This window comes from Anaeromyxobacter oryzisoli, assembly GCF_022690765.1.
Classification (GTDB): domain Bacteria; phylum Myxococcota; class Myxococcia; order Myxococcales; family Anaeromyxobacteraceae; genus Anaeromyxobacter; species Anaeromyxobacter oryzisoli.
On record NZ_JALCZA010000009.1, the window covers coordinates 56,125 to 112,547 of the forward strand.

Consider the following 56,423-nt stretch of genomic DNA (forward strand, 5'->3'; position numbering starts at 1 on the left):
TATTCCAGCCTACATGGGCCTACGGGTCCCGCGGCGCCGCCACGATCGAGACTTCGAGGTCGCCGGCTACGCGACGCCAGGATCCCCCGGGGTCCGCTGCACCCGGCTCGAAACCGCCGGCCGTGCTGAACGCCGACGCCGAGACGGCAGGCGCGCGACGCCCACGCTCGTCCGAAGCGTCGAGCGCGGGGGCACGCCGGCCGTGCGCCCGCTCCCACCCGCGCGCGTGTCATGGCGCGCCCGCTTGCGTCGAGCGCCACAGCAGCTCGATGCGAGTGGGTGTCGCCATCGCTCGCGTGTACGATGTCGCCGTGAGCGCGCCGCCTCCCGGGATACTCGCCGCCGAAGAGCTCGCGCGCCGCATCGAGCGGGCGGAGGCGGAGCAGCTCGCCCGGACGGGCGCGCCCGGCGTCGCGGGAACGCTCGAGGTCGGGGGAGGGCTCGCCGTCTCCAAGGGGCCGGGGTCCCCGTTCAACGTCGCCAACGCGCTCGGGCTCGGCGGGCCGGTCACCGCCGAGGACGTGGACGCCGTCGAGCGTCACCTCGGCGCGGGCGGCGGCGCGATCCGCATCGCGCTCGCCGCGCCGGCGCACCCGTCGCTCGGCGCGGAGCTGGCGCGCCGAGGCTATCGCCTCGATCGCTTCCACCTCGTCTGGTGGCGCCCGCCGGGGCGGGCGCCGGCGCCGGACTTCCAGTGGGAGGTCCGGCCGATCGTCCGCGGCGAGGAGCAGGCGTGGGGCGAGACCTTCGCCCTCGCGTACTTCGGCCGGCTGCCGCCGTCCGACGCGATGCTCGAGGCGCTGCTCGCGATGCCGCGCGCGGAGGGGAACGTCTGCTTCGCAGCGTTCGAGGCCGGGCGGCCGGTCGGCGTCGCGATCGCCTCCGCGCACGGCGGCGTCGCGACGCTCTCCGGGGCGGGCGTCCTCCCCGCCCACCGCGGCCGGGGCATCCAGCGCGCGCTCGTCGCCGCGCGGCTGGACTGGGCGGCGGCGCAGGGCTGCGATCTCGCCGCCTCCGCCACCGATCCCGGCACCGCCTCGCAGCGCAACCTCGAGCGCTCCGGCTTCCGCTGCGCCTATCCCCGCGCGATCCTCGTGCGGGAGCCGGCGCGGTGGGCGTGACCGCTCGCGAGGTGACCACCCATGGACGCAGCCCCTCCCGGACCCGCCCCGCTGTGCGCGCGCCTCCGCGCCCTCGCCCTGCCGCGCGGAGAGGAGGCGGTGCATGGCGCCCGCGGCGTCCGGCTCACCCAGCGCGGGGAGCTGTCCGCTGCGCCCGGCGCGCGGTGGATCCGCTTCACCGCGGAGCAGACGATCGACGCTTCGCGGAGCGCGTTCCGGTGGGTCGCGACGGTGAAGGCCGGGGGCGTCCGGGCGCTCACCGCCACCGACGCCTACGAGGACGGGCACGGGTCGCTCGTGCTCCGCGCGGGCGGCCTCGTCCCGGTCGCGCGGAGCGAGGGACCCGAGGCCGATCGCGGCGAGCTGCAGCGATACCTCGGCGAGGTGGTGCTCTGCCCGCCCGCGCTGGTGCTGCACCCGTCGCTCGAGTGGTCGGCGATCGGCCCGGACTCGGCGCGCCTGCGGGACCGGGCCGATCCCACCGGCGCGACGGTGGACCTCTCGCTGGACGAGGCGCGGGGCGCGGTCACCTGCCGGGCCGACCGGCCGCGGGTCGTGGGGAGGCGGGCCGTGACCACGCCGTGGCTCGCCCTGTGCGACCAGCCGCGGGAGTGGGACGGGCTGCGCATCCCCACGCGGATCGAGGTCCGCTGGCTGCTCCCCGAGGGCCCGTTCACCTACTTCCGGGCCGAGGTGACCTCGCTCGAGCTGCTCCGGTAGCGTGCGGGGACGGCGCGACGGGGATCAGCGCGCGCCGGCGAGCGCCTCGATCGCGGCGATCATCCGGCCGAGGAGCTCGTTCACCGGCGTCGGCACGCCGTGGCGGCGGCCCAGCGCCACGACGGCGCCGGCGAAGATCTCGACCTCGGTCTTCCGGCCGGCCTCGACGTCCTGGAGCATGGAGGTCTTCCCGTCGGGCGCGAGCGCCGCGATGATCGGGAAGATCGCCTCGACGTCCGCCGGGGCGAGCGCGACGCCCTCGCCGCGCGAGACCGCCACCACCTCGAGCGCGGCGGCGCGGGCGAGCTCCCGGAGCTCCGGGACCGCGGCGAAGGCGCCGTAGGGGGCGCGGAGGATCGCGGAGACCTGGTTCACGCCCACGTTCAGCATGAACTTCTTCCACTGCGCGCGGAGGATGTCCGGGGGCACCTCGGCGGGGATCCCGGCGCGGTCGAGGAGGTCCTTCACGGCGCGGACGCGCGGGTCGGCCGGGTCGTTCGAGGGCGCGCCGAACACCAGCCGGCCGAGGTTCGCGTAGCGGGTGCGGGTCCCCTCGCGGAGCACGTCGTTCCCCACCACGAACGCGGGGAGCACCTTCTCCGCGCCGAACGCGCGGCCCAGGAGCGCCTCGCTGGTGATCCCGTTCAGGAGCGAGACGACGATGGTCTCGGCGCCCACCACGGCGCGGACGTCCTCGATCGCCTGGGCGAGGTGGTGCTGCTTCACCGCGACGAGGAGCAGGTCGGCGGCCGGCGCGGGCTCGCCCGGCGCGAGGTAGCGCGGGTCGAGCCGGCGGCCGTTCACGGTGAGCCCCTCGCGCTCGAGCCGCGCTCGCCGCGCGCCGCCGGCGATCACGGCCAGCCCGGCGGGATCGACGTCGTGGAGCCGCGCGGCGTACGAGCTGCCCACCGCGCCCGCGCCGCAGATCACCACCCGCTCGAGCCGCCGCACCGCGCCCACCGCCCGCGCGCTCCGGCCTAGGGCTGCGCGCCGCCGACGGCGACGTGCCAGGGGAGGATCCGGTGCCCGGTCACGACCCCGTTCTTCACGTAGGGATCGCGCCGGACGAACTCCTCGACGTCGGCCTGCGTGCCCTGGAACACGAACAGCGCCCCGTTCGGCGGGTCGAACGCGCCGGCGAAGAGGAGCGTCCCCTTGCGGTTCAGCTCGGCGGCGAGGGCGAGGTGGCCGTCCCGGTGCGGCTTGCGCCGCTCGAGGACGTCCGGCACGTAGTCGTAGAAGAGGGCGAAGTACATGCCCCCGTGCTAGCGCAGATCGGCCCGCCGCGCTACCGGAGCTCGACCTCGAAGCCGAGCCGGCGGGCCGCCTCGAGCAGCTCGTCGGCGGGCTGGACCTTCGCCGGGACCGCGATGGTGGTCTCGGTCTCCTCCGGGATCACCGCGCGGACGGTGACGGCGCAGGTGCCCGCGAACCGGCCGAGGAGCGCCTTCAGGTCGGTCGCGCGGTCCCGGGTGAGCCGCGCCGCGTCGATGCGCAGGGCGATCTCGCGGGTCTTCTGGCTGCGGACCGCGGCGAGCGGCTCGATGTCCATGGCGGTGATCTCGGCCCGCGGGTTCTCCTCCTCGCGGTTGTTGATCCGGACCTCGCCGTGGACGAGCACCGGCTCGTCGCTCTTCACGACGTGCTCCCAGTCCGCCCAGCCCTTCTGCGCGGGGCGGCCGTTCTGCGCGGGGCGAGAGGCCCAGCAGATGACCTCGGTCGTGCCGGTCAGGTCCTCGAGGGTGAGGAAGCCGAAGCGCGTCCCCTTCTCCTTGTTGGCGCGCTCCCGGACGGCGGCGACTACCCCGACCACCGTCACCTTGTCGCCGTGGCGCTTCTGCGCGACGGACGCGCAGGTGTTCGCCCCGTAGCGCCGGACCTCGTCCTCGAACCCCTTGAGCGGATGGCCCGTCAGGTAGAACCCGAGCGTCTCCTTCTCGAAGGCGAGCCGGACCCGCTCCGGCCACTCCTCGATCGTGAGCTCACCCACCACGTCGCCGATCTTGGGGTAGCGCGGCTGCTGCTCGACCGGCGCGGCGAGGGCGTCGAAGAGCGAGTGCTGCCCGCTCGCGCGATCGGCCTGGGCCGACGCGCCCGCCGCGAAGGCGGCGTCGATCCCGGCGAAGAGCTGCCAGCGCGGCACGGCCTCGAAGTCGAAGGCCCCCGACTTCACCAGCGCCTCGACCACCTTCTTGTTGATCTTCTTCGTGTCGACGCGCGCGGCGAGATCGTAGAGCGACTTGAACGGGCCGCCCTCGGCCCGGGCCTGGAGGATCGTCTCCACCGCCGCGTCGCCCACGCCGCGGACCGCGCCCAGGCCGAAGCGGATGCGACCCTTGGACTGCTTCTGCCCGACCCCCTCGCCGCGCGCGCCTCCCTCCGCGGGCGCCGTCCCCGCCTCCGCCGGGCGCTCCGCCGTCCGATCGGGCGCGGGGCCGAACGCGCCGAAGTCCTTCCCCGATTCGTTCACGTCCGGCGGGAGCACGTCGATCCCGTCGGCGCGCGCCTCGGAGATGTGCATCACCACCTTGTCGGTGTTCGACGCCTCGCTCGAGATGAGCGCGGCCATGAACTCGACGGGGTAGTAGGCCTTGAGCCAGGCGGTCTGGACGGTGACGAGGCCGTAGGCGGCGGAGTGCGACTTGTTGAAGCCGTACGCCGCGAACTTCTCCATGAGGTCGAAGACGCCGCTCGCGATCTTCTCGTCCACGCCCTTCGCGGCCGCGCCCTTCATGAAGATGACGCGCTGCTTCGCCATCTCCTCGGCCTTCTTCTTCCCCATCGCGCGCCGGAGCAGGTCGGCGCCGCCGAGCGAGTAGCCGCCCAGGACCTGGGCGATCTGCATCACCTGCTCCTGGTAGACGATGACGCCGTAGGTCGGCTCGAGGACCTTCTCGAGGAGCGGGTGCGGGTAGCGGACCTGCTCGCGCCCCTGCTTGCGGTCGATGTAGACGTCCACCATCGTGCGCCCGTCCTCGAGCTTCTGATCGAGGGGGCCGGGCCGGTAGAGCGCGCCCGCGGCGATGATGTCCTCGAACCGCGTGGGCTTCATCTTCATCACCATCTCGGTGAAGCCCGACGACTCCATCTGGAAGACGCCCGCGGTGTCGCCGCGGCTGATGAGGTCGTAGACCGCGGGGTCGTCGATGGGGATGTCCGACGCCTGGAAGTCCTTCCGCTCGGGGTGGTTCTGCTTCACCAGCCGCAGGGCGTCGTCGATGACGGTGAGCGTCTTGAGGCCGAGGAAGTCGAACTTCACGAGGCCGGCCGCCTCGGTCTCCTCCTTCGCGAGCTGCGACACCAGCATGTCGGACTTGTCGTCCTTGCAGGCCGGCACGTACTCCCAGAGCGGCTTGTCGGCGATGACCACCCCGGCGGCGTGCAGCCCCGTCTGGCGGTTCAGCCCCTCGAGCGACATCGCGATGTCGAGGAGGTCCTTCGTGGTCACGACCTGCTGGACGCCCTTGTCGTCCGTCCAGCGCGAGAGCTCGGTCGCCTTGCCGTACAGCTCCTGCAGGCGCGGCTCCGCGGGGTGCTTCTCGGACCCGAACACGAGCTCCTTGAGCGGCGGGGTCTTCCCCTGGACCGGGTCCGGGACGAGCTTCGCGATCCGATCGCCCTCGGCGAACGGGAGCCCCATCACCCGCACGACGTCGCGGATCACCGAGCGGGCCTTGAGCGACCCGAAGGTGACGATCTGGCCGACGTTGTCCTGGCCGTACTTGTTGCGGACGTACCGGATCACCTCCTCGCGCCGGTTCTGGCAGAAGTCGACGTCGAAGTCCGGCATCGAGATGCGCTCCGGGTTCAGGAAGCGCTCGAAGAGGAGGTGCCAGCGGAGCGGGTCGAGGTCGGTGATGCGGAGCGACCAGGCGACGATGGAGCCGGCGCCCGAGCCGCGGCCCGGGCCGACGGGGACCTGGTGCGCCTTCGCCCAGTTGATGAAGTCCTGGACGATGAGGAAGTACCCGCTGAACCCCATCTTCTTGATGACGCCGAGCTCCATCTCGAGCCGGGCCTGGTACGCGTCGAGGTCGATCGGGTAGCGCCCCTCGACCTCCTTGAGCCGCTTCACGAGCCCGTCGCGCGCGAACCTGTCGACGCACTCGTCCTCGCTCATCCCGTCCGGCGCCTGGAAGGGGGGGAGGAAGTACTTCCCGAGCCGGAGCTCGACGTTGCACATCTCGGCGATGCGCAGCGTGTTGTCGATCGCGTCCCGGTGGTCGGGGAGCGCGGCGACCATCTCGTCCGGCGACTGGATGAACAGCGCGTCGGTGTCGTGCCGGAGGCGCTTCGGGTCCTGGAACGTCTTGTTGGACGCGATGCACATCAGGACCTCGTGCGCCTTCGCGTCCTCGCGCTTCACGTAGTGCGCGTCCGCCGAGGCGACGAGCGGGAGGTCCTCGTCGCGCGCGAGCTGGGCGATCTTCGCGTTCACCTCGAGCTGCTCCGGCAGCCCGTTCGACTGGACCTCGAGGAAGAACGACCCCGGCTCGAAGATCTCCTTGTACTCGCGGACGGCGCGGCGGGCGCCGTCCGAGTCGCCCTTGCGGATGAGCCGCGGGATCTCCCCGGCGAGGCACGCGGACATGCCGACGAGCCCCTTCGCGTGCTCGCGCAGGAGCGGCTTGTCGATCCGGGGGTCGTAGTAGAAGCCCTCGGTGAAGGCCATCGAGGAGAGGTAGCGGAGGTTGGCCCAGCCCTCGGCGTCCTTCGCGAGGAGGACCAGGTGGCGGCCGACGCGCTCCGTCCGGTCGCGGCGCCCCTTCTCGCCGGCGACGTACGCCTCCATGCCCAGGATGGGCTTCACGCCGGCGTCGCGCGCCTTCTTGTAGAAGTCCACCGCGCCGTAGAGGTTGCCGTGGTCGGTGACCGCGACCGACTTCATCCCCTTGGCCTGGACCGTCTTCAGGAGGTCCTTGATGCGGATCGCGCCGTCGAGGAGGGAGTAGAGGCTGTGGAGGTGCAGGTGGACGAAATCGGCGGCCATCGTGAGGCGCTGATCTAGCAGGCGCCCCTGACAGCGGCCACCGGGCAAGTGCCCGTGGGGTATGCGAGATTCGCGCTGTTCGTTCAGGGCGACGCGGGCTCGCCCGCCGCCTCGAACGCCCGCTCCAGATCCGCCCAGGAGCGGTCGTACTCCTCGTTCGCCGGCTCCCAGTTCGGATCGTCGAGATCCGACCGATCGCGCAGGAGCCGGGCCGTGGTGCGGAGGTGGCGCCGGAGCGCCTCCCGCTCTCCATGGGAGAGGGCGACGTACGGCGACGGCACCTCGTAGTCCCCCGTCATGTCGTCGAGGGAGCGGCGGATCCGCGCCACGTCGTCCTGCTCGATCCGGACCGCCGCCCGGCGCAGCCGGGCCACGTCGCGCCGGATTGCCTCGAGGCGCGTGTCCGCCGGGACCGGCGCTCCGTGCTCGCCGCCCCGCCGGCGTGCCGTCATCCAGCCCGACATCCGGGTGAGCCCGTCCTCGAGTCGCCGCAGGAAGCCCTCGCGCCCTTGCATGATCTCCTCCCGGCCAGGGAGGCGCCGCCACCGGCCGCGACGCGCCCCCAGCCTGGATGGTGCGTGGCGGAGGACGGCGGCGCAGCCCCCCGGCCGCAGCGCGCGGCGCGCGCTCACGCGGGGGAGCAAGGTGTTTGGCCGGAGGAGTGGCCGCGGATGAAGGTCGCCCCGGTTCTTCCGCGCGGAGGTGCCGCAGAGGAAGGTTCCCAGCCCCGAGTTCGAGGGCTCGGGAGGCCTGCCGGCGTTATCCACGCGGATGCCGTCGCTCGCGTCCTGCGATCCGGCGAGGCGAGAGGAGAGAGGGTGACCCAGGAGCGGAGTGGAGGGGGGAGCCGAACGCGCGCGATCGTCTCCCGGGCGTTCACGCACGTGCAGGACCTCGTCTACGTGGCGCTCGGGGTCCTGCTCTCGCTCAGCGCGGTCGCCTTGCTCGTCCAGGGCGGGATCGACCTCTTCCACGCCGTGGCGGCGGGCGTGGACGTGCGCGCGGTGGTGACGCTGCTCGACCGGATCCTCCTCGCGCTGATGATCGTGGAGCTGCTCTACACGGTGCAGGTCTCGTTCCGCGAGCACACCCTCGTGCCCGAGCCGTTCCTGCTCGTCGCCCTCATCGCGGCGGTGCGGCGGATCCTCGTCATCACCGCCGAGTTCGGGGCGCAGCCGCGGCTCGACGTGGAGGCCCTGCGCCACGTCATGCTCGAGCTGGCGCTCCTCACCCTGCTCATCGTGGTGCTGGTGGCGTCGATCGTGATCCTGAAGCGGCGCGGGCAGGAGGAGCCGCCCGCGTCGCACACCGGCTCGGGAGCGGGCGAGGAGGGCGGGGCGCGCGCGTCGGACGCGTGAGGCGCGACGCGCTTCGCGCTAGTCCTTCCGGTGCTTGGCCGGATCGTGCCCCTTGCCCTTGTCGTGGCAGCGTCCGTCGCTCCAGCGGTGGCCCGGCGGGCAGTCGTCGTCGGCGGGCGCCGCGCGCACCGCCGCGTGGTGGCCGGGCACGACGACGCCGACGCATCCGGTCTGGAGGAGCACGAGGGTAGCGAGGCCGGCGAAGAAGGTCTTCACGTGTAGGCTCCTTTCCTGCGCCGCGGGTCGGCCCTCGCGCGAGGCGCGCCGGGCGGATCCCGATCGGCGTGGTTGGGGGAGCGCAGCCTCCCACCCCTGCGGCGCCGCCGCAAGGTGGTGGAAGGTGGGACGGAGAGTCACTCGCGCACGAGCCGGTCGAGCCGGCGCCGCAGCGCCTCGACGATCCCCTCGGGCGGCGCCTCGCCGACGGCGCTCTGCAGCCGGAAGACGTCCCTCACCTCGAGGCCGCGCGTGTCCACCCGCATCTCATGGGGGAACAGGCCGAGGTCGGCGAAGAGGTGGAGGATCCGGCCGAGGAAGCCGACCGTGTCCTCGCCGCGAACCTCGACGAGCACGTCCCGGCGCGTCCGGGCGACCCGGCGGCTCGTGAGGGCGAGGCGGCCGCCGTCGCGCGTGGCCGGCACGTGGTCGTTCATCAGCGCGAGGAAGTCGATCGCGGAGGGCTGCACGTCCTCGTCCAGGACGTCGAAGACGATCTCGGCCGTCCAGCGCGTCGAGGTGCGGCGCGCGGCCGCTCGCACCACGCTCACGTGCCGCGCGGCGAGCCCGGCGGCCAGGCGGCCGGCCCAGCCGGTGTGGAGCGAGCCGGTGAGGTGGAGCGTGTGCCGGCGCGACGGGCCCGGCACGATCCGGCAGGTGAAGGTGCGCTCGCCGGGGAACGGACCGTCGGTTCCGGAGACGTCTGAGAAGGGCGCGGAGCCGTCGAGGGAGTCCATGGATTCACTCCTTAGCAATGCGCTTGCCAGCGTTGGAGGGGGCCGCGATCGAAGCGCCCGCGCGATCTCCGTCCGCGCTGGCCCGGCCCGCACCACGGTACTGCCTGGAAAGCGGGCACCCGGGTGCTCCATCATCTAAAGCACCAGGCCCACCGGTGGCTGATCGGCAGCAGCGATCCCTGCCGGGGGTGCGAGGGGGCGCACGGGAGAGGCTCCTCCGGAGCGCATGAGGCGCGCGTCGCACGTCGAGTCGCTACCATCCGGGCGTGTCCAAGGCCTTCACGAACGAGGAGCTCCCCGACGTCGCGCCCGTGACCCGTGCCGCTCCTCGCCTCGCGCCCGGCGAGGTGCGCTACGTCACGCCGGAGGGGCACGCCGCGCTCCGCTCCGAGCTCGGCCGGCTCGCCGCGGCGCGGGCGGAGGCGGCGGCGCGGCCGGACGCGGACCAGGGCGAGCGGCTCGCGGATCTGGACCGACGCGCGGCCCTGCTGGAGGCGACGCTCGCCGCCCTGACCGTCCTCGGGCCGGACGCCGCGCCGGAGGGGAGGGTGGCGTTCGGGACCTGGGTCACGGTGGAGGACGAGTCGGGCGCCTCCTCGACCTGGCGGATCGTCGGGCCGGACGAGGCGGATCCGAAGCAGGGGCTCGTGAGCGCGCGCTCGCCCGTGGGGCGCGCCCTCCTCGGGCAGGCGGCCGGCGACATCGTCGAGGTCGAGCGGCCGGGAGGGACGCGCACGCTCACGATCGTGGAGGTGCGGCGGTCGCGGTGATCGCGGCGCCGGTGCGCGATGCGAGCGGGTGTCGCCATGAGACTGTTCGTGCGCGGGGTCCGCGGACGCGGTACGACTCCGGCGTGACCCTCTTTTCCCGGCGCCTGCCGCACGTCCTCCCGCGCAAGGACCTCGTGCTCCTCCTCGCGCCCACCTACTCCGCCGCCCGCGGCGTGGACCACGAGGAGGCGACGGAGCGGCTGTCCCGCGCGCTCGAGGTCCCCGGCGCGCTCGACGACATCTACGAGGGCGTCTCCGCTGCGCTCCGCGACGTCCGGGGCCCGCGGACGACCGAGGACGCACTGATGGACAAGCTCTCGGCGGGCCTCGTCGCGCGACGCGCGCGGGCCAAGGCCGCCGATGCGAGCCCGGCGGTCTCGGCGGCGCTCGTGCGCCTCGATCTCGAGATCGGCGTCGCGCCGGAGCAGATGCGGGCGACGCTCGCGAGCGACCGCGGCCGGGCCCTCGTGGATCAGGGCTTCCGCGCGCTCGGAGCACACTTGGTGAAGGACCTCCTCCGCTGACGCTCGACGCGAGCGGCTCAGAGCACGGCGCCGATCCCGACCAGCACCAGGAACACCACCGCCGCGGCCACCGCGAGGGCGAGCGCGGCGACCCAGATGCCGTGCCGGAGGGGCACGTCCCGCCCGAGGGCGGCGGTGCCGACGAAGAGCGCCGCGCCGGCGGCGAGCATGACCGGGAGCACCGCCTGCGGCGCGGGCTCCCGGGCGCGATAGCCGAGCGGGACGCTCACGTAGCCGGCGAACACGACCGCGAGCCACGCCAGCGCGAAGGCGACGAGCGCGAGGCCGCGCCGGGCGCGCTCCCCGCGCGGCACGCCGAGCGTCCGGGCGGCGGCGAGGCCGAGCGCGGCCGCGACGGCGATGGCGGCGCTCGGCGCGAGCGCCGGATAGCGCACGCCGTGCACGCCCCCGGAGGCCAGGAGCCGGCCGGCCGCCCAGCCCGCGAGCGCGGCGACGAGGATCGCGAGGAGCGTCGCCGTCCGCTTCGTCCCGATGAGCATCGCCACCCCCGCCCGCGCTGCGTCACAGGCTAGCAGACGGCGCGGGGACGGCTCGTGCCCCCTCCGGGCCCCACCGCGCGAGCCGCCCCGGGCCGAGGCGCGCCGCTCCTCGCGGCGGTGCGGTCCGGCCGGAGGGCCGCGATGCACCCGTGCGCGTGGGTGACCGCCGAGGGACGGGGCGCCTCCGGCATCGCGCGGTTGGCGAGCACATCTTCTCCGGCGAGGAGGCGACGCGATGGACCTCGTGAACCCGGTCGTCCGGCGGTGGCTCGCCGCGGCGGAGGAGGACCCGGACGGCTTCTGGGCGCGGGCGGCGGAGGAGCTGCACTGGTTCCGGCGCTGGGACCGCGTGTTCGAGCCCGAGTTCCCGAGCTTCCGATGGTTCGTCGGCGGCGAGACGAACCTCTCCTACGGTGCCCTCGACCGGCACGTCGCCGCCGGCCGCGGTGGCCACGCCGCCCTCGTCTACGCGAACGAGCGCGGGGAGCGGCGCACGCTCACCTGGGCGCAGCTCCTCCACGAGGTCGAGCGCGCGGCCGCCGCGCTGCGGGGGCTCGGGATCCGGCGGGGCGATCGGATCGCGCTCTACCTGCCGACCTGCCCGGAGGCGATCATCCTCATGCTCGCGGCGGTCCGGATCGGGGCCGTCCACCTCGTGGTGTTCGCGGGGTTCGGCGCCGGCGCGCTCTCGAGCCGGGTGGTGGCGAGCGGCGCGCGCGCGATCTTCACCGCCGACGTGACCTGGCGGAAGGGCCAGGAGATCCGGCTCAAGGAGATCGTGGACGAGGCGCTCGCGCTGGATCGCGGCGCGGTCGAGCACGTCGTGGTGATCCAGCGCGACCGCGCCGCTCCTCCCTGGACGGGCGCGCGCGACGTCGCCTGGCCGGAGTTCCTCGCCCTCGCCGGCGGCCGCTCCGGCGCGGCCGTGCCGGTCGAGGCGAACGAGCCCGCGTTCATCCTCGCGACCTCCGGCACCACCGCCCGGCCGAAGCTGGCGGTCCACGTCCACGGCGGCTACGCGGTCCACGTCCACGCGATGGGGCGCTGGTGCTTCGGGCTGCGCCCCTCCGACGTCTGGTGGTCCACCTCGGACATCGGCTGGATCGTCGGGCACAGCTACATCGTCTACGCGCCGCTGCTCACCGGCTGCACCACCGTCGCGTACGAGGGCGCCCTCGACTACCCGGGGCCCGAGACGGTCTGGCGCCTCGTCGAGGAGCTGCGCGTCACCGGCCTCTTCACCTCGCCGACGGCGGTGCGCCTCCTCATGCGGTACGGCGACCGGCCCGCGCAGGGGTTCGACCACCGCTCGCTCGAGCGCGTCGTCTGCGCCGGGGAGGTCCTGAACCCGCCGGCCTGGGACTGGCTCCAGAACGTCGTCCTCGGCGGGAAGGTGCCGGTGCTCGACCACATGTGGCAGACCGAGACCGGCGGCCCGGTGTTCGGCAACCCGTACGGCATCGCGATGCTGCCCATCAAGCCCGGCTCGGCGGGGCTGCCGCTCCCCGGGATCGAGGCGGCGGTGGTGAGCCCGCAGGAGGGCCGGCCCGTCGCGCCGGGCGAGAAGGGGGTGATGGTCCTCACCCGCCCGTTCCCGGGGCTCACGCCCTCGCTCTGGGGCGAGCCGGAGCGCTACGCCGCCGACTACTGGCAGCGCGTCCCGGGCGTCTACTTCACGGGCGACTCGGCGTCGGTGGACGAGGACGGGTACGTCTTCTTCGCGGGGCGTGCCGACGAGATCCTCAAGATCGCCGGGCACAAGCTCGGGACGATCGAGGTCGAGACCGCGCTCCTCACGCACCCGGCGGTCGCCGAGGCGGGGGTCACCGGTCGCCCCGACCCGGTGCGCGGCGAGGTGATCACCGCGTTCGTCGCGCTCAGGCAGGGGCGCGCGCCGTCGCCCGCGCTCCGGCGGGAGCTGTTCGAGGCGGTCCGGCGCGAGCTCGGGCCGGTGGCGGTCATGGGCGAGGTGAGCTTCGTGCGCGCGCTGCCCAAGACGCGGAGCGGGAAGATCATGCGCCGCGTCCTCCGGGCGGTGATCCTCGACCAGGACCCGGGCGACCTCACGACGATCGAGGACGAGGGGTCGGTGGACGAGGCCCGGCGCGCGTGGGCGGAGCTGCGGGCCGAGCTGGCGGCGGGCGAGGGGGGCGAGGAGGGCGCCGCCCCGCGCTGAGCGCAGCGCGGGCGCGACGCGCGTCGCCGGAGGGCGGCGGAGGGTGATCGCCAGCCCGACTGCGGGTATCTTCGCGCGATGAGCAACCCCGCGAAGCCCCGCCTCCTCACCGGCGACACCCCGACCGGCCGGCTGCACCTCGGCCACTGGGTCGGCAGCCTCGAGAACCGCGTCGCCCTGCAGGATCGGTACGAGTGCTACTTCCTCGTCGCCAACTCCCACGCCTTCACCACCCGCGCCGAGCGGCCGGACGAGATCCGGCAGAGCGTCCTCGACATCGCGACCGACTCCCTCGCCGCCGGCATCGACCCGGCGCGGAGCGCGATCTTCGTCCAGAGCGAGGTCCCGGCCATCGCGGAGCTGACGTTCTTCTTCGCCATGCTCCTGCCGTTCAACCGCGTGATGCGGAACCCGACCCTCAAGGAGGAGATCCGGGACAAGGGGCTCGGCGACACGTACCCGTTCGGCTTCCCGCTGTACGCCGTGGGCCAGACGGCCGACATCCTCGCCTTCCGCCCCGAGGTCGTGCCGGTCGGCGAGGACCAGCTCGCGCACCTCGAGATGACCCGCGAGGTGGCCCGCCGCTTCGACCAGCTCTACTGCGGCGTCGATCCCGCGACCGAGGACGACGCGTACGTCGCGCGGGGCGGGCTCTTCCCGGTCGTGAAGCCGCTCCTCGGGCGGGTCCGGCGACTCCCCGGCACCGGCGCCCCGGGGCCGGACGGGACGCTCCTCAAGATGAGCAAGTCCCTCGGGAACGCGATCTTCCTCTCCGACGACGCGGCCACGGTGGAGCGGAAGGTGATGGGGATGTACACCGACCCGGCGCGCAAGCGGGCCACCGATCCCGGGCGCGTCGAGGGCAACCCGCTCTGGATCTACCACGAGACCTTCAACCGCGACGCGGCCTGGGTCGCCGAGCACGAGGAGGCCTACCGGAACGGTCAGGTGGGCGACGTCGCGGTGAAGCGCAAGCTGGTGGAGGTGCTGAACGCGCTCCTCGAGCCGATCCGGGAGCGGCGCCGCGCGCTCGAGGCGCGGCCGGACACGGTCATCGACGTGCTCCGCGACGGGACGCGCCGGGCGAACGCGGTGACGGAGGAGACGCTCGCCCTCGCGAAGCACGCCCTCCGGCAGGACTTCCTCCCGCGACGGAAGCTCGACCTCGGGTGAGCGGGCGAGCGCACGCCCCGGACGCCGGGGGGCCGCCCGAGGCCCGCACCTGTTATCTTGCCGGGCGTCCCATGCCGCACCGTCTCGTCCTCGTCACGCACCCCGACTGCAGCGCCCACGACACCGGCCCCGATCACCCCGAGAGCGTCCTCCGGCTCGCGGCGATCGAGGCCGCCCTCGCCGGCGACCCCGAGCTCGTCCCCCCCACCGTCACGTGGGAGCGGCCGGAGCCGGCGAAGCTCGAGGACCTGCTCCGCGTCCACACCCCCGCGCTCGTGGAGCGGATCCGGGAGCTCTCCGGGACCGCCGCCCGCACCGGCGCCCCCGCCTTCGTCGAGCCGGAGACCCCGGTCTCGGCGGGCTCGTACCGGGCCGCGCTCGCCTCGGCGGGCTGCGCCATGCACGCCGCCCTGCGGGTCGCCCGCGACGAGGTCCCGGCCGCGTTCTCGCTGGGGCGCCCGCCCGGCCACCACGCCGCGGCCGAGCGCTCCGGCGGCTACTGCCTGTTCAACAACGTGGCGATCGCGGCGCGCCGGGTGCTCGCGGAGGGGCTCGCCCGCCGGATCCTCGTCGTGGACTGGGACGTCCACCACGGCGACGGCACGCAGGCGATCTTCTGGGAGGATCCCGCGGTCCACTATCTGTCGCTCCACCTGTACCCGCACTATCCGTACTCGGGCGCCGAGGACGAGCGGGGCGCGGGGGCGGGGGTCGGCGCCACGCACAACGTGCCGGTCTCCGCCGGCACCTCGGCCGACGGCTACCGCCGCCGCTTCGCCGCCGCGGTGGAGGGCGCCCTCGAGGCGGCGCGCCCGGACCTCGTGCTCGTCTCGGCAGGGTTCGACCTGCTCGGCGGCGATCCCCAGGGCGGCCTCGCGCTCGAGCCGTCGGATCTGCACCCGCTGGCGCGCACGCTGATCGAGCGCGCCGCGGCGGCCGGGTGCCGCCGGATCGCGGCGGTGCTCGAGGGCGGGTACGTGCCGGCGCGGGTCGGCGCCGGCGTGGTGAGCGTCGCGCGCGCGCTCGCCGGGCTGCCGCCCGCGGCCTGATGGCGCCACCCGCTTGCGTCGAGCGTCGCGAGGCTCGCGATGCCGTCGCCGAGCGTGGGCACACGACGACCGAGCAGCGCAGGCGTGCCTGGTAGTTTTCGAATTCCGTCACATCGTCATGCGAGGTGGGCCGGTCGAGGAGGGACCTTGCAGGCGAACGGCCCTGAAAGACGAGCGGTCTGGGCTCGGGAAGATGGAAAGGCCGGGGCGCCGCAGTGCGTGTGAACCGTCTGCGCAAGATCGGCCCCGAAGACACCCGCGTTTCACCGATAGCGCTACGAGCTTCCGCCGCCACCTGGCCTGAGTCGCCCGTCGCGCTACCGCTCGTTCGCGCCGCGGCCGAAGGTTTCACGGTGAGCGTTGGGCCGCAGCCCTTTCGCGGGAACCCCGATTTCACCGATCGGCTGTTGACGCATTTTTCGGTGAGTGACGCTTCGCGAGCCCAGGTCGTCCGAATAGGTCTCTCTCGCAGCGTCGCGGGGGCGCCGTGCGCCGCGAGTCCGCGCGGAGTCGAGGCGCGAGGGCGGGCTTTCGTTCTCGCGCCTGGCGCCGAATGCGTGCGTCTGGGGAGGGCACGAGATCGCGTGAGACCATCCGTTCATGCACGCACGCGATCTCTCCGCCCGCCTCCATGGCGCCACCCGCTTGCGTTGAGCGTCGCGAGGCACACGATGCCGTCGCCGAGCGGGGGCACACGACGACCGAGCGGCGCAGGCGTGCCTGTTGGCACGTCGAGCAGCGCAGGGAGGAGTCTGCCCCGCACAGGCAGGCAGCGTGCGCCGCAGCAGCTCAATGCGAGTGGGTGTCGCCATCACAGCTCCTCCGCCGCGAACACGACTGCATGGCCGACTTCCTGGTCGCCCTCGCCGACTTCGATCGCCGACGGCTCTGGGTCGAGCTCGGCTACTCGAGCCTGTTCTGGTTCCTCCATCGCGAGCTCGGGCTCTCGAAAGGGGCCGCGTTCTACCGGAAGACCGCCGCCGAGCTGGTGCAGCGGTTCCCCGAGGTCATCGAGCCGTTACGCGACGGGAGACTTTGCATCTCGAGCATCGCTGAGCTCGCGAAGGTGATCTCGCCCGAGAACCGGGCGGAGGTGCTGCCGCGGTTCTTCCACCGCTCGAAGCACGAGGCGGCGGAGGTTGCGGCGGAGATCAAGCCGGTCGAGAAGGCGCCGCGTCGCGAGGTCGTGACGGCGGTGCGCGCCCCGGCCACGGAGGAGGCCGTTCCGCGTCTCGAGGTCGCGGCGGCGGCGAGTCCGGGCGCGGCTCTCCGAGTCGCGGCTCCGAACATCGTCACGGCGGCACCGCTCGAGCTGCTCGAGGCGAGAGGTTCGCCGGAAAACCCTGTCGATGCCAACTCTCCGCGCGTTGCGGCGCACGCCCCATCTTGCCGCGAAGCCCGCCGCGAATCGGTCGAGCCGCTCAGCGCCGACCTCCGGCGGCTTCACTTCAACGTCTCCCGCCGCTTCATCGAGAAGCTCGCCGCTGCGCGGGATGCGCTCTCCCATTCACATTTCGGCGCCACCACGGAGGAGATCCTCGAGGTCGGCCTCGATCTCGTCCTCGCCCGAAGCGCCAAGCGGAAGGGGCTCGTGCAGAAGCCGCTCGCGGAGCGCCGCCCCTCGAAGCCGGAGCACCTCTCCGCCGAGGTGAAGCGCCAGGTCTGGCTCCGCGACGGCGGCCGCTGCCAGTACCCCCTCGAGTCCGGCGGCATCTGCGGCTCGACCTACTTGCTCGAGTTCGATCACCGCGAAGCCGAGGCCCTGGGCGGCCCGCCCACAGTCGAGAACATTCACCTTCTCTGTTTCTTCCATAACCAGCTCGCCGCTCGGCAGGTCTTCGGGGACGCCTGGATGGACCGGTTCAGGCGACGGTCGAACGGTGAGCTCTTCGACTCCGCACCTGTCGCACGAACGGGAACGGCGCCGCGGTGCGCGGTAAAGAAGAAGCGCTCGGGGTGAGCGATAGCCGGGCCCGACTCTTGGGCGACGCTGACGGGGCCGACGAGCGGCCACCGGATCTGCTCCAGATCTCCTATCGCGGGCGGCCGAGAGCCCCGGCGAGCGGCTCATCATGCCGTTGCAGCACGGGCTTCTTCGGGGCCGATCTTGTCACTTCGGTTCCCGCCCGCGGGCGGCGCGCCGCCGTCCACCTTCTTCCCGAGCCAGCTTCACGCTTGCCGTGCAGGTGCGCTCGTACCCGCGGGCCCCTAGCGCGAAGAACCCGCAGAGTGGAGGCGGGGCCGGGACGGTGTGATGAAGGCCACGCCGTGGAAGGCCCGTCGAGCAGCCGCCGCGCCCGCGTGGAAGGCCTGTCGAGCAGCGCAGGGAGGAGCGAGTCTGCCCCGCGCAGGCAGCATGCGCAGCTCGATGCGAGGGCGCGGTCGCCAAATCAGGCTGCGATTCCCGGCGGCAGCCGGTCGGCCCAGGGGTGTGCCGCCTCGAGCTGTGCCGCGAGCCGGAGGAGGGTCGCCTCCTCGCCGAAGCGTGCCGCGATCTGGACCCCGAGCGGGAGGCCGGCCGCGGTCACGTGGAGCGGGACGCTCATGGCGGGCTGGCCGGTCTGGTTGAAGAGCATGGTGTTGCCGGTCGCCTCGAACGAGCGGGAGCCGATGGCGTCGAAGAGCCGCTCCAGCACCGCGCGGGACGGCACCCGCGCCGTGGCCCGCAGGGCGAGCCGCTCCAGCGGCCGCGCCCCGAGCTGGCCGATGCGGGGCGCGGGCTGGGCCGTCGTGGGGGAGACGAGGACGTCGTGATCGGCGAGGAACGCCGCCAGGGTGCGGCCGACCTGGTGCATCTCGTGCTCGGCCTCCACCAGGTCCGCCGCCGAGAGCACCCGCCCCGCCGCCTCGAGCGTGGCGGTCTCGGGCTCGAGATCGGCGGCGCGGCGCTTGCGGCCCGAGAACCGGCGCGCGAGCGCGACGTCGGCCGCCACCTCGGCCGCGAGGGCGACGAGGTAGGCGTGCACGAGCGCGTCGCGCGGGATGTCCGGCGCGCTCTCCGTCACCTCGTGGCCGAGCGCGGCGAGGGCCCGCGCCGCCCGCTCCACCCCCCCCCCCCCCACCCGGGGCGGCTCGCGGGCGGCGGAGGAGCGTCGCGTGAAGGCGACGCGGAGCTTCCCGGGCGCCGCGCCGACCTCCGCCAGGAACGGCCGCGCGGGCGGGGGCGCGAGGTAGGGATCGCCGGGCGCGCCGCCGGCGAGCACGTCGAGGAGCGCCGCCGAGTCGCGCACGGAGCGGGTGAGGACCCCTTCGACGACGAGGCCGGAGAGGGACTCGCCCAGCGTGGGCCCCAGCGACACCCGGCCGCGCGTCGCCTTCAGGGCGAAGAGGCCGCAGGCGGAGGCGGGGATCCGGAGGGATCCGCCGCCGTCGTTGCCGTGGGCGGCGGGGACGATCCGCGCCGCCACCGCCGCGGCCGACCCGCCGGACGAGCCCCCCGGGCTGAACTCCGGGTTCCACGGGTTGCGGGCCGGTCCCCGGAGCGCCGACTCGGTGACCGCCATGATGCCGAGCTCGGGGGTGTTGGTCTGGCCGAAGATGACCACGCCCGCCCGGAGCAGGCGCGAGACCACGTCCGAGTCGTGCGGGGCGACCAGGCCCTCCAGGAGCCGGGTCGAGCCGGTGACGGGGTGGCCGCGCCACTGCGTGAACAGGTCCTTCAGGAGGAAGGGGACGCCGGACAGCGGCCCCGGCGGCAGCGGCCCGCGGGCCCGGGCGCGCGCCTCCTCGTCGTGCCGGGCCACGATCGCGTTGAGGCGCGGGTCCCGGGCGTCGGCGCGCTCGAGCGCCGCCTCGAGCAGCTCGGCGGCGGTGACCTCGCCCCGGCGGACGAGGTCGGCGAGGGCGAGGGCGTCGAGCCGGTCGTACTCGGGAAGGCGCATGTCTCATCATAGCCCGGCGGCGGAGCTGGTGGATCACGGATGGTGGAACCCTCGCGCGGGGGCCGGTCGCTCGGTGCGCGCGGCTCGACGGGGGCGGGCGTCGCCGCCGGCCGGCGGCGGCAGGGGCGGTGCGCCGGACGCCCGCTCGCGCGCCGAGCCCTGGTGGATCGCCGCGTACACCGCGTCGCGGAGCGCGTTCGCCTCGGGGGCGGTGAGGTTGCGGTCGAGGGCGCGGAGGACGAGCCGCAGCAGGACGTTCTTCTGCCCGGCGGAGATCCCGAGCCGCTCCCGGGCAGCGGGCGGGAGCGCCGCGGCCGGCGTCTCCGAGAGGAGCTCGACGGCCTCGACGTCCGCGGCGCGGTCCCCGAGCGCCTCCCGGACCCGGTCCCCGAGCGCCTCGGCGGTCGCCTCGGCCGCCACGGCGACGGAGAGATCCCGGCGGACCGGCGGATGGCGGGAGACGGGGCGCCACGGCGCGAGGTCGAGCATCTGGGCGGCGATGCGCGGGTCGGCGGCGCGGAGGAGGCGGATGTCGTCGAGCCCCTTCGCGATCATGACGAGCCGGTCGAGGCCGAGCCCCATCGCGAGGCCGCTCGCGTCCGTCGGGAGCCCCGCGTCGCGGAGCACCTCCGGCGCGGCGAGGCCGCACTCGCCGATCTCGATCCACTCGCCCCGGATCCGGACGTCGATCTGCCGCCCCTCGCGCGTGTACGGGTGCGCGGACTGGGCCACCGTCACGGTGAGGCCCGGGACGATCGCGCGCGCCACCGTGGCGATCATCTCCGCGAGCTCCCGGACGCCGAGCGGGGCTCCGCGGCGGACGCGCCAGAGGTCCACCTGGTGCGGCTCGCCGACGTGGAGCCGGTCGATCGCGTCGCGGCGGTAGACGACGCCGGGGCAGACGAGGAGGGCGTCGCGCGGCGGCGCCGCCGCGAGCCGCCGCAGGAGCGGCGGCACGAGCGCGGAGGTCTGGGTGCGGAGCAGGTGCGTCTCGGAGACGTAGCGCGTGTAGCGGGCGTCGCGCGCGGCGCCGTCCGGGGGATAGCCGAGGCGATCGTAGTTGTCCGCGATGGAGACGATCGGGCTCGCGCGCTCGACGATGGCGGGGCAGGACCAGGCGGCGATCAGCGCGTTCGCGGCGGCGCCGAGGACGCGCTGGACGGCGTGCGGGCCCTGGGCAGGGTCGGTGAGATCGCGGACGGCGAGGGCGCGCGCGAGGGCGGCGGCGCCCATCATCGGGTGGTTCAAGGCGAGATCTCCGGAGACGTGACGAGGCGAAGCGAGGGGGAAGAGGACCTACGTCCCCCCGTCACGGCCCGGGCGTTCTCGCTGGTGCGGAGCGGTCCTCGGTGCGATCAGCGCGCGCGAGAGCCCACCCAGCGCCCGGTCCGGGGCGGGGGGCTGCGAAATCGACGCGTCGCGTTCACGAGGATCACTGTCGACGAAGATACCCGCCGGCGCGCTCGATCGCAACGTGCTCGCCCGGACGGGGCAGGCGTCGGGCTCCAGGGCCTCAGGCCTCAGGCCTCAGGCCACGGGCGACGGGCGACGGGCGACGGGGGCGACGGGGGCGACACGCGACAGGCCGAGAAGAGGGATGGATCGTGATTCACCATCGGTGGAAGGGACGGCACGCGGCGGGCAGAAGGACGTGATACGGTCCGTCTCTCCTCGAACCCAGGAGCTTCCCCGATGAAGCGAGCTTCCGCCGTCCTGCTCTCCGCGCTCCTCGTCCTGCTCGCAGGCGCCGCCCGCGCCGCGACGCCCGCCAAGCCCACGCCCCTCGCGGTCCAGCTCGCGCGCTTCGTCCTCCCGGAGGAGAACTGGAACCGGACGATGGACGGGATCTCGCGGCAGACCAGCCAGTACATGGCGCAGGCGGTCCGGCAGCAGGGCGGCACCCTGTCCCCGGAGCTGCTCGAGCGGTCCATGAAGGAGTTCACGAAGCTCTTCACCTACGAGGAGATCATCGATCTCCAGGCGGGCGTGCTCGCGAAGCACTACACCGCGGCGGAGCTGAAGGAGCTGCTCGCGTTCTACCGGACGCCCATCGGGCAGAAGAGCATCCGGATCATGCCGGAGGTCGCCGAGGACGTGAACGGTCAGATGATGGTCATCATGCAGCAGCGGATGCCGGCGCTGATGGAGCGGCTCAAGCCGGCGCTCGAGAAGGCGGCGGCGGAGTCGAGCGGCGGCGCGACGCAGCCCGCGGCGTCCGAGCGGCCCGCGGGGAAGACGTAGCGCTGCGATCGCGAGTGGGCGATCCGGGAGCTCCGGATCGCCCGCCACGCGCGGGTCGTCCGTCGCCCCGCGCCGCCCGGCGGTGGGGCGACGGCGGCTACTGCTTGAGCTGCGCCCGGTGGCCGCCCTCGTCGTCGAGCGCGTGCGCGAGGACGAAGTGGTAGACGGCGTACGGCTCCTCGCCGCCGCCCACCAGCTCGAACAGGAACTGCCCGGCCTCGCCATCCGGGTCGGGGAGCTGCTGCACGAACAGGACGTCCCGGACGTCGATCACGACCTCGGCGAGGACCTGCTTGCCCCGCATGAGCTGCACCGTCGGGACGCGCTCGTCGTCCTCGTCGAGGTGCCAGTGCAGGTCCTCGTGATCGTAGAAGAAGCTGTCGGGGGTCCCCGCGCGGAGGATGCAGTTCGCGTGGCGCTTCAGCCAGCGCCAGAAACGATCGAAGGTGAGGGTCGAGCCGGTCTCGACGGTGACGGGCATGGGCTCGAATATACCGGGAGGAGGGGGCATGCGCGTGGCGCTCGCGGTGCGATCCGAGGAGGAGGCCCGGAGCCCCGGGGGACGAGCCGGCCCATTGCGCGCGGCGGCGCTCGCCGCCCTGCTGCTGGTCGCGGTGCTCGCCGGCTGCGCCGAGGCTCCCCTCGTGGACGCGCCGTCGGGCCCGCCGCCGTTCCGCGGCCTGCGCCGGGTCCTGCTGGTCCGCGCCGGTGACCGCCCGGAGCCGCAGCGCCACAGGGATCCGCTCGACGCGGTCCGGGAGAGTCTCGAGGCGGACGGGCGGACCACACGGACGGTCGAGGTCGGGCGGAAGGCGCCCCGCGAGCTGGCCGAGGTGGAGCGTCTCTACGCGGAGATCGAGGGGCGCGTCGAGGAGGGCGGGACGTCCGGGGAGGCCGGGCGCCCCGCGGAGCGGCTCCGGCGGCCGGTGGCGGGCGTGCTCGATGCGGTCCAGGCCGACGGCGCGGTGCTCCTCTACCGGCTCGGGGCCCGGCCGCTCCTGCCGGCGCCCTCCGCCTCGCCGTTCTCGCACGAGCCCGCGCCGCGGCTGGCCCGGCCGGCGGGGGCCCTCGCGCTCGTCGATCGCGACGGGAACCTGCTCTGGTTCGACTGGGGCGTGCAGCGGGACCCCCTCGAGGGGTCAGGAGGAGCGAGCGCGCCAGCGACCAGCGCGGCCGAGGCGGTCGACGCGCTGCTCCGGGTCCTCCGCGGCGACGCCGACGCGCCGGACGCCTGAGGCGCCTCGCGTGCGCCCGCGGCCCCACGCGGGCCTCGCCGTCCCCGCGCCGGCGCGCCATGGAAGCGCCACCCGCTCGACCGCACGCGGCGCGAGGAGGTGGCCATGCTGTGCCAGGACCTCATGAAGACCGAGGTGGAGACCTTCCGGGAGCAGGACACGATCCAGCAGATCGCCCGGCGGATGCTGGAGGTGAACATCGGCTTCGTGCCGATCTGCACGCCCGACGGGCGGCCGGTGGGGGTCGTCACCGATCGTGACATCGCGCTGCGGGTCTGCGGCGAGGACCTGAGCTCGACGCTGACGACCGCCGGCGACGTGATGACGCGGGAGACGATCACCTGCCGCGAGACCGACCCCATCGAGCGCGCCGAGCACCTCATGGCGGTCCACCACAAGTCGCGGATGATGGTGGTGGACGACGACGGACGCCTCGTCGGCGTGATCAGCCTCTCGGACATCGTGGACGAGGAGGACGACGAGCGCGCCGCCGAGACGGTGCGCATGATCGCCGACCGCGAGGTGCGGGCCTAGCGCCCGGGGCCGTCCGGGAGCGGGATCAGCGGCGGCGCGCGCCGGGCGTCGCGGCGCGCCGGGGGCCGGGTGCGCGCCGCGCCGCGGCGATGGAGCGCCCCTGGCGACGGCCGGAGGCCGGGGCGTGCGGTCCTCGCCGCGTCCCGCTGAGGAGCGCCATGACGCTGCGCCACCCCTCCGCCGCGTCCCCGCCGGCGACGCCGAAGACGCTCGCGAACCGTCGCCGCTGCGAGCCGGAGAGGCGCCGCTCGAGGCGCGCGCCCGAGGGCGTGAGCCGCAGCGCCTTGCGCCGGCGGTTCTCCGGGACCGGCGCCGCCGCGACGAGGCCGCCGACGAGCAGATCCTTGAGGGGGCGCGCGAGCGCCTGCTTCGAGACGCGGAGGATCCGGACGAGGTCGCCGGGCCCGAGCCCCGGGTTGCGGCGGACGAAGTACAGGATCCGGTGGTGCACCCGGGACAGGCCGCGCTCGGCGAGCATGCGGTCCGGCTCGGCGGTGACCCCGCGGAATCCGTAGAAGAGGAGCGCGAGGGCGTCGTCGAGCGCGTCTGCGGTCTTCCGGTCGATCATGTTGACGCTTCGGCTCCGGATCGCTGTAATGGGACAACACCCTTGACCTGAAGCCGACCCCGCCGGCCACCCTAGCACGGAGCCGCGGGCCCCGGACGCGACCGAAGGAGCAGACATGACCATCCCCGTGGAGAAGACCCGGACCCCGAAGCGCCGCATCCCGGAGGCGGAGCTCGGCTTCGGCAAGTTCTTCACCGACCACCTCTTCCGCATGGACTACGAGGAGGGGAAGGGCTGGCACTCCGCGCGCGTCGAGCCGTACGGGCCCATTCCCCTCGACCCGGCCGCCTCGGTCCTGCACTACGGCCAGGCGATCTTCGAGGGGATGAAGGCGTTCCAGCAGCCCTCCGGGATGAAGATCTTCCGGCCGGGCCAGCACGCCGCCCGCTTCGCGCGGAGCGCCGCGCGGCTCTGCATCCCGCCCGTGGACGAGAAGATCCTGCTCGAGGGCGTGAAGACGCTGCTCCGCACCGACGCCGACTGGCTGCCCGCCGGGCCGGGGACCTCGCTCTACGTCCGCCCGGTGATCTTCGCGACCGAGCCGTTCCTCGGCGTCCGGCCGGCGAAGTCGTACACGCTCCTCGTCTTCCTCTCGCCGGTCGGCGCGTACTTCTCGGGCCCGGCGCGGCGGCTGCGCATCTGGGTGGAGCGCGAGCGCGCCCGCGCGGCGCGGGGCGGCATCGGCGGGTCGAAGGCGGCCGCGAACTACGTCGCGAGCCTCCTCGCGGCCGAGGAGGCGAAGAAGAACGGGTTCGACCAGGTGCTCTGGCTCGACGGCGCGGTGCACCGCGACCTCGAGGAGATCGGGACGATGAACGTGTTCGCCTACTTCGGCGGCACGCTCGTCACGCCCGCCCTCGAGGGCAGCATCCTCCCCGGCGTGACGCGCGACTCGGTCATCCAGCTCGCCCGCTCCTGGGGCATCCCCGTCGAGGAGCGGCGGCTCCCGCTCGAGGAGCTCGCCGCCGCGCACCGCGCCGGCAAGCTCGAGGAGCTGTTCGGCACCGGGACGGCCTCGGTGGTCGCGCCCATCGGCGAGGTCGCCTGGGACGGCGTGACGATGAAGCTCCCCGAGCCCAAGAAGCAGACCCTCGGCGAGCGGCTCCAGGCGGAGGTCGCCGGCATCCAGCGCGGCGAGCGGCCGGACCAGTTCGGGTGGCTCGAGGCGGTCTGACGGCTGACGGGCTTCGGGCGGCGTCAGGCTTCAGTCCTGCGACCCCCGTGCCCGTGCCCGTGCCCGTCACCGATGCCCGTGCCCGGCTCCCGGTTCCCGTGTCCCCTGGCCCGCGATCCGGCGGAGCGTCGGACGACGGGGACCGGGCCACGCGCCACGGGATCGGGTTCACGGGTCACGCCAGGCCGGTGACGGTGACGGGCACGGCCCACGGGCGCGTGCCCGAGTCCGCCACTCCGAGCTGGGCCCGCTACTTCGCGCGGTTCGCCGGCAGTCGCTCGTTCAGCGTGGAGACCGCCTCGACCGCGCCGCCGCGGACGTAGAGCCGCGGCACGCGGGCGCTGATGCCGGTCAGGATCTCCCAGGAGATCGTGTCCGCGAGCGTGGCGAGCTCGTCGGCGTCCACGCGCTCGTCGCCGTCCCGGCCGAGCAGCGTCACGACGTCGCCCGGCACGACCCCGGGGATCGCGGTCACGTCCACCACGCACATGTCCATCGCGACGCGGCCGACCACCGGCGCGCGGCGGCCGTGCAAGATGACGTGGGCGCGGTTCCCGAAGCTCCGCCGGTAGCCGTCGCCGTAGCCGCACATCACGAGGGCGATGCGCGACGGGCGCGCCGCCGCCCAGGTCCGGCCGTAGCCGACGGTCGCGCCGCGCTCCACGTCGGCGACGCGCGCGACGCGGGCCCGCAGCGACAGCACCGGCTCGAGGCCGGCGTCGGTGCCGCACCAGGGCGCCGGCCGGTAGCCGTACAGCGAGAGCCCGGCGCGCACCGCCTCGAGCGCCATCTCGTGGTCGAGGAGCACGCTCGCCGACGCGGAGCAGTGGCGCTCCGGGATCCACGGGACCCGGCGGGAGGTGTCGCGCAGGATCTCGAACTGGCGACGGGTGAAGCGCTGATCCCCCTCCTCCGCGGCGGCGAAGTGCGTGAAGAGCCCCTCGACGCGGATGCCGGGGAGCTGGCGCGCGCGCTCGGCGAGGGCCACCAGGGCGTCCGGCGCGAGGCCGTGCCGGTTCAGGCCGGTCTCGATCTCGAGGTGGATCGGGACCTCCGTGCCGTGCGCGCGCGCGGCGACCGAGAGCGCCTCGACCACCTCCATCGCGCCGACCGCCGGGCGCAGGCCGAGCGCGGCGACCCGCGCCGCGTCGCTCGCCGGGGTGTAGCCGATGATGAGGATGGGGGCCTCGACGCCCGCGCGCCGGAGCTCCTCGGCCTCGTCCACGCAGACGACCGCGAGCCCGTGGGCGCCGGCGGCGAGGGCGGTGCGCCCGACCGCGACCGCGCCGTGGCCGTAGGCGTTGGCCTTCACGACCGCGTAGAGCCGGGCGGGAGCCGCGCGGGCGACGAGCAGGCGGGCGTTCGCCGCGACCGCGTCCAGGTTGACCTCGGCCCAGACCGGGCGGCCGCTCCACTCCGATGGCAGGTTCGACATGGCGCGCATGATAGCCCTGCGGGACTTTCTGCAAAGGCCCGGGCGATCGCCCGGTCGCCGGCGCTGGCCGCGCGGGCGCGCGGGGCGCGGAGGCGGCGCTCCCTCGCGGGGGGCGGCGCGCCCGGGGCCGCCCGCCCGGGCTGCGGGCGGAGTATCGTCGCCACGCCGGGCGGGCGCCTGCCGCGCGGCGGAGGGACGCCATGACCAGCCGTTACCAGGACCTCTGCGAGTCGCTCGAGACCGCCCGGAGCCGGTTCGCGGCCTACCGCTCCGAGTGCGTGCTGTTCGCGGCGACGCTCTCGCGCGGCCTCGTGGACCACGCGAGCTGGCCGCGGGAGCTGATCTCCTACGAGCCGCTCGGCGGCGCGACCCCGGGCGAGCCGACCGAGAAGATCGAGGACGCGATGCACCTCGACGAGGACGGCTTCTGGCACGTCGGGCTGCGCCTCGCCCTGGAGGTGCCGAAGGGGCGCGACTCGATCCTGCTCCGCGTCCGGTTCAAGAAGCTGGAGACGCGCTACATCATCTCGCTGTTCGGGTTCGAGGACTTCGAGGTCGCGGCGCCGACGCCGGAGGCGCTCGAGCCGATCTACGAGTCGGTCCTGAACGCGCTGAAGCGCCACTACGAGTACGGGCTGCGGCTCTTCCTCGAGAACGGCGGGCGGGGGCTCAAGATCCAGGTCTCCGCCCAGCGGCTGCACGAGATGGCGAAGGGGGCCGGCGGGGCGGCGTGAGCAGGCCTCACGCCACCCGCGCCGCCGCGTCGGCCCCGGGCTCGTCCGCCGCGGGTCGGGGCGCGACCGGCGCGGCCTCCCCCCGCGCGGCGCGGGCGATCCGGTCGGCGAGCCAGTCGAGGAGCGCGGCCTCGATGGGCCGGTGCGCCTGATCCCGCACCGGCTCGATGCCGGCGGCGGCGAGCTGGCCCTCCGGGCAGCGCCCCACCTTCGCGACGAGCACCGCGTGGCAGTCGGCGAGCGCGCGGAGGGATCCCGCGAGCACGTCGTCCTCCCCCTCGCCGCCGACGCAGTACCGCTCCACCGCGCGGCGCCCCACGAGCCGCGCGCCCGACCGCGACACGTCGTACACGAGGAACTCCCGGGCGTGCCCGAAGTGCTCGTCCACGAGGCCGCCGCTCCGCGTGGCCACCGCGGCCCGGGCGGTCACCTCGGCGGGCACGGCGGCGGCGCGCGAGAGGGCCGCGTCGCGCTCCCGCGCGGCGATGGCGCGCGCCCGCTCCACCAGCGCGCGCCGCGCCGTGCGCAGCTCGGCCGCGTCGCGCGCCGGCGCGGGCGGGAGCCGCGCGAGCGTGAACTCGGCGAAGCGATCCTCCGCGAGCCGGCCCACCGCGTCCGCCCGGCACTGCCGGCAGTGCCGCATGAGCCGCGCGTCCACCTCGCAGGCGCGCTGCACGCGCTCGAGCTCCGCCGCCGTCGGACCGCGCCGGCCGGCGAGGCCGAAGGCGGTGCCGTGCTCGGGCGCGGAGATGAGCGGCACCAGGTTCACCAGGAAGGCGCCGGCGCCGCGCACCGCCCGGACCACCGCCGGGAGGTGCGCGTCGTTCAGCCCGGGGATGACCACGGCGTTCACCTTGACGAGGACGCCCCGCGCGACGAGCCGCCGGATCCCCTCGAGCTGCCGCTCGGAGAGGAGCGCCGCCGCGTCGCGGCCCCGGAGCCGCCGCCCGCCGTCGAGCGCCCACGCGTAGATCTCGGCGCCCACGGTGGGGTCGATCGCGTTCACCGTCACCGTCACGTGCCGCACCCCGAGGTCGGCCAGGCGATCCGCGTGGGCGGGCAGCGCGAGGCCGTTCGTCGAGAGGCACAGCGTCAGGTCGGGGGCGGCCCGGCGGATCCCCTCGAGCGTCGCGTAGGTGGCCGCCGGGTTCGCGAGCGCGTCGCCCGGGCCGGCGATGCCGACCACCGAGAGCTCCGGGACCTCCGCGGCGACCGCGAGCACCTTGCGGACGGCGGCCTCCGCCGAGAGCCGCTCGGAGACCACGCCGGGGCGGCTCTCGTTGGAGCAGTCGTACTTCCGGTTGCAGTAGTTGCACTGGAGGTTGCACCCGGGGGCGACCGCCACGTGCATGCGCGCGAAGTGGTGGTGCGCGTCCTCGGAGTAGCAGGGGTGGTTCCGCACCAGCGCGGCCACCTCGGCGGGGAGCGCGGGCGGCGGCGCGTCCCCGCAGCCCCGGGCGAAGGTGCAGTTCGCGGCGGGCGTCGCGGCGAGCCCGGCGGCCGCCGGGGCCGGACGGGCGGGCCGGGGCTGCTGCGCGGCCCCGGGGCGGGCGGCGGGGAGGGCCGAGTCGGGGAGCACCGGGAGCGCGCGCATGTCGGCCTCCTCTCGTCAGGCCGCCATCGGCTCGAAGGAGAACGCCTCCTTCTTGCAGGTCCGCCCGCAGGCCTCGCAGCCGATGCAGTCGTCCGCGTTCGCGACCCGCGCGAACATCTTCGCGGACTCCTCCTCGTCCACCTCCGCGGGGGCGAGCACCTCTCGCGCGCAGATCTTGATGCAGCGGCCGCAGCCGATGCACCGCTCGGGGTCGATCGCCTTCACGAACCGCGGGGTCCACTCCTTCTTGCCGCGGGTGATTCCGGTGACGTAGGACATCCGCTTCGCTCCTCTTGGTTGGGGGGAAAGGATCAGCGCTCGGCAGCGGACGGCGCGGGGGCCGCCATCGCCTTGCGGAGCCAGGGGGGCGGCGTGCCGCGCAGCACGCCCTGCAGCTTCGCCACGAGCTCCGCGATGGGGGCGGGCGCGGCGGTCTTCATCGGGTGGACCCGGCGGCCGACGAGCTTCGCCGCGGCCGGGCCGCCGATCGCCAGCGTGTAGACGATGGCGCAGCCGGCGATCGCCGAGGCCCTCGCCTCGGTGCGGTCCTCCTCGTCGGCCGCGGTCGTGATGGCGTCCACCTTCTCGACGAAGCCGGCCCACTCCGGCCCGACCTCCCAGACGAAGAAGCTCGCCGTCCGCCCGAAGTGCTCGTCCACCACCACGCCGTCGCTGCTCGTGAACGCGACCCGCATCGCTCTCCTCCGTCCGTCAGTTGTGGGCGAGCCGCTGCGCCTCGCCCGCGCTCGCCTGGAACAGGTTCGCCACCTCGAACACCAGGTTCATCGTCCCGCGGTACCCGGCCCAGACCCGCTGGTGCGCCCCGAGCCGGTCGAAGACCGGCAGGCCGGCGCGGAGGTGGGCCTTCACCCCGAGCCGCGCCGCCGCCTGGCGCGCGTTGGAGTTCGCGACGAGGAGGTCCACCCCGCGCGCGGCGTCCTCGAGATCCTCGAGGTCGCCCACGTCCACCCGCGCGGCCGGCAGCGCGTCGAGGCCGCGGGTGCGGGTCGCGGCGAGCGCCGCGGTGACCTCGCACCCCATCCCGGCGAGGAACGGGACCAGCGTCTTGAGGAGATCGCTCTCGAGGGCGACGGCGACCTTCTTCCCGCCGAGCTGGTAGTGGCTGTCCAGCATCGCGTCCGCGAGCCGGCTCCGCGCCCGCCGCTGCGCCTCCGGGACCGGGCGCCCCGAGATCGCGGAGAGGACCGCCACCAGCCGATCGACCTCGGCGAGCCCGGTCGCGGACGTGAAGCCGTACGACGGGATCCCGAGGCGCGCCTCGAGCCGGCTCGCCGCCCGCGCGAGGGAGTCGCCGAAGTAGAGCGTCGCGACGCTCCGGCCCGCGCGTCGGAGCTCCTCGAGCGACACGCCGCCGGTGGAGAGCGGCGAGACCTCCTCGTCCACGTGGCCGTCGAGCGCGCGGGAGAGGTCCGGCGCGACCACCGGCTCGAGGCCGAAGGACCGGACGAGCAGCGCGAGCTCCTCGACGTCCGCGGGGGTGAGGTGCGCGCCGGGGAGGAGGTTCACCTGCCCGGGGATGGGGTCGCCGCGCTCGGCGAGCGTCCCGACGAGCGCCTCGACCGCGGCGGCGTACCCCTCCTCGAGCGAGCCCATGTAGTCGGCCGTGGAGGCCCAGACGACGGGCACGCCGGCGTGCTCCGGGTGCTCGGCGCGGAACTGCGCGATCGCGCTCCGCACGTCGTCGCCCATCGTCTCGGTGAGGCCGGAGGTCATCACCCCGACCACGCGCGGCCGGAACTTCTCGACCACCCGGGCGAGCCCCCGCTTCAAGTTCTCCCAGCCGCCGAAGATCGCCGCGTCCTCGCTCATCGCCGTGCAGTTCAGGGCGATGGACTCCTTGAAGTGGCGCGAGAGCTGGAGGCGGATGAAGGTCGAGCAGCCCTGGGCGCCGTGGAGGAGGCCGAGCATCCCGTCCACGCCGAGGTAGGCGAGGGTCGCCCCGAGGGCGGGCGAGTTCTTCTGCGGGTTCACCGTCGCCGCCTTCGCGGGCGGCTTCACGCGCGAGGCGGAGAGGTCCTCCGCGAGGAGCGCCGCGGCGTGCCCGGCGGCGCGAGCGCGGGCGGCCTCGCGCTCGGCCTCCGGAAGGTCCTGGGGCGCCGGCGCCCGGAGCGCCGGCCAGATCGGGCTGTTGACGGTGAGGTCGAGCTGGCGCGCGAAGGTGACCATCCCCTCGTAGCCGGCGTACGGGTGGGCGCGGCCGTGGTTGATGTCGAGGAACGGGGTGAGGGTCTTCAGGGCCAGGAACTTGGTCTTCCCGCCCGCCACCATCAGGTCCGGGCGCTTCTCCCGCATGATCCCGAGGAGCCCGGCGGTGGAGGTGTCCTCGATGATCCGCGCGTCGCGGTGGAGGAGCCCCTTCATCCGGTGGAAGTCCTCGAGCGTGGAGTTCTGCGTCCCCGCCGCGAGCACCTCGACGCCGAGCTCGCGGAGCGCGTGGACCATCGACCAGGTCTTGACGCCGCCGGTGAAGAGGACCGCGCGCTTGCCCTCCAGGCGCGCCCGGTACGGCGCGATGCGCGCGGTGCAGCGGGCCTCCTCCTCGGCGAGGAGCGCCTCGACGCGATCCCGCACGGTGCGGTCGCCGGGCCCGCCGTGCGCGAGGTCCAGCTCCCGCGCCATGTCGCGGAGCGCCCGCGCGGTGTCGGTCATCCCGTAGAACGACTCCTCGAGCCACGGGATCCCGAAGCGCTTCTTCATCTTCCGCGCGAGGTTGGTGAGGCTCTTCGAGCAGATGATGACGTTCAGCCGGGCGCGGTGCGCGTACCGCAGGTCCTCGAACCGGGCGTCGCCGGAGATGCAGGAGAGGATCCGGATGCCGGCGCGCGCGAACAGCGGCCGCATCCCCCAGAGGTCGCCGGCGATGTTGTACTCGCCGATGAGGTTCACGTCGTAGGGCGTGGTGGTGGCCGGCTCGGCGGTGCCGATGACGTGCTCGAGGAGGAGCTCGCCGGCGAGCCGGTTCCCGATGTTCTTGTCGCCCACGAAGCCCGGCGCGTTCACCGGGATGACCGGGATCGGCACCCGCGCCGCGGCGCGGCGGCAGGTCGCCTCCAGGTCGTCGCCGGTCATCGCCGAGACGCAGGTCGCGTAGACGAAGACGGCCTTCGCCTCGCCGGCGTAGCGGCCGGCGAGGTCCACGATGGCGCGCTCGAGCTTGGCCTCGCCGCCGAAGACCACGTCGTTGTGCAGGAGCTCGGTGGTGAAGCCGCGCCGGTACAGCTCGGAGCCGGAGGAGCGCGCGCCCCGGTTGTCCCAGCTGTTCCCGGCGCAGGCGATGGGGCCGTGCACGAGGTGGATCGCGTCGGTGATGGGCATGAGCACGACGCGCGCGCCGTCGAACGCGCAGCTCCGCTCGGTGCCCTCGCCCGGCTCCGACCGCTTGCAGAACTTCGGCGCGCCCTTCTCCTGGGTCTCGCACTCGGGCGCGTCGTACCAGTCGGGCCGGGGCATCGCGTCCTCCGCGCTAGCGCATCATCTCGAAGTGGCGGTCGTCGTCGGTCGCGTCGCGCAGGTCGATGAACGCGTTCGCGAGCTCCGTGACCATGTTGACGACGCCCGCGTAGCCGACGAGCGGGATGCGGTGCCGGCCCACCCGGTCGTAGATCGGGAAGCCGTAGCGGAAGAGCGGCACCTTCGCGTCGTGGGCGGCGAACTTGCCGTGCGTGTCGCCGATCACCGCGTCCACGGGGTCCGTCATCAGCAGCGAGCGCAGGTGCCAGAGGTCCCGGCCCATGTGGACCTGGGCGCCCTTCCCGTACGGCGAGGAGTCGAGGAGCGCGTGCAGCTCCTTCTCGAGCTTCTTGGAGCCCTTGCTCGAGAGGACGTGCCACGGGGTCGCCCCCATCTCGAGCAGGAACGCGACGTAGCCGAGGAGGAGGTCGGGGTCGCCGTACACGGCGAACTTCTTGCCGTGCAGGTACTGGTGGGCGTCGGTCATCGCGTCCACGGCGCGGCCGCGCTCGGCCTTGAGGCTCTCCGGGATGGGCTTCCCGGTGAGCTCGGCGACCTTCATCAGGAACGCGTCCGTCCGCTGGACGCCCATCGGCAGCGGGATCGCCGCGTGCGCGCCGGCGAAGGTGTCCTTCACCCACGCGAAGGTCTTCGCGGTGGAGTAGGGCCCGACGGTGAGCGTCGCCTTCCCGTTGATGGCGTCGGCGGCCTCGGCGAGCGGCGTGCCGCCCGGGTAGAGCCGGTAGGTGCCGTCGAGCGGCGAGTCGAACGTCTCGGAGATGTCGGCGAGGAGCGTGTACGGCGCGCCGAACGCCTCCAGGATGCGCTTGTACTCGCGGTAGTTGCCGGTGTTGGTGTCGAAGCCGGTGAGGAAGTTGAGCTTCCCGGTGCAGCGGTCCTCGACCCGCTTGCCCTCGGTGAGGGCCTGCAGGATCGCGAGCAGCATCGCGTCGTAGCCCGTGACGTGCGTGCCCGAGAAGCTCGGCGTGTTCGCGAAGGGGACCGGGAGCGCCTTCGGGATGATCCCCTTGCTGCGGGCGTTCTTCAGATAGGCGGTGAGGTCGTCGCCGATGATCTCCGGCATGCACGAGGTGAAGACCGCGATCATCTTGGGGTGGTACAGGGCGATCGCGTTCTCGAGCCCCTCGTGCAGGTTGTTCTGCCCGCCGAACACGGCGCCGTCCTCGGTCATGGACGAGCAGACCGCCGCGGCGGGCTCGCGGAAGTGACGGGTGAGGGTGGAGCGGTAGTACGAGGCGCAGCCCTGCGAGCCGTGCACGAAGGGCAGGGTGCCCTCGAAGCCGTGCGCGGCCAGCTCCGCGCCGAGCGGCTGGCAGGCGTGGACCGGGTTGATCACCAGCGCCTGCCGCGCGAAGTTCTTCTCCTTGTACTCGACCGTGTCGATCCAGGCGGCGACGCGCGCCTCCTCCTCGGGGGACGTGGTCGAGACGGGCTTCACGGTCAGTCCCAGATTGTTGGCCATCGGGTGCTCCTTCGGGCAAGGCGGGGCCGTCCCGCCGCTCGGGCGGGCGAGGTTCGCCCCGGGGGTTCGGGTTCCGGTTCGGCCCTAGAACGGGCTCTTCACGAGCTTCCAGGTCGGGCTGTTCACGGCCATGTCGACGTCCCGGGCGAAGATCGGGAAGCCCTGGTAGCCGTGGTACGGGCCGGAGTAGTCCCAGCTGTGCATCTGCCGGAAGGGCAGGCCCATCTTCTGGAAGACGTACTTCTCCTTGATGCCGCTGCCGATGAGGTCGGGCTTGAGCTCGTCCACGAACTGCTCGAGCTCGTGCTCGGACGCGTCGTCGTAGATCACCGTCGCGTCCGGCATCTCGGGGCTCGTCCGCTCGTAGTCGTCGTGGTGCGCGAACTCGTACCCGGAGCCGACCACCACCATGCCGAGATCCTCGTACGCCGAGACGGTGTGGCGGGGGCGGAGGCCGCCGACGTAGAGCATCACCTTCTTGCCCTCGAGGCGCGGCCGGTACGTGTCGATCACCTGCTGCATGAGCGGGTCGTACTTCGCGATGACCTTCTCGACGTTCGACTGGATGCGATCGTCGAATCGCTCGGCGATCTTGCGGAGGCTCTCCTTGATCTTCGTCGGGCCGAAGAAGTTGAACTCGACGAACGGGATCCCGTACTTCTCCTCCATCACCTTGCACATGTAGTTCATCGACCGGTAGCAGTGGATGAGGTTCAGCTTCACCCGGTGCGTGGCGGCGATCCGCTCCATCTCGCCGTCGCCGGTCCAGGTGGCCTTCACGTTCAGGCCGATCTCCTCCAGCAGCGCCTTCGCGGACCAGACGTCGCCGCCGATGTTGTAGTCGCCGATGAGGGCGATGTCGTACGGCGTGGCCGGCTCGGCGAACTCCCGCGTCTCGATGAGGTAGTCGCGGATGGTGTCGTTCGAGATGTGGTGCCCGAGCGACTGCGAGACGCCGCGGAAGCCCTCGCAGTTGCACGGGATGACCGGGAGGTCGAGGTCGGTCGTGGCCTTCTTGGCGACGGCGTTGATGTCGTCGCCGATGAGGCCGACCGGGCACTCCGAGAGGACCGAGATGCCCTTGGCGAGCGGGAACAGCTCGCGGGCCTCCTTGAGGAGGACGGCGAGCTTCTTGTCGCCGCCGTAGACGATGTCCTTCTCCTGGAAGTCCGAGGTGAACTGCATCGCGAAGTTCGTCACCCCGTTCTTGCCGGAGACGAGGTTCCGGCGCGTGCCCCACGAGTACCAGCCGCAGCCGACCGGGCCGTGGGACACGTGGACCATGTCGCGGATCGGGCCCCACACCACGCCCTTCGCGCCGGCGAACGCGCACCCGCGCGCGCTCATCACGCCGGGCACCGTCTTCCGGTTGGACTTGACGCAGGCGCTGCAGGCGCTCGCGTCGTTCGGGGCGAGGTGCGGCGCGCGCTTCTGCCGTCCCTTCTCCGGGTAGGCCTCGAGGGCCCGATCGATCATCTGCTGCGTCGACTCCTTGGTGATGCCCTCGACCTTCTTCACGGTGCTCGACATGGTCGTCCTCTCCGGTCCGCGCGGTCGCTAGACCGGGCAGCCCTCCGCGACCCCGACCTTCGTCTCGTCCTCGTCGGGCATGATCCCGAACTCCATGAGCAGCTCCTCGAGCTCCTCCATCTGGAGCGGCTTCGGGATGACGAGGTTCTTGTTGGCGGCGATCTTCTCGGCGAGGGCGCGGTACTCGTCGGCCTGCTTGTGCTCCCCCGAGTACTCGATGACCGTCATGCGCCGCAGCTCCGCGCGCTGCACCTGGTTGTCGCGCGGCACGAAGTGGATCATCTGCGTCCCGAGCTTCTTCGCGAGCGCCTCGATGAGGTCGGCCTCGCGGTCGGTGTTGCGCGAGTTGCAGATGAGCCCGCCGAGGCGGACCTTGCCGCTCGTGGCGTACTTGAGGATGCCGCGGGCGATGTTGTTCGCGGCGTACATCGCCATCATCTCGCCGGAGACGACGATGTAGATCTCCTCCGCCTTGTTCTCGCGGATCGGCATCGCGAAGCCGCCGCACACGACGTCGCCGAGCACGTCGTAGAAGACGAAGTCGAGATCGGGCGTGTACGCGCCGGCCTCCTCGAGGAAGTTGATGGCCGTGATGACGCCGCGGCCCGCGCAGCCGACCCCCGGCTCCGGGCCGCCGGACTCGACGCACTTCACGCCGCCGAACCCGACCTTCATCACGTCGGAGAGCTCGAGGTCCTCCACCGTGCCGCGCTCGCGGACGAGGTCCATCACGGTCGCCTGCGCCTTCGCGTGGAGGATGAGGCGGGTGGAGTCGGCCTTGGGATCGCAGCCGACGATCATCACCTTCTTCCCGAGGGCGGCGAGCCCCGCGACGGTGTTCTGCGTCGTGGTGGACTTGCCGATGCCACCTTTCCCGTAGATCGCGATCTGCCTCATGTGCGTTCGGTCTCCTGGTCTCCGCCGTCGCGGCGGACTCCCTCGCACCAGAGCAAGCGCCGTACCGCGCCGCGCCGCGCCGCCGGACGCGCGATCCGGCGTGGATCGGGCGCGCGGCGGCGACGCGCTCGCCCTTCGGGGGCGCGCGCTGTCGCGATCGTGACCCTCGGTGAGTCCGGAACCGGACAATCCGCGCAGAAGCTACGCGCCGCCGCGGCGGAGGCACACGAGCCGGGTCGGGCGCCAGCCCGAGCGCGCGTAGAAGCGGAGCGCCGGCGCGTTCTCGCGATCGGCGAGGAGCTGGAGCCGGGTCGCGCCTCGCGCCCGCGCCCACTCCTCGATCGCGCCGGCGAGGAGGCGGCCCACGCCGCCGCCCCGCGCGGGGGCCTCCACCACGAGGTCCTCGAGCCAGGCGGAGGGCGCGCCCTCCGCGGTGGAGATCACGAGCTGGGCGGTGACCATCCCCACGACGGCGCCGTCCCGCTCGGCGACGAGCACCGCGGCGCGCTCCGGCTCGGCGAGGAGCCGCGCGAGCCCGCGCCGCTGGCGATTCGGGTCGGCGCGGAAGTCCGGCTCGAGCGCGAAGAGCGCCGCGAGCAGCGAGACGAGCGCGTCGAGATCCTCCGGGCGCGCGGGTCGGATGGCGACGTCGGACACGGGGACCTCCTGTCGTGATGCTCGGGCTCGAGCGCTCAAGGCCCGTCGAACAATCGACGGGCCTTGACCATCTAGGTGGGGCGGGCCGTCGCCCGCCCCTCGCGCCCGAAGTGAATTCGGGCGCTTCACCCCACCCGCCGCCCCGCTCACGCGGGTCGGCCTGAGAGCTCGTCGAATTCTTCGACAAGCTCTCAGCGCGCGACCGGCTCGCGCCGCCGCGGCGCGAATGCGAGCGGGTATCGCCATCAGATCCGCTGGACCGCGATGCCGTACTTCACGATCCGGTAGCGGAGCTGGCGCACCGTCATGCCGAGCAGGCGCGCCGCCCCGGCCTGCACGTGGCCGGTGCGCGAGAGCGCCGCCGCGATGCGCTCGCGCTCCGTTGGCTGCGTGCGCGGGGGGGCGATCGGCTCCACCATGGCGGCCGCGGGGGCCACCGGGGCCACCGCCGGCCTCGCGGGCGGCGGCGCGGCGTCCTCCAGGAAGGAGAGATCGGCGGCCGTCACCTCGTCGCGCGGGCTGGACACCACCAGCCGCTCGAGCGCGTTCCGGAGCTGCCGCACGTTGCCCGGCCAGGGGAGCGCTCGGAGACGGTCGATCGCGTCCGGCGCGAGCGCCAGGCGGCGGCCGTGCTCCCGCTCGAGCTCGGCGAGGAAGTGGCGGGCGAGGGGCGGGATGTCGTCGCGCCGTTCGCGGAGCGGCGGGAGGGCGATCTCGACCACCTGCAGCCGGTGGTACAGATCGAGGCGGAAGGCGCCCCGCCGGATCTCCTCCTCGAGGTCCCGGTTGGTGGCGGCGACCAGCCGGACGTCCACGGTGAGGGTGCGCCGGCCGCCCACGCGCTCGAACTGCCGCTCCTGGATGGCGCGCAGGAGCTTCACCTGCGCGGCGAGCGGCATCTCGCTCACCTCGTCGAGGAAGAGCGTCCCGCCGTCGGCGAGCTCGAACCGGCCGGGGCGGGCCTGGTTGGCGCCGGTGAAGGCGCCGCGCTCATGGCCGAAGAGCTCGCTCTCGAGGAGCGCCTCCGGGAGCGCCGCGCAGTTCACCGCGACGAACGGCCGGGCCGCCCGCGGCCCGAGGTCGTGCAGGGCGCGGGCGAGGACCTCTTTGCCGGTGCCGCTCTCGCCGCGGAGCAGGACCGTGGCCCGGCTCGGCGCGACGCGGGCCACGACGTCGAGGACCGCCCGCCACGGCGCGCTCCCCCCGATGACGCCGCGGAGCGGCTGGTCCGGCGGCGGCCGGCGGGGCGCCTCGTCCTCGTCTCGCGCCGCGGGGGCGTCGCGCTGGGCGAGGCGGATCCGCGCCGCGAGCATCTCCGCGACGACGCCGAGGAGCTTCAGGTCGCGGTCGAAGGAGAACGAGCCGAGCGCCCAGCGGCGCTCGGCGGTGAGCACGCCGAGGGTCATCCGGCCGTCGCGGAGCGGCACCGCGTACAGCGCCCGCGGATCCTCGCGCAGATCGCGCCAGCTCCCGGTCCGGTTCAGGAAGACGGGCTCGTCGGCGAGGTCGGGGATCGCCACGGCCACCCCGGTCCGGAAGACCCGGCCGATGATCCCCTCCCCGGGGCGGAGCCGCCCCTGGATCCGCTCCGCGTCGAGCATCTCCGGCGCCGCCTCGATGAACACGTCGCCGGTCACGCCGTCCTGGAGCGCCACCGTGCCGTTCGCCAGCCCGGCGTGCGAGCGGAGGACGAGGAGCACCTGGGTGAGCGCCTTGGACAGATCGGTCGCGTACGACAGGATCCGGCCGATGGCGTGGAGCGCCTCGAGGGCCCCGCTGGCCTGTCCCGCATCCATGGGTCGGTCCTCAAAGCAACCGCGGTGCCACCGCCGAGCACCGGGCTTGCAACGCGCCCGGGAGCCTCCCCACGCGCCCGCGGGGGGCGCGGCGCGCCGGGCCGGGCCCGGCCGTCGCGGGTGCGAGTGCACGAATCGCGGGCAGAGGGCCGCCCGTGGATCGGACGTCGTTCAACCGCTGCAACCTCCCGCCCTGGGCGATCGCGTCGCCGTCCTTCGACGAGGACCCGCGACCGCTCGAGGTGCAGGGCGTTCGCGAGGAGAACCGGTTCCTGTTCGACCTGCTCGAGCGCCTCGACGATCCCGACGAGCGGGCGCGCCGGTTCGACGACTGGGTGAACGTCCGGTTCCAGCTCCACCAGTGGAAGGAGCAGGCGACCGCTGGCGCGCGCCGGAGCCTGCGGAACGGCTACCTGCGCTTCCTGCGCGGGTGGGGCGTGGACGCGAGCTCGGTGGAGGGCGCGGTGCTGAAGGGGTGGGTGGAGAGCCGGATGGGTATCCCGCCCACCTTCCACCGCGCGCCCCTCGGGAGCGATCGCGACGGCCCCGCCTGGGCGCGCTACGTCGCCGACCGGACCCGCGGCCACGCGTGGACGAGCGCCATCGACGCCCAGCTCGACCTCCTCTATTCGTTCACCCAGTACGAGCTCGGGCGGCGGCGGCCGGGCGAGCGCTGGATCACGCTGTGGCGCGGGCTGAACGACCTCGACGCGCACGAGATCGTGGCGCGGCCGGGCGCGCGGGAGTGGGTGGTCCGGATGAACAACCTCTGCTCCTTCACCGACGACCGCGAGCGCGCGTGGGAGTTCGGCTCCGTCGTCGTGGAGGCGCGGGTCGCGCTCGGGCGGGTCTTCTTCGCGAGCGACCTCCTCCCGCGGTCCATCCTGAAGGGCGAGCGCGAGGTGCTCGTCATCGGCGGCGAGCTGCGGGTGAAGCGGGTGATGGGGTAGCGCGGGCCGACGGCGTGGGGACGATGGTTTGAGGGACGTGGATCAGGAGCCGATGCGCACGAGGGAGCAGGGACGAGGAGGCAGAGACGGGGGGCGGGGGCGGGGGCGGGGGGCGGGGGCGGGCGAGGAGGCAGGACGAGAAGGCAGAGGCCATCGGCAGGGGCCCATTGGGACAGGCCGATGGGCAGCGGTCGATTCACGTAGAGCGCGTGCTCTGCAACCCCGCTCGCCCTGAGCGTAGCGCCGCGCAGGCGCGGCGCGGAGTCGAAGGGCGCAATGTTCAGACCACGCCGCGCCCGAGCGGCGACAGCGCCACCATCCGCTCCGCCAGCGCCCCGAGCTCCGCCACGAGCGGGGGGGCGAGCGCCCGAACCCAGCGGCGCGGCAGCGCCTCCTCGCCGTAGAAGGCCCCCGCGATCGCGCCGGCGATCGCGCCGGTCGTGTCGGCGTCCCCGCCCTGGTTCACCACCGCGACCAGGCACTCCTCGAACCCGCGCGTCGTGTGGAAGAAGTGCAGCACGGTCTGGAGCGTGTCCACCACGTACCCGGTCGCGAGCCCCCGGTACGGCTCGAACGCGAAGGCCGGATGCTCCGCCGCGAACCCCTCCGACGCGCGTCGGAGTTGCGCCTTCGACGCGGCGAGGCAGGCGAGCTGGACGAGCGCGCCCACGTGGACGCAAGCGGTGTCGGAGAGCGGGTGGTGGTGCGTGATCCAGGCCTGCTCGATCGCGACGCGCCGGAGGAGCGCCTCGTCGCCGAGGGTCGCGAGGGCGATCGGGACCATCCGCATCGCCGCCCCGTTCCCCGCGTCGCCCGCGGACTCGGGGCCCTGCAGCGTCCCCTCGACGAGGTAGCGCCGGAGTCCGCGCCGGACGGTGTTCCCCGCGTCCATCGGCCCGGACCGGAGCCAGCCGGCGAGCGCGTCCGCCGCCCCCCGGAGCTCCCACCCGTCCGCCGCGTCCATCGCGCGGGCGAGCCAGAGCGACATCTCGGTGTCGTCCGTCACCTGCCCGCGGCGGAGCCGCAGCCAGCCGCCGCCCGTGATGTCCCGGTGCACCCCGTGCGCCGCCCGGATCTCCCCCGGGGTCATGAACTCGACCGTCGCCCCCAGCGCGTCCCCCAGGGCGAGCCCCAGGAACGCCGCCCGGGCGCGGGCGCGGACGTCGGGGAGATCCGGGGCGGGAGCGCTCACGGAGCCGAGCCCATGCGAGGGGCGGGCCAGCCTCCCGTCCCGTTCACCATCAACCGTCGTGCGGCCGCGGCTCGACGCGGCGCCAGCCCGGCGGCAGCCCGGTCACCTTCGCCGTGACTCCACCTCGCCCATCGACACGAACCGAGACGGCGATGCGCGCGTCGCCGACGGGAACTCCGTTCACGTCCAGATGCGACATCCCCGGGATCGTGATGGGGGTCAGCGCGATCTCGCGATCGAGCGCATCGACCTCGAGGCCGAGCAGCGCCCGCGTCACGAGGAGCGCCGCTCCCGACGCCCATGCCTGTGGCCGACATGCGGTCGGGTACCGCACTGGCGTCCCGTACTCGCCAGCCGAGTAGCCGCAGAACAGCTCCGGCGGCTCGGTGTCGGCGAACGCGCCGAACGCGGCGAGCAGCGCGTCCGCGAGTCGCGCCGCCTCCTCGACGAGACCGTACCGGACGAGCCCAGCCAGGATCAGCGCGTTGTCGTGCGGCCAGACGCTGCCATTGTGATAGCTGACCGGGTTGAATCCGCCCTCGCGCTCTCCCATCGTACGGACGCCGAAACCCGAGAACATCTCCGGCCCGAGCAGCACGTTCGCGACGGCCCTCGCGTCATCCCGGCTGACCACGCCAGCCCACAGGAGGTGCCCGGGGTTGGACGTGAACGCATCCACGCGGTCCTTGTGACCGTCGAGCGCCTCGGCAAAATACGCGCGCTCTTCGATCCAGTAGCGTTCCCGGATTCGCCGCGCGAGGGCGACCGCCTCCTCCTCTAGCCGTTCGGCGCTCTCCCCCTTGCCGAGGTGCCGAGCGAGCTCGGCGACACGTCGGCGCGCGTCGCACGCGTACCCCTGCACCTCCACGAGCGCTATCGGCGGGGTGGCGATCCGCCCGTCCTTGAACCGGATGGAATCCGTCGAGTCCTTCCAGCCCTGGTTCACGAGTCCCGTATCCGCGTCGAGCTGGTACTCGAGCAGCCCGTCGCCGTCGCGATCGCCGTACCGTCTCATCCACTCGACCGCCGCGTCGACGTGGTGCCAGCGAGCTGCCGCGAAGTCGAGGTCACCCGTGACGCGGACGTACTCCGATAGCGTGATGAGGAAGAGCGGCGTCGCGTCGATCGTGCCGTAGTACGGATACGTCGGGATGAGCTTCTTCGCGGCCGGCGTCAGTGGACCGCGCCGGTATTCGTGCAGGATCTTGCCGGGAGCCTCCTCCGACAAACGGTCCAGCTTGTCGCCCTGCAACCGGGCCAGCGCGTCGATCGTGCCGCGCGCGAGCTTCGGATCGTGCAGGATCGATTCATAGGACGCGATGAGGCTGTCCCGCCCGAACAGATCCATGTACCAGGGGATGCCGGCGGCGATGGCGTACGCGCCTCCGCCTCCATCCTCCCCGGGGCCGCCCTCCGCCTTGATCCGCAGCGCAGCGAGATCGCGCGATGCCTGCTGGAACGCGCGCGCGAGGACGGCATGATCGGATTCGATGCGCGGCATCTCGCGCTGGATCGAGTCGTGGCGACCCTGCGCCGCCCGCCGCTGCCCGGCCGAAGGCGGCGTGGGTCGCGCGACGTCGTCGCCGATAGAAGGCGTGACCTCGATCGTGGCTTGCCAGCGCTGCCGGGGCGCGAGCTCCACGTGGAAGCGCGCCTGACCGCCCCGGAGCTCGTCGGGCCGGGGCTCGAAGGCGATCGCGGTACGGTGACGCGCACCTGCCTCGTCGAGCTCGAAGACGACCTCCTTCGCCTGGCGGACGTCGCTGTGGACGTGCGGCGACCACTCGCCTTCGCCGCCCCCTGCCGCGCGCTTCTTGACGGTCAGGATGTACTCGAAGTCACTCTCGAACGAGAGGCTCAGATCGAAGCGCGCGGTGGCTCCGGAGAAGTTCTCGATCCGCACGACCTCGCGAAGCCCGCCGCCGAGCTCACGGCGCACCACGATCCCGAGCGTGGACCTCTTCGCGCCGTCGAGCGGAGGGTTGGTCAGGAAGTGCCAGGCCTCGTTCGCGTGAGGAACGGACGGTTGCAGCACGACGGGGCGTTTGCCGTCGAGACGAAGCTCGTGTCGAGACAGGAAGCGCGTGTCGAGGTGAAAGAACCCTCCGTCACTCTCAGGGTCGAAATCGCCACGTTCATCCGTCACCATGAACGTCGTGCCCTGGTGCACGGTCACCGACATCAGGGACGCCTCCCTTCCCGCCGCGGCAAGAGGAACAGGATCGTCGCGCGCGCTTCGTCCCCGGCCACAGCCGCCACCGCGACCGCGATCGACGCCGCAGCCGAGCAGAGGCAGAGCGTGCACCCCGACTTGACGATCAGAATTTGGACCAAGGTCAACGCCACGCCTGCCAGGCCGAGCGCGACGGCCACCGCGACGAATGCGAGCACGATCCACGGATGCGTCCGCCATCGATCGGCGCTACCCGCGAGCTCGAGCACGATCTCCAGCGCGTAGCCTGCCGCACCGAGCGCCGCGTCAGGGAAGGGCAAGATGCGCGAGACGAAGGAGTGGAGGACCTGGGCGCTGCTCGCCTGCCCGAAGACAGGATCCCATGGCTCCGCCGCGACGCCGAGCTGGTACGCCGCGAGGTAGACGGAGATGCCGAGGCCGACCGCCGCGATGGCCGCGAGGACCACGCGGTCACGCCAGCCTGACGGGATCTCTGCGTAAAGCACGTCTGCGTGCTCCTTCGGCCGGTCGGGATCGTGCTGTAGCGGCATGGGGCCGCGACGCAGCGACGACGTGCGTACGCTGCACGCCCGCATCACGGCACCCACCTGGAGTCGCACGTAAAGCTAGTTCTCGCCGGTGGCGATGGCAGGTCCGGCACCCCCTCATCCGTCGCACCCTCGACGACGTTCCGTTCGCCAGAGGCGCTTCGTCCTCGCCGTGCGCCACCGGTCCTGCACCATCAGTGCACCGACGGCGGCTGCGGAATGAACGCGTACGGGCGCGCGTCCACCCACTGCCAGGTGTTGCCGCTCCTCTTCGCGAGGAGCACGAGGTGCAGCGTCATCGTCTCCCTCGAGCCGTCGGGCATCCTGACGTTCTCGAGCTCGTGGTCGAGGTCCATGAACGCGAGATCGTTTCCCAGGCGCCGGACCGACGTGATCCTGAACGTCGATTTCGTGCCCTCGAGGATGGTGTCGCAGTCGTGGCTGTAGGCGGCCTCCACCCCGGAGCGTCCGTTTCCGACCTCTCCGGCCGGGGTGATGAGGGTGCCGTCGTCCGCCCAGAACGAAGCGACCTGCTTCGTGTCGAATCGGTTGAACGCTTCGTTGAACCTCCGGAACGTATCCTCGAGCGAGGCCTCCGCCCTGTGCTCCGTCGTCCCGACGCCTTGCGTGGTCTCCATGAGCGCACCTCCGTACGGGTGAAAGCATGGCCGTGCCGGCGGGGGCGCCCCCGCGCAAATGCCAGGCGGGGGACAAAGAACGTATACGTGAGCACGAAGCAGGGCGGGAACGTGAAGGCTGGAGCTCCCGTTGCAGCCGCCCGTGCGATCGGGCTCCGGGCCGCTCCGTGAGGTGGCACAGGTCGCTGAATCGCCCTGGCGCGCAGTCGGTGTCGCGGTGGCGCTCGAGCGCGCGGTCCGGGCCCGCTCCTTGGAAGCGGACGATCAGCCGGGGGCGCCTCGTGCGCGCGGTGGCCGGGACGCCGCGCAAACGCGCGCATGCCTCCCCACCGTCCTCCGAGCTTACTGTGGCGGCTCGGCTGCGTCCGCCCCCAGCGCGACCCAGTCCACGAGCTCGCCGTCGCGGGTGACGAACCGGACGAGCAGCGTCCGCGCGTCCGCCTCGACGAGCTGCGCGCCGAACTCGCCGTAGAACCGCGCGCGACTCCCCTGGATCGGGAACCGCTGCATCGCGTACGGGGTGGACCCGCCCAGCCCGTTCACGAAGTACACGATCCCGTCGCGCTGGATGCGTTCGTAGTCGTGGTCGTGCCCGGCGAACACCGCGTGCGCGCCGCACGCCTGGAACGGCCACTGCGCGTAGGGCGTCGGGCCGTGCCGGCCGGAGGACCAGGGCGGGTGGTGGAGGAACACGAGCTTCCAGCGCGCGGGGGACGATCGCAGCGCCTCGCAGAGCCACCGCGCCTGCGCCGATTCCGGGGCCACGCCGTCGGGCTCCCGCGGATCGCTGTCGAGGGCGAAGACGTGCACGGCCCCCTTCGCGACTTCGTAGTAGCGCTCGTTGCCGGGCAGCGTGAAGTACGCGAGGTACGGGAGCGCCCCCGGTGCATTCCAGTCGTGGTTCCCGAGCACCGGGAAGAACGCGTTCGACGAGGCGCCGGGTCCGAAGCGACCGTGATACGGCGCGATGAACCCGGACCAGTACCTGCCGACGTGGTCGTCGATGGTCTCGGCGGCGCCCGAGGGGTAGTTGTTGTCGCCGGTGGTGACGACGAAGTCGGGGTGCCACGCCTGGACCAGGGCCGCGACGTCGCGCTCCGGCGCGTCCCCCGTGCCGTAGTCGCCGATGACGGCGAAGCGGACCGGGGCCTCGAGCCGGCGCGCGATGGCGTCGGGATCGCCGAGATCGCGACCGCAGCCGGCGAGGACGAGGAGCGCGAGGAGCGGGGCGAGACGGCGGCGCCGCACGCTCCGACGATAGGGCGCCCATCCGGCGATCGCCGCGCCGGACCCGACAAGGGCCCCGCGTCCCGCGAGCCCCACCCCGGCGCGGGGCCCGCCGCTCCGCATCGCCGGTGGCGCTCGTGCGGGCCCGAGAGGACAATCGACGCTCGTGAGGTGCGTCGCGCCATCGCCGGAGCGCGCGAGCGGCCTGTGCGCCGGCCTGCCGATCGCGCTCGCGATGGCCGTCGCGCTCACCCCAGCCGCGACGACGGCGACCCCGACCAAGCTCTTCCGGGCCCCCTCGCCTGGCGTCCAACCGTTCGCCGTCCCGCGCCTCGCGTACGACACCTACTTCTGGCCCGGGAGCAACGAGGTCGCCTCGTATCCCGTCACGCTCGGTGTCACGAGCGGCGTGCTCCCGCTCGAGAAGCTCCGGCTCGAGGTCGGCCTCGACGTGATCGTGCCCACGCGCGACCCGCTGTCACTGAACGCGAAGCTCGGAACGCCCGAGGGCGCGATGTTCGCCGGCTCGCCGGCCGTCGCGGTCGGGCTCTACGAGATCGGCGTGACGAGCGCCACCGCGCTCGACGTCGTCTACGCCGTCGCGGGGAAGCGCACGCAGTTCGGGGCGTTCGCGGTCGGTGGGTACGTCGGCACCGGACGCCTCCTTCGATCGTCGTCGGGCGCGGTCCACCGCGCGGGAGTGCTCGCCGGCGTGGCGCTCCCGCCGATCGCCGTGGGGCGCCCGTGGCTCCAGCGCGTCCAGGTGCGATGGGACGTCGTCACGGGGAGGAACGTCATCGGCGCGACCGGCGGTGGGCTCGCCTTCGTCTTCCTGCCCTCCCTCTCGGCGCTCATCGGGCCGGTCGTCTTCTTCGATCCCGCGCAGCAGCCGGGCGGCGTCAGCTGGCTGTGGAGCGTCCAGTTGACCGTCGATCTGGGCGCCGTGTCTGGACCGGACGCGCCCTGGCCCGGGATGTGATCGTTGCTGGAGGATGCCCAGCATGCGAAGTCCTGATCCGGGCGATCCTTCCGTCAACGACCCGTCGCATGCTCGTCGCTGTCGACGACGACGCACGTTCCAGTCGAACGGATGCCGAGGGGAACGCCGTCGTGCGCGCCGCGCAGCGTGAAGTACGCCGCGACCTGGTCGCCCTCGGCGACCAGGTCCTTCAGCGCTCACTGGACGTCCGAGCGCGGCCTCGCATCATCCGGACGATCTAGACGTGACCCGTTGGCCCCCGGAGCGGTTCCGGGAGCCCCAGGGCGTGAAGCTGGGAGTCGGGCGGGATGAGCTCGGCGCCGGCTACCTCGCTGCCGGTGGCGATGAACCGTCGTGAACCGACAAACCACGCGCCTGGTGGCTTCGAGCGACGTGGAGAGCCCCGCCGATCCGGTTCATCGCACGAGGCGGAACCCGATGTCGGGCCCCAGCTTCTGCACGTACCCGAGCAGGATGTTGAGGTAGCCGAGGGACTCGAGCCACCGGGCGTTCTGCAGCGGCCCGGCGTCGACGGCGTCGAAGCCGATGTCTCGGCCGAGCGCGAGGACGCGCTCCTTCGAGGAGGCGTCGTCCCCGGCGACGAACAGGCTGATCCGCTCGCCCTTCACCTGCCCCGTCTCCATGTGCTGCGCGAACACGGTGTTGAATGCCTTCACCACCTTCGCCCGCGGGGCCTTCCTTTGCAGCTCCTCGGCCCCACTCGTGGTGTACCCGAGCGCGAGCTGCATGTCGGCAGTGAGCGCGTTCGTCACGTCCACGAGGACCTTCCCGTCCAGCGCGTCGCCAGCGGCGCGAAGCGCGTCGTCGAGCGCGCCGAAGGGGACGGCGAGGAACACGACCTCCGCCCAGGAGGCGGCCTGGCGGACCGCTCCCGGATCCTTGCCGACCGCCCGGACCTCGTGACCAGCCCGCGCCAGGCCGCGCTGGAGCGCGCCGCCCACGTTGCCTTTGCCGATGATGCCGATCTTCATAGCCATGGTCTCGTATCCTCCAGAGAGGCTTCGAGGCGATGTGCCCCGAAGCGCCAGGAAATATGGCGGCCTCGCCGGGCGGGATAAATGACGATTTCGGCAAAGCAGCGTTGATGAATAATCACGAGTAAGGAGCGCACGCGTCTTCCCCTCCGCGAGCTGGCGTTCATGCGAGGACGAAGATGAAGGCGGCGCCCATCCTTGACGTGAGGTCACAAGTCGTCGTGAGATCACGAGAATGAACGACGTCTTCTCGGAGATCGAGGTCTTCACCCGATCCGTAGACCTCGGGGGGTTCACGCGCGCGGCCGAGAGCCTGGGCCTCACGCCGTCGGGAGTGAGCCGGATCGTCTCGCGGCTCGAGCGCCGCGTCGGGGTGCGCCTGCTCAACCGGACCACGCGCAGCCTCAGCCTCACCGACGAGGGTGCCGCCTACTACGAGCGGTGCACGCGCATCCTGGCAGAGCTCGAGGAGGCCCACGCGGCCCTGGCGGCGGCGAGCACGACGCCTCGAGGTCGCCTGCGGGTCGATGTCTCCATGGTGCTCGCGGACTTCGTGGTGGGGCCAGCACTGCCGCGATTCCTGTTGCGCTACCCGGACGTGTCCTTGGACCTGACGGTCCGAGACCGGCTCATCGATCCGACTGCCGAGGGCGTGGATGTGGTGATCCGGCTCGCTCCGACGCGGGACTCGGAGCTGGTGTCCCGTCGGCTCGGCCGCGCGCGGTCCGTGCTAGTCGCCTCTCCCCGGTACCTCCGGTCGAAGGGCCGCCCGCGGACGCTCGCGTCGCTCCGCGAGCACTCCTGCATCGCCTATCTGGCGAGTACCGGTCCCTTGCCCTGGAGGCTGAAAGGAGAGTCCGGCGAGGTCCTCTTCCACCCCGCCGGCAGGCTCGTGGCTGGGTCAGGAAACGTGTTGACCCATGCCGCGCTGGCGGGGCTCGGCGTCATCCAGACCTACGAGTACCACGTCGCGGAGGAGCTGGCCCGTGGCGAGCTCGAGGTCCTGCTCGAGGACCTCGAGCCCGAGCCACGGGTGGTACAGGCTCTCTTCGCGCGGCAGAAGGCCTCTCTGCCGAAGGTGCGGGTCTTCGTGGACTTCCTCGTGGATACGTTCGCGTCCTGGTCCCCTTCGGCTCGAGCCCGCAGGCGCCGCTGATCCCATCGGGTAAGGTGGCAGTCGAACCGCTTCGGAACGCTGGGCGAATGAGACCGTCCGTGGCATGGCGGCATCGCTCCACGGTGCGTGAAAATGGAGCGCTCGTCGGCGCCGTGCTGATCGTCGCCGTCTGCGCCGCCTTCACCGTCGCCAGCCTGTGGCTGGTCGCCGCCGACCGCGGCGATCGCCGGACGGCGATCGGCGCCGTGGCCTTCTTCGGCCTGTGCCTGGGGCTCGCCATCTGGCTGCTGCGGGTGCGAGGGGCGAAGTGGCGGAACCTCGATGCGCACGGGGTGGAGATCGTGGGTGGGGTTCCCATCCGCGCGCGCCCCCGGAGGCCCGCGGCGGCACTCGCCGTGGCCTCCGCCGCCCTGTCGATCGTCTCGTGGGCGATGGATGGGCCGTTGGCCCTGCTCGCCTTCGCGGTGGCGCTCCTCTGCGCGGCGCTCGTCCCGGTGCTCCTCTTCGGTCCGCCGAGCCGCCGCGCCCTCGTCTTCGAGCCGGAGGGGCTGCAACTCGTCGAGCCTTCGTGGCAGGTTCGCGTCCCGTGGGACGAGATCGTCGAGGCGAGGCTCGTCGACGTGCAGGACACCCTGCTGGTCGCGCTCACGCTGCGCGATACGTCGGGGCTTGTGCCCACCGGGCGCGGCGGGGATCTCGTCGCGCGGCGGCGCCTCGCGCGCGCCGTCTCGCTCAACAGGGCGTTCTACGGCTGCGACGTCACCATCGGCCCCGGCGTGCACGGCCTGGACGCGGTGCTCTTCCTCCGCGCGATCGAGACTTACGTCTCGGACGCTGGCGCGAGGGCGCGGCTCGCGCCGCGAACGGCCCTCCAGGTGGGCTCATAGGCGCGTCGAGCCGGGCGCCGAAGGTCGGGCGTGACCATGTGCCGGGGAGCAGGTCGGCCGCGGTGTCGAGCGGGGGTGGCGAGTCACTCCGCGGGCGCAGCAGGCCGTGCCTGCGGCACCAAACCGCACAATCTTGGAAATGAGCGAATGTCAGACCGGTGTGCAACGCTCTGAACAATGTGCGGGGTCGTTTCCAGCTCGAACGGAACCTCGGCGGTGCCGCCGCCGGAGGCGCTCTCGCGCGCGGCGTGGCAGCTCGACCCGCCCATGCCGCACGAGCGGCCGCACGTTCTCCGTGAGGAGGCGGCGCTCCTCGTGGACGGCCTCCTCGCCCGGGTGGCGCGGGGACGAGGCGCGTTGGATGTCGCGCTCGGTGAGGGACTCCTGGCCCTGGCCCAAGGCGACCGGACGCTGCGACTCGGATTCTCGGGGATCGCCGACTACGCCCGCGAGCGGCTCGGGATCGCCGGCCGGACCGCGCAGGGGATGGCCCAGCTCGCGCGCGCGTTGGCCGCGCGCCCACGACTCCGCGAGGCGGTGCGCTCGGGCGAGGTGAGCGCGCGCAAGGCGACGACGATCCTTCGGGTGGCGCGGGGCGACGCGGAGGCCGAGTGGGTCGAGCGTGCGCGGACCGCGACGGTGCGTGCGCTCGAGTCGGCGGTACGGACGGCGGGCACAAATGATTGCCCGGAGGGCACGACCGAAGCGAGTGGCGCGATGGGCGCCGCCGGCGGGACGGCTGGCGCCGAGCCCGAGGAGGAGCGGTTCGACCGCGTCGATCTCGCCCTCGGGACAGAGGCGCGAGCCCGGCTCGACGAGGCGCTCGCCCTGGCGGGGAAGCTCCTCGGGGCGACCTCGCCCCGGTGGCAGCGGCTCGAGTCGATCTGTCAGGAGTTCCTCGGCGCGCACCCGGTGGACGCGGGCGAGGAGACGGACGAGCGGAGCGTGGAGGCGTCGCGCGCGGAGTGGTTCGACGCGGCGCGGGAGGCGCTCGAGGAGGAGACGGCGTGCTGGGCCGCGCTCGACGAGGTCGCGCCGGTGCCGGCGCCGGTGCTCGGCGTCGTGACGGACGGCGCGGGCCTGGACGACGACGGGGCCTTGGACGACGGGGGCGGTGCGGGCGGCGCGCCTGCGAGGGATCCCGCGGAGGTCCTCGACGAGCAGCTCCGGCACCTCGCCTCCATGCGCGAGCGCTGGGACGAGTTGGTCGGCCACCTCGCCATGCTGGTCCTGAACGTCGGGCTCTGGCGCGACATGGGCTTCGCCACCTTCGGGCACTACTGCGCCGAGCGGCTCGGCATGGCGGAGCGGACCGTGGCGCAGCGGGCGGCGCTTGAGCGGCGGCTCTACGCGCTGCCGGCGCTCCGGCAGGCGCTCCGGGCGGGGAGGGTCAGCTACGAGCAGGCGCGGCTCGTCGCCCGGGCGGCGGGCGCGAGCACGACGGATGAAGACGCGGTCGAGGCGCTGATTGCCCACGCCGAGGCCTCGACGTGCATCGCGTTCCGGCGTGAGCTCGAGGACGAGCTCGCCGCTCGGGCAGAATTCGAGGCGCAGGCCGCGGCGCAGATGTGTGCGCCGCCCGGGCGAACCGACGACTCCGGGGCGGAGGCGACGCAGATGTGTGCGCCGTCGAGGCGGACCGACGACTGCGGATCGGAGCCGGCTGCGACAGACGAGCCGATGGGAGTTCCGCGCCCGCAGATGTGTGCGCGCGACTGGTTGACCCTCCACGTCCCGCGCCGGGTGGCCCTCCTCATCGACGCCTCGTTCCGCGCGGCTCGGGCCGCCGCAGGTCACTGGCTCAACCCGGAGGAGTGCGTCATCCGCATCGCAGGGCACTTCGTCGAGACGTGGACCGAGACGGTGAAGCAACTGGAGCGCTCGCGCCCTGCGCGGCAGCGGAAGATCCTCGCGCGGGATCGGTGCCGCTGTCAGGTGCCCGGGTGCAGCCGCCCCGCCGCGCACGTGCACCATGTGTGCTTCCGCTCGCACGGCGGCGATGACTCCGGGGAGAACCAGATCGCCCTCTGCGCCGCGCACCACCTGCACGCCATCCACCGGGGCTGGATCCGGGTTCGCGGCCGGGCGCCGGATGGGCTCCGGTGGGAGCTGGGGCTGCGCTCCGACGGGACGGCGCTGGCCGTGTTCGGCCCGGACACCTGGGCGTCGGAGACCGGCCAGCGAGACGCCCCGGTGTGAAGCCGCAGGACGTCGCTGGATGCCGCTGGATGCCGCAGGGCGCACGACCCGAGTAGCCGACGGCGCATGCTGGTGAAGCGTCGTCGGCCGCGCTGCGCTACAAGTTCCCGGTGACCGGCCCGACCGTCTCCGTCCACGGCGCGCTCTCCGAGATCCCGGCTGCCGACTGGGACGGGCTGCTCGCCCACGAGCCGGGGCGGGCGAGCCCGTTCCTGCGCCATGCCTTCCTCGCCGCGTGCGAGGCGAGCGGGTCCGCCTCCCCGCGCACGGGGTGGGCGCCCCGCCACCTGGTCGTCCGCCGCGGCGGGCGGGTGATCGCTGCGGCGCCGGCGTACGCGCGGGACCGCTCGGACGGCGACTTCGGCCGCGACTGGGAGTGGGCGGCGGTCGCCGAGCGCCGCGGGATCCCGTGGTACCCGAAGCTCGTCCTGGGCGTGCCGTTCACGCCGGCGACGGGGCGGCGCGTCCTCGTCGCCCCGGGCGAGGACCGGGGCGCGCTCGTCCGGCTCGTCGTGGAGGCGGCGCGGAGGCTCTGCGCGGACGAGGGGCTCCACGGCGTGCACGTCCTCTTCCCGGGCGCCGACGAGGCGCGCGAGCTCGAGGCGGCCGGGCTCGCGCTGCGCGTGGACTTCCAGTACCACTGGCGGAACGAGGGCTACCGCACCCCCGAGGAGTTCCTCGCCCGCTTCCCGTCGAAGCGCCGCAACGCGATCCGGCGCGAGCGGGCCACCCCGGCGCGGCAGGGGATCGTCATCCGGACGGTGCGCGGGGACGAGCTCGCGGCCGATCCCGCCGGCTGGGCGAAGGCGTGCTTCACGCTGCTCCGCGCCAGCACCGACCAGATGCCCTGGGGCATGCGGTTCGTGAACCGCGCCTTCTTCGAGCGCGTGATCGCCGGGCTGCCGGACGCGGCGGAGGTGGTGGAGGCGCGGCGCGACGGACGGCTCGTCGCGATGGCCTTCAACCTGGCCTCCCGCGAGCGGCTCTACGGCCGGTACTGGGGGTGCGTGGAGCAGCACCCGTTCCTCCACTTCAACGTCGCGCTCTACCACTCGGTGGACGAGTGCATCCGGCGCGGCGTCCAGATCTTCGAGGGCGGCGCCGGCGGTGAGCACAAGCTCTCCCGCGGGTTCGAGCCGGCGGAGACCTGGAGCGCCCACCTCGTGCTCGATCGCGGCCTCGACGCGGCCCTGCGGCGCCACCTCGAGGCGGAGCGCGCGGAGCGCCTCGAGGCGATCGCGCGCTGGCGCGAGGAGCACCCGCGGCTCGGGGGATAGCCCGGGCCGCCGCGCTCAGCCCCGCCGCGCCCAGTGCAGGACGAGCTCGCGCTGCCACACCGCGCCGCCGTGCTCGGCGGCGAGCGCCCGCGCGTCGGCGAGGAGCGCGGCGAGGGCGGCGGGGCCGAGGGCGGGGCCGACGTAGGAGAGCGACCGGAGCACCGCCTCGAGCCGGGAGTCGTCGAGCGGCTCGGCGTCCTCGAACCGCTCGGCGGCGGGCGCGCCGATGCCGGCGTTCGAGAAGAACAGCCCGACCGGCGGCGGCGCGGGGCGGGCCTTGAAGTTGGCGCGGGCGATCCGCGCGGCGAGGGCCTCGAGGAACGGCGTGGCCGCGAGCCGCGGCGTCACGACGGCGAGGACCCCGCCGGGCGCGAGGAGCCGGGCCGCCTCGCGGGCGCCGCGCTCCGGATCCACCCAGTGGAGCGCGTCGGCGAGGACCACCAGCGCGTGCTCGCTCCCCGCGAGCCCGGTCTCCTCCGCTGCGGCGTGGACGGGGACGATCCCGGGGACCTCCGCCGCCGCGAGCGCGGCGAGCATCTCGCGCGCCGGCTCGACCGCGTGGACCCGCGCGCCCAGGCGGGCGAGCGGCAGCGCGAGGTGGCCGGTCCCGGCCCCGAGATCGGCGATCCGGGAGGCAGGCCCGCCGGCGAGGGCGAGCAGGCGGGCGACCAGCGTTGCGGGGTAGCCGGGCCTGAGCCGGTAGGCCTCGGCGAGGCGGTTGAACACCCAGCGGCGGTGGTCGTCGGGGCGGACGTCGCGGCGGGACACGGCGGGAGCCTACCGTGGAGGCCTCGCCGCGTCATGGCCGGCGTGCCGGCTGGCCGCGCTCCGCGCCGGAGCGCTACCTCCGCCACTCGACGCCGGCGATCGTCCGCAGATTGTCATAGCTCCAGCGGATGTCGTAGAAGCGCGTCGCCGGGTAGACGCCCGGCACGTAGTCGGGATAGTTCGTGTCGCGCCAGATCCACTCGCCCTCGGCGACGAGCGAGAGACCGTCCCGGAGCGCGTACCGCAGCTCGCCCTTCACGAGCGCCTTGTCGTCGTGCAGTCGCTTCCCGTCGGCGGTGTTGGCCTTCGAGTCGGGGCCGTAGGTGTGGAACCAGCCCTCGAGCCGGGCCCGCGCCGAGAGCGCCTCGTCGAACGCGTAGGCGATCACGAGGGTCGGGTGGTGACCCTGGTACGAGTAGTACGCCTGGAACGGGTCGTTCTGGATCTGGTACCCGTACTCGAGGCGCGCCTCGAGGCGGCCCTCGAGCCGCTTCAGCTCGACGTCCACCGCCGGCTCGGCGCGGTCAAGCCGCTGCAGCGGGTTCCCCGACGAGAAGCCGGTCCCGGCGTCGCGGGCGAGGAGGGTGAAGTCCTGCCGGTGGTCGTAGCCGAACCGGACGCCGGCGGCGTAGCCGTCTCCGCGCGCGTAGCCCTCGCCGAGCACGCGCCAGGAGAGGTCGATCCGGTGCTGCCCGTTGTCGCGCGGGGTGAGGTGCATCGGCGCGCCGGGATCGAAGGCGGGGTCGCGCTCGTACGTGGTCGAGACGTAGCGATAATGGAGCCGGAGGTGCTGTCGGTCGAAGGGTCGGGCGTGCAGGGAGGCCCCCACGCGCCAGGACAGGTAGCTGTACCGCTCCGTGCCGGGCATGTAGCCGGTAGCATCGCGCTGGTAGAGGTCCGGCCAGTCCGGGCGCCAGGCGCCGGAGAGCCCGGCCTCGGCGCAGAGGTCGAGGGCGCGGCTGATCCGGTAGGTCGGCTCGACCGCGACGTGTCCGGAGGTCTCGGAGAGCGACGCCCCGAGGGTCTGCCGGTGCGCGAGCTCGAGCGGTACGGCGAGCTTCCACTCGCCCGCGCGGAGCTCGGGGACGAGGGCCGCCTCCGCGCCGAGGAGACCGCCCGAGACGCGGCGCACGCCGTACCCGTCGAAGCCTCCGCCATAGCCGAGGACCCGGGCGTCGAGGTTCCAGCCGTCGTGGTGCTTCGCGCCCTTCCCGGCGCGGGCGGTGGTCGAGTCGGCGGAGGCGGGTGCGGAGTCCGGGGCGTCGGGACCCGCGGCCGCGGCGGCGCCGCCGGCGAGGAGGAGGGCGAGGGCGAGGGCGATTCGGGTCACGTGGGGGCTCACGGGCAGGCGCAGGGGGTGGAGATCCTTCAAGTCGGAATCCTCGTGGGCTCAGCGGGTGGCCGGCGCGGCGGGGCCGCCCGGAGGGGAGCAGGAGAGGGCGCGCACGTGGGGGTCCTGCGGAGCCTCGGCGCGGAGCTGCCGCGCCCGCTGCTCGCAGCCGGCGCGGTCACCCTCGCGCGAGAGGATCGCGGCGAGGGCGGCGCGGGCGCCGAGGTCGCCGGGGACGAGGTCGAGCAGCTCCTCGAAGCCGCGCCGCGCGTCCTCGACCCGGCCGGCCGCGAGGTCCGACTGCGCGGCGGCCCGCCTCGAGGGGACGTGGCCCGGGTCGATCGCGAGCGCGTGGGCGAGGGCGTCCCGGGCGTCGGGGCGATGGCCGCTCGCGTCGAGGGCGAGGGCCAGGGCGAACCACCCGGCCACGTCCCGGCCGTCGCGGGCGAGGAGCTCGCGATAGAACCGGACGGCCTCGGCGGGACGGCCGGACCGGACCAGGAGGTCGCCCAGGGCGAGCTGCGCGGTGCCGGAGCCCGGCCGGGCCGCGAGGGCGCGCCGGAGCGCGTCCTCCGCCTCGGGGAGCCGCCCGACGCGGGACAGGAGCTGGCCCAGCGACAGCCAGCCCGGCGCGTAGCCCGCGTCGAGCGCGAGCGCCTTGCGGTAGTCGGCCTCCGCCGCCTTCGGGTCGTCCGCGGCCTCCTCGACCGCGGCGAGGTTGTTCCACGCCGCCGGATACGCCGGCTTGAGCGCGAGCGCCTTCGCGTACGCCGCCCGCGCGGCGGCGAGGTCCCCGGCGCCCCGCTCGAGCACGCCGAGGTTCAGGTACGCCTCGGGATAATCGCCGTGCGCGACCTCGATCGCCTTCTGGTACGCGCGCCGCGCGTCGGCGATCCGGCCCTGGCGATCGGCGACCAGCGCCACCAGGAAGTGGTGCTCGGGGACGTCGGGGCCGTCGGCCACCAGGCGCTCCGCCTCGTGCTGCGCGCGGAGGAAGTCCCGGGACTGCAGGGCGAGGCGGAGCAGCCGCCGGCGGGCGAAGCGGTTGGCGGGGTCGAGCCGGAGGGCGCGATCGTACGTCTCGGCGGCCGCGGCGACGTCGCCGCTCCGCTCCCGCGCGAGCCCGAGCGTCGCGTGGACCGCGGCCAGGTCCGGCGCCAGTTCGGCGGCGCGGAGCAAGACTTGCACCGCGCGCGGCACGTCCTCCGCGGCCTCGGTCCCGAGCCATGCCTTGGCGATCCTCAGCCGGATCTCGGCCCGGGCCGGGGCGTAGAGGATGGCCCGATCGAACGCCTGAGTCGCCTCCGGTCGTCGATCCGCGGCGAGGTGGGCGGCGCCCAGGCCGACGAGGGCCCGGGCCCGCTCCTCGTTCGAGCCGGTCGAGGCGGCCGCCTGGAGCAGCGCGATGGCCTCGGCGACGCGGCCGCTCTTGCGGAGCAGGCTGCCGAGCGTGAGCCGCGCGGGCGCGTAGCCGGGACGCAGCGCGAGCGCGTGCCGGAGATCCCGCTCGGCGCCCTCGCGGTCGCCGGTCCGCGCCCGGGCGAGGCCGACGCGGTAGGACGCGTGCGCCCCGGGGCGG

The 56,423-nt window shown here is 73.6% G+C and carries 51 protein-coding genes (1 of these 51 running past the window's edge); 21 read left to right on the top strand and 30 right to left on the bottom strand.

Annotated features, from left to right (window positions below; translation table 11 throughout):
- The first annotated feature begins 311 nt into the window (after positions 1-311).
- Positions 312-1,121 (top strand): GNAT family N-acetyltransferase, encoded by an 810-nt coding sequence (locus tag MNZ27_RS05100; RefSeq protein WP_242392956.1) that lies wholly within the window; start codon positions 312-314, stop codon positions 1,119-1,121.
- A 21-nt stretch (positions 1,122-1,142) separates the two neighbouring features.
- A complete protein-coding gene (locus tag MNZ27_RS05105) occupies positions 1,143-1,841 on the top strand; it encodes a DUF6544 family protein (protein WP_242392957.1) in 699 nt (232 codons plus the stop codon).
- Between the two features lie 24 nt (positions 1,842-1,865).
- Here the strand turns inward: MNZ27_RS05105 and MNZ27_RS05110 are convergent, their stop codons facing one another.
- From MNZ27_RS05110 to MNZ27_RS05125, 4 genes are all read right to left on the bottom strand, one after another.
- Entirely contained in the window at positions 1,866-2,801 is a 936-nt protein-coding gene (locus tag MNZ27_RS05110; RefSeq protein ID WP_242392958.1) for a ketopantoate reductase family protein, read from the bottom strand.
- Positions 2,802-2,818: 17 nt separating this feature from the next.
- The gene (locus MNZ27_RS05115) at positions 2,819-3,097 is read right to left on the bottom strand and encodes a YciI family protein (RefSeq protein ID WP_242392959.1); all 279 of its coding nucleotides are present in this window, start codon (positions 3,095-3,097) and stop codon (positions 2,819-2,821) included.
- Positions 3,098-3,129: 32 nt separating this feature from the next.
- Complete coding sequence (dnaE, locus tag MNZ27_RS05120; RefSeq protein ID WP_242392960.1) at positions 3,130-6,831, bottom strand: DNA polymerase III subunit alpha; 3,702 nt, start codon at positions 6,829-6,831, stop codon at positions 3,130-3,132.
- A gap of 83 nt (positions 6,832-6,914) precedes the next feature.
- Complete coding sequence (locus MNZ27_RS05125) at positions 6,915-7,346, bottom strand: hypothetical protein (protein ID WP_242392961.1); 432 nt, start codon at positions 7,344-7,346, stop codon at positions 6,915-6,917.
- A 303-nt stretch (positions 7,347-7,649) separates the two neighbouring features.
- On the opposite strand from MNZ27_RS05125, the gene MNZ27_RS05130 reads away from it, so the two are divergent.
- Positions 7,650-8,189, top strand: a complete 540-nt coding sequence (locus MNZ27_RS05130) for a phosphate-starvation-inducible PsiE family protein (RefSeq protein ID WP_242392962.1) — start codon at positions 7,650-7,652, stop codon at positions 8,187-8,189.
- Between the two features lie 18 nt (positions 8,190-8,207).
- Here the strand turns inward: MNZ27_RS05130 and MNZ27_RS05135 are convergent, their stop codons facing one another.
- Both MNZ27_RS05135 and MNZ27_RS05140 read right to left on the bottom strand, forming a co-directional pair.
- Positions 8,208-8,405, bottom strand: a complete 198-nt coding sequence (locus tag MNZ27_RS05135) for a hypothetical protein (RefSeq protein WP_242392963.1) — start codon at positions 8,403-8,405, stop codon at positions 8,208-8,210.
- A 137-nt stretch (positions 8,406-8,542) separates the two neighbouring features.
- Entirely contained in the window at positions 8,543-9,142 is a 600-nt protein-coding gene (locus MNZ27_RS05140) for a hypothetical protein (RefSeq protein ID WP_242392964.1), read from the bottom strand.
- Positions 9,143-9,408: 266 nt separating this feature from the next.
- Here MNZ27_RS05140 and MNZ27_RS23920 point away from each other — a divergent pair, with 266 nt between their 5' ends.
- Both MNZ27_RS23920 and MNZ27_RS05150 read left to right on the top strand, forming a co-directional pair.
- The gene (locus tag MNZ27_RS23920) at positions 9,409-9,912 is read left to right on the top strand and encodes a GreA/GreB family elongation factor (protein WP_242392965.1); all 504 of its coding nucleotides are present in this window, start codon (positions 9,409-9,411) and stop codon (positions 9,910-9,912) included.
- Between the two features lie 83 nt (positions 9,913-9,995).
- Positions 9,996-10,436, top strand: coding sequence for a hypothetical protein (locus MNZ27_RS05150; RefSeq protein WP_242392966.1), 441 nt, complete (start codon positions 9,996-9,998; stop codon positions 10,434-10,436).
- Between the two features lie 17 nt (positions 10,437-10,453).
- Here the strand turns inward: MNZ27_RS05150 and MNZ27_RS05155 are convergent, their stop codons facing one another.
- Positions 10,454-10,942, bottom strand: a complete 489-nt coding sequence (locus MNZ27_RS05155; RefSeq protein WP_242392967.1) for a hypothetical protein — start codon at positions 10,940-10,942, stop codon at positions 10,454-10,456.
- A 229-nt stretch (positions 10,943-11,171) separates the two neighbouring features.
- Between MNZ27_RS05155 and MNZ27_RS05160 the strand changes: the two genes are divergently transcribed.
- The 4 genes from MNZ27_RS05160 (at position 11,172) to MNZ27_RS05175 (ending at position 17,294) form a co-directional block, all read left to right on the top strand.
- Complete coding sequence (locus MNZ27_RS05160) at positions 11,172-13,112, top strand: acetate--CoA ligase (RefSeq protein ID WP_242392968.1); 1,941 nt, start codon at positions 11,172-11,174, stop codon at positions 13,110-13,112.
- A 78-nt stretch (positions 13,113-13,190) separates the two neighbouring features.
- Positions 13,191-14,285, top strand: coding sequence for a tryptophan--tRNA ligase (gene trpS / locus MNZ27_RS05165; protein WP_242392969.1), 1,095 nt, complete (start codon positions 13,191-13,193; stop codon positions 14,283-14,285).
- Between the two features lie 71 nt (positions 14,286-14,356).
- A complete protein-coding gene (locus MNZ27_RS05170; protein WP_242392970.1) occupies positions 14,357-15,334 on the top strand; it encodes a histone deacetylase family protein in 978 nt (325 codons plus the stop codon).
- 841 nt (positions 15,335-16,175) lie between these two features.
- Positions 16,176-17,294, top strand: a complete 1,119-nt coding sequence (locus MNZ27_RS05175) for an HNH endonuclease (protein WP_242392971.1) — start codon at positions 16,176-16,178, stop codon at positions 17,292-17,294.
- Positions 17,295-17,724: 430 nt separating this feature from the next.
- On the opposite strand, the gene MNZ27_RS05180 is transcribed toward MNZ27_RS05175, so the two are convergent.
- Together MNZ27_RS05180 and srmL are read right to left on the bottom strand one after the other, a co-directional pair.
- Positions 17,725-19,215, bottom strand: a complete 1,491-nt coding sequence (locus MNZ27_RS05180) for an amidase (protein WP_242392972.1) — start codon at positions 19,213-19,215, stop codon at positions 17,725-17,727.
- Between the two features lie 33 nt (positions 19,216-19,248).
- Positions 19,249-20,463: a PheS-related mystery ligase SrmL gene (srmL, locus tag MNZ27_RS05185; RefSeq protein WP_242392973.1), complete on the bottom strand. Its 1,215-nt coding sequence runs from the start codon at positions 20,461-20,463 to the stop codon at positions 19,249-19,251.
- A gap of 444 nt (positions 20,464-20,907) precedes the next feature.
- Here srmL and MNZ27_RS05190 point away from each other — a divergent pair, with 444 nt between their 5' ends.
- On the top strand, positions 20,908-21,456 hold the full coding sequence (locus tag MNZ27_RS05190) for a DUF2059 domain-containing protein (RefSeq protein ID WP_242392974.1): 549 nt from the start codon (positions 20,908-20,910) through the stop codon (positions 21,454-21,456).
- A gap of 97 nt (positions 21,457-21,553) precedes the next feature.
- On the opposite strand, the gene MNZ27_RS05195 is transcribed toward MNZ27_RS05190, so the two are convergent.
- On the bottom strand, positions 21,554-21,937 hold the full coding sequence (locus MNZ27_RS05195; RefSeq protein ID WP_242392975.1) for a hypothetical protein: 384 nt from the start codon (positions 21,935-21,937) through the stop codon (positions 21,554-21,556).
- A 28-nt stretch (positions 21,938-21,965) separates the two neighbouring features.
- On the opposite strand from MNZ27_RS05195, the gene MNZ27_RS05200 reads away from it, so the two are divergent.
- Both MNZ27_RS05200 and MNZ27_RS05205 read left to right on the top strand, forming a co-directional pair.
- A complete protein-coding gene (locus MNZ27_RS05200) occupies positions 21,966-22,691 on the top strand; it encodes a hypothetical protein (protein WP_242392976.1) in 726 nt (241 codons plus the stop codon).
- Positions 22,692-22,796: 105 nt separating this feature from the next.
- Positions 22,797-23,225: a CBS domain-containing protein gene (locus MNZ27_RS05205; RefSeq protein ID WP_242392977.1), complete on the top strand. Its 429-nt coding sequence runs from the start codon at positions 22,797-22,799 to the stop codon at positions 23,223-23,225.
- A 25-nt stretch (positions 23,226-23,250) separates the two neighbouring features.
- Here MNZ27_RS05205 and MNZ27_RS05210 read toward each other — a convergent pair whose 3' ends face one another.
- Entirely contained in the window at positions 23,251-23,793 is a 543-nt protein-coding gene (locus MNZ27_RS05210; RefSeq protein ID WP_242392978.1) for a MarR family winged helix-turn-helix transcriptional regulator, read from the bottom strand.
- Between the two features lie 115 nt (positions 23,794-23,908).
- Between MNZ27_RS05210 and MNZ27_RS05215 the strand changes: the two genes are divergently transcribed.
- Complete coding sequence (locus MNZ27_RS05215; RefSeq protein ID WP_242392979.1) at positions 23,909-24,967, top strand: branched-chain amino acid aminotransferase; 1,059 nt, start codon at positions 23,909-23,911, stop codon at positions 24,965-24,967.
- Positions 24,968-25,217: 250 nt separating this feature from the next.
- Here the strand turns inward: MNZ27_RS05215 and alr are convergent, their stop codons facing one another.
- The gene (alr, locus tag MNZ27_RS05220; RefSeq protein WP_242392980.1) at positions 25,218-26,402 is read right to left on the bottom strand and encodes an alanine racemase; all 1,185 of its coding nucleotides are present in this window, start codon (positions 26,400-26,402) and stop codon (positions 25,218-25,220) included.
- A 200-nt stretch (positions 26,403-26,602) separates the two neighbouring features.
- On the opposite strand from alr, the gene MNZ27_RS05225 reads away from it, so the two are divergent.
- Complete coding sequence (locus tag MNZ27_RS05225; protein WP_242392981.1) at positions 26,603-27,136, top strand: hypothetical protein; 534 nt, start codon at positions 26,603-26,605, stop codon at positions 27,134-27,136.
- 7 nt (positions 27,137-27,143) lie between these two features.
- Here the strand turns inward: MNZ27_RS05225 and nifB are convergent, their stop codons facing one another.
- The 9 genes from nifB to MNZ27_RS05270 all read right to left on the bottom strand — a co-directional run bounded on the left by nifB (position 27,144) and on the right by MNZ27_RS05270 (position 38,564).
- The gene (gene nifB, locus MNZ27_RS05230) at positions 27,144-28,730 is read right to left on the bottom strand and encodes a nitrogenase cofactor biosynthesis protein NifB (RefSeq protein WP_242392982.1); all 1,587 of its coding nucleotides are present in this window, start codon (positions 28,728-28,730) and stop codon (positions 27,144-27,146) included.
- Positions 28,731-28,745: 15 nt separating this feature from the next.
- Positions 28,746-29,009 (bottom strand): ferredoxin III, nif-specific, encoded by a 264-nt coding sequence (gene fdxB / locus MNZ27_RS05235; RefSeq protein ID WP_242392983.1) that lies wholly within the window; start codon positions 29,007-29,009, stop codon positions 28,746-28,748.
- A 32-nt stretch (positions 29,010-29,041) separates the two neighbouring features.
- On the bottom strand, positions 29,042-29,425 hold the full coding sequence (gene nifX / locus MNZ27_RS05240; RefSeq protein ID WP_242392984.1) for a nitrogen fixation protein NifX: 384 nt from the start codon (positions 29,423-29,425) through the stop codon (positions 29,042-29,044).
- A 16-nt stretch (positions 29,426-29,441) separates the two neighbouring features.
- On the bottom strand, positions 29,442-32,201 hold the full coding sequence (locus MNZ27_RS05245; protein WP_242392985.1) for a bifunctional nitrogenase iron-molybdenum cofactor biosynthesis protein NifEN: 2,760 nt from the start codon (positions 32,199-32,201) through the stop codon (positions 29,442-29,444).
- Positions 32,202-32,214: 13 nt separating this feature from the next.
- Entirely contained in the window at positions 32,215-33,684 is a 1,470-nt protein-coding gene (gene nifK, locus MNZ27_RS05250) for a nitrogenase molybdenum-iron protein subunit beta (protein WP_242392986.1), read from the bottom strand.
- Between the two features lie 84 nt (positions 33,685-33,768).
- Entirely contained in the window at positions 33,769-35,214 is a 1,446-nt protein-coding gene (gene nifD / locus MNZ27_RS05255) for a nitrogenase molybdenum-iron protein alpha chain (protein WP_242392987.1), read from the bottom strand.
- 27 nt (positions 35,215-35,241) lie between these two features.
- Positions 35,242-36,111, bottom strand: a complete 870-nt coding sequence (gene nifH, locus MNZ27_RS05260) for a nitrogenase iron protein (RefSeq protein WP_242392988.1) — start codon at positions 36,109-36,111, stop codon at positions 35,242-35,244.
- A gap of 201 nt (positions 36,112-36,312) precedes the next feature.
- Positions 36,313-36,768 carry a GNAT family N-acetyltransferase gene (locus MNZ27_RS24165; protein ID WP_242392989.1) on the bottom strand — a complete coding sequence of 152 codons (456 nt, stop codon included), beginning with the start codon at positions 36,766-36,768 and terminating at the stop codon, positions 36,313-36,315.
- 245 nt (positions 36,769-37,013) lie between these two features.
- Positions 37,014-38,564, bottom strand: a complete 1,551-nt coding sequence (locus tag MNZ27_RS05270) for a sigma 54-interacting transcriptional regulator (RefSeq protein ID WP_242392990.1) — start codon at positions 38,562-38,564, stop codon at positions 37,014-37,016.
- Positions 38,565-38,719: 155 nt separating this feature from the next.
- On the opposite strand from MNZ27_RS05270, the gene MNZ27_RS05275 reads away from it, so the two are divergent.
- Positions 38,720-39,514: an NAD(+)--dinitrogen-reductase ADP-D-ribosyltransferase gene (locus MNZ27_RS05275; protein ID WP_242392991.1), complete on the top strand. Its 795-nt coding sequence runs from the start codon at positions 38,720-38,722 to the stop codon at positions 39,512-39,514.
- 280 nt (positions 39,515-39,794) lie between these two features.
- On the opposite strand, the gene draG is transcribed toward MNZ27_RS05275, so the two are convergent.
- The 5 genes from draG to MNZ27_RS05300 form a co-directional block, all read right to left on the bottom strand.
- Entirely contained in the window at positions 39,795-40,706 is a 912-nt protein-coding gene (gene draG, locus MNZ27_RS05280) for an ADP-ribosyl-[dinitrogen reductase] hydrolase (protein WP_242392992.1), read from the bottom strand.
- 49 nt (positions 40,707-40,755) lie between these two features.
- On the bottom strand, positions 40,756-42,888 hold the full coding sequence (locus tag MNZ27_RS05285; RefSeq protein WP_277957611.1) for an amylo-alpha-1,6-glucosidase: 2,133 nt from the start codon (positions 42,886-42,888) through the stop codon (positions 40,756-40,758).
- Positions 42,888-43,499, bottom strand: coding sequence for a vitamin K epoxide reductase family protein (locus MNZ27_RS05290; protein WP_242392993.1), 612 nt, complete (start codon positions 43,497-43,499; stop codon positions 42,888-42,890). Before MNZ27_RS05290 ends, MNZ27_RS05285 begins: the two co-directional genes overlap by 1 nt.
- A 122-nt stretch (positions 43,500-43,621) precedes the next feature.
- Entirely contained in the window at positions 43,622-44,065 is a 444-nt protein-coding gene (locus MNZ27_RS05295) for a YybH family protein (RefSeq protein WP_242392994.1), read from the bottom strand.
- A gap of 342 nt (positions 44,066-44,407) precedes the next feature.
- Complete coding sequence (locus MNZ27_RS05300) at positions 44,408-45,313, bottom strand: metallophosphoesterase family protein (RefSeq protein ID WP_242392995.1); 906 nt, start codon at positions 45,311-45,313, stop codon at positions 44,408-44,410.
- Positions 45,314-45,458: 145 nt separating this feature from the next.
- Between MNZ27_RS05300 and MNZ27_RS05305 the strand changes: the two genes are divergently transcribed.
- Entirely contained in the window at positions 45,459-46,271 is an 813-nt protein-coding gene (locus MNZ27_RS05305; RefSeq protein WP_242392996.1) for a hypothetical protein, read from the top strand.
- 68 nt (positions 46,272-46,339) lie between these two features.
- Complete coding sequence (locus tag MNZ27_RS05310; protein ID WP_242392997.1) at positions 46,340-46,513, top strand: hypothetical protein; 174 nt, start codon at positions 46,340-46,342, stop codon at positions 46,511-46,513.
- 174 nt (positions 46,514-46,687) lie between these two features.
- On the opposite strand, the gene MNZ27_RS05315 is transcribed toward MNZ27_RS05310, so the two are convergent.
- On the bottom strand, positions 46,688-47,269 hold the full coding sequence (locus MNZ27_RS05315) for an NADPH-dependent F420 reductase (RefSeq protein ID WP_242392998.1): 582 nt from the start codon (positions 47,267-47,269) through the stop codon (positions 46,688-46,690).
- 232 nt (positions 47,270-47,501) lie between these two features.
- On the opposite strand from MNZ27_RS05315, the gene MNZ27_RS05320 reads away from it, so the two are divergent.
- The 4 genes from MNZ27_RS05320 to MNZ27_RS05335 all read left to right on the top strand — a co-directional run bounded on the left by MNZ27_RS05320 (position 47,502) and on the right by MNZ27_RS05335 (position 52,746).
- Positions 47,502-48,422: a LysR family transcriptional regulator gene (locus MNZ27_RS05320; protein WP_242392999.1), complete on the top strand. Its 921-nt coding sequence runs from the start codon at positions 47,502-47,504 to the stop codon at positions 48,420-48,422.
- Positions 48,423-48,535: 113 nt separating this feature from the next.
- Positions 48,536-49,270, top strand: a complete 735-nt coding sequence (locus MNZ27_RS05325) for a hypothetical protein (protein WP_242393000.1) — start codon at positions 48,536-48,538, stop codon at positions 49,268-49,270.
- A 177-nt stretch (positions 49,271-49,447) separates the two neighbouring features.
- A complete protein-coding gene (locus MNZ27_RS05330; RefSeq protein WP_242393001.1) occupies positions 49,448-51,469 on the top strand; it encodes an HNH endonuclease in 2,022 nt (673 codons plus the stop codon).
- Between the two features lie 110 nt (positions 51,470-51,579).
- Positions 51,580-52,746, top strand: coding sequence for a GNAT family N-acetyltransferase (locus MNZ27_RS05335; RefSeq protein ID WP_242393002.1), 1,167 nt, complete (start codon positions 51,580-51,582; stop codon positions 52,744-52,746).
- Between the two features lie 15 nt (positions 52,747-52,761).
- Here MNZ27_RS05335 and MNZ27_RS05340 read toward each other — a convergent pair whose 3' ends face one another.
- From MNZ27_RS05340 to MNZ27_RS05350, 3 genes are all read right to left on the bottom strand, one after another.
- A complete protein-coding gene (locus MNZ27_RS05340) occupies positions 52,762-53,514 on the bottom strand; it encodes a class I SAM-dependent methyltransferase (protein ID WP_242393003.1) in 753 nt (250 codons plus the stop codon).
- Between the two features lie 73 nt (positions 53,515-53,587).
- Entirely contained in the window at positions 53,588-54,886 is a 1,299-nt protein-coding gene (locus MNZ27_RS05345; protein ID WP_242393004.1) for a hypothetical protein, read from the bottom strand.
- An 18-nt stretch (positions 54,887-54,904) separates the two neighbouring features.
- Positions 54,905-56,423, bottom strand: partial view of a tetratricopeptide repeat protein gene (locus tag MNZ27_RS05350; protein WP_242393005.1) — the 3' portion only. 401 nt of this gene lie beyond the right edge of the window; the window shows 1,519 of its 1,920 coding nt (coding positions 402-1,920); its start codon lies off the right edge, out of view; its stop codon occupies positions 54,905-54,907.

Coding starts and splice junctions, on each gene's coding strand:
- MNZ27_RS05295 (WP_242392994.1), bottom strand. CDS start 44,065: ATGGAGACCACGCAAGGCGTCGGGACGACGGAGCACAGGGCGGAGGCC.
- alr (WP_242392980.1), bottom strand. CDS start 26,402: ATGTCGAACCTGCCATCGGAGTGGAGCGGCCGCCCGGTCTGGGCCGAG.
- MNZ27_RS05205 (WP_242392977.1), top strand. CDS start 22,797: ATGCTGTGCCAGGACCTCATGAAGACCGAGGTGGAGACCTTCCGGGAG.
- MNZ27_RS05190 (WP_242392974.1), top strand. CDS start 20,908: ATGAAGCGAGCTTCCGCCGTCCTGCTCTCCGCGCTCCTCGTCCTGCTC.
- MNZ27_RS05140 (WP_242392964.1), bottom strand. CDS start 9,142: ATGGACTCCCTCGACGGCTCCGCGCCCTTCTCAGACGTCTCCGGAACC.
- MNZ27_RS05270 (WP_242392990.1), bottom strand. CDS start 38,564: ATGGATGCGGGACAGGCCAGCGGGGCCCTCGAGGCGCTCCACGCCATC.
- MNZ27_RS05225 (WP_242392981.1), top strand. CDS start 26,603: ATGACCAGCCGTTACCAGGACCTCTGCGAGTCGCTCGAGACCGCCCGG.
- MNZ27_RS05310 (WP_242392997.1), top strand. CDS start 46,340: ATGCTCGTCGCTGTCGACGACGACGCACGTTCCAGTCGAACGGATGCC.
- MNZ27_RS05330 (WP_242393001.1), top strand. CDS start 49,448: ATGTGCGGGGTCGTTTCCAGCTCGAACGGAACCTCGGCGGTGCCGCCG.
- MNZ27_RS05285 (WP_277957611.1), bottom strand. CDS start 42,888: ATGTCGGTGACCGTGCACCAGGGCACGACGTTCATGGTGACGGATGAA.
- nifX (WP_242392984.1), bottom strand. CDS start 29,425: ATGCGGGTCGCGTTCACGAGCAGCGACGGCGTGGTGGTGGACGAGCAC.
- MNZ27_RS05160 (WP_242392968.1), top strand. CDS start 11,172: ATGGACCTCGTGAACCCGGTCGTCCGGCGGTGGCTCGCCGCGGCGGAG.
- MNZ27_RS05200 (WP_242392976.1), top strand. CDS start 21,966: ATGCGCGTGGCGCTCGCGGTGCGATCCGAGGAGGAGGCCCGGAGCCCC.
- nifB (WP_242392982.1), bottom strand. CDS start 28,730: ATGCGCGCGCTCCCGGTGCTCCCCGACTCGGCCCTCCCCGCCGCCCGC.
- nifD (WP_242392987.1), bottom strand. CDS start 35,214: ATGTCGAGCACCGTGAAGAAGGTCGAGGGCATCACCAAGGAGTCGACG.
- dnaE (WP_242392960.1), bottom strand. CDS start 6,831: ATGGCCGCCGATTTCGTCCACCTGCACCTCCACAGCCTCTACTCCCTC.
- fdxB (WP_242392983.1), bottom strand. CDS start 29,009: ATGTCCTACGTCACCGGAATCACCCGCGGCAAGAAGGAGTGGACCCCG.
- nifK (WP_242392986.1), bottom strand. CDS start 33,684: ATGGCCAACAATCTGGGACTGACCGTGAAGCCCGTCTCGACCACGTCC.
- MNZ27_RS05245 (WP_242392985.1), bottom strand. CDS start 32,201: ATGCCCCGGCCCGACTGGTACGACGCGCCCGAGTGCGAGACCCAGGAG.
- MNZ27_RS05115 (WP_242392959.1), bottom strand. CDS start 3,097: ATGTACTTCGCCCTCTTCTACGACTACGTGCCGGACGTCCTCGAGCGG.
- MNZ27_RS05170 (WP_242392970.1), top strand. CDS start 14,357: ATGCCGCACCGTCTCGTCCTCGTCACGCACCCCGACTGCAGCGCCCAC.
- MNZ27_RS05320 (WP_242392999.1), top strand. CDS start 47,502: ATGAACGACGTCTTCTCGGAGATCGAGGTCTTCACCCGATCCGTAGAC.
- MNZ27_RS05315 (WP_242392998.1), bottom strand. CDS start 47,269: ATGGCTATGAAGATCGGCATCATCGGCAAAGGCAACGTGGGCGGCGCG.
- MNZ27_RS05125 (WP_242392961.1), bottom strand. CDS start 7,346: ATGCAAGGGCGCGAGGGCTTCCTGCGGCGACTCGAGGACGGGCTCACC.
- MNZ27_RS05210 (WP_242392978.1), bottom strand. CDS start 23,793: ATGATCGACCGGAAGACCGCAGACGCGCTCGACGACGCCCTCGCGCTC.
- MNZ27_RS05105 (WP_242392957.1), top strand. CDS start 1,143: ATGGACGCAGCCCCTCCCGGACCCGCCCCGCTGTGCGCGCGCCTCCGC.
- MNZ27_RS05175 (WP_242392971.1), top strand. CDS start 16,176: ATGGCCGACTTCCTGGTCGCCCTCGCCGACTTCGATCGCCGACGGCTC.
- MNZ27_RS05215 (WP_242392979.1), top strand. CDS start 23,909: ATGACCATCCCCGTGGAGAAGACCCGGACCCCGAAGCGCCGCATCCCG.
- MNZ27_RS05195 (WP_242392975.1), bottom strand. CDS start 21,937: ATGCCCGTCACCGTCGAGACCGGCTCGACCCTCACCTTCGATCGTTTC.
- trpS (WP_242392969.1), top strand. CDS start 13,191: ATGAGCAACCCCGCGAAGCCCCGCCTCCTCACCGGCGACACCCCGACC.
- nifH (WP_242392988.1), bottom strand. CDS start 36,111: ATGAGGCAGATCGCGATCTACGGGAAAGGTGGCATCGGCAAGTCCACC.
- MNZ27_RS05180 (WP_242392972.1), bottom strand. CDS start 19,215: ATGCGCCTTCCCGAGTACGACCGGCTCGACGCCCTCGCCCTCGCCGAC.